The sequence below is a fragment of the Pseudomonas sp. MG-9 genome (assembly GCF_018729515.1).
GTDB lineage: Bacteria > Pseudomonadota > Gammaproteobacteria > Pseudomonadales > Pseudomonadaceae > Aquipseudomonas > Aquipseudomonas serboccidentalis.
On sequence record NZ_JAHHZH010000003.1, the window covers coordinates 340,527 to 396,447 of the forward strand.

The 55,921-nt window shown below is 60.6% G+C and carries 54 protein-coding genes and 4 tRNA genes (2 of these 58 only partly in view); 26 read left to right on the top strand and 32 right to left on the bottom strand.

Annotated elements, in window-relative coordinates:
* Window positions 1-399 carry the 3' end of a M14 family metallopeptidase gene (locus KKQ10_RS09800; protein WP_215500959.1) on the top strand. Its footprint begins 753 nt before the window's first position, so the window shows 399 of its 1,152 coding nt (coding positions 754-1,152); its start codon lies beyond the left edge, outside the window; it ends in the stop codon at window positions 397-399.
* A 150-nt stretch (window positions 400-549) separates the two neighbouring features.
* Complete coding sequence (locus tag KKQ10_RS09805) at window positions 550-1,749, top strand: MFS transporter (protein ID WP_215500960.1); 1,200 nt, start codon at window positions 550-552, stop codon at window positions 1,747-1,749.
* Here the strand turns inward: KKQ10_RS09805 and KKQ10_RS09810 are convergent.
* Window positions 1,746-2,291, bottom strand: a complete 546-nt coding sequence (locus tag KKQ10_RS09810; protein ID WP_127652085.1) for a cytochrome b — start codon at window positions 2,289-2,291, stop codon at window positions 1,746-1,748. The two genes, KKQ10_RS09805 and KKQ10_RS09810, sit on opposite strands and share 4 nt — an antisense overlap.
* Window positions 2,288-3,382, bottom strand: a complete 1,095-nt coding sequence (locus tag KKQ10_RS09815) for a catalase family peroxidase (protein WP_215500961.1) — start codon at window positions 3,380-3,382, stop codon at window positions 2,288-2,290. The genes KKQ10_RS09810 and KKQ10_RS09815 overlap by 4 nt, the downstream gene beginning before the upstream one ends.
* A gap of 157 nt (window positions 3,383-3,539) precedes the next feature.
* Here KKQ10_RS09815 and KKQ10_RS09820 point away from each other — a divergent pair, with 157 nt between their 5' ends.
* From KKQ10_RS09820 to KKQ10_RS09835, 4 genes are all read left to right on the top strand, one after another.
* Complete coding sequence (locus tag KKQ10_RS09820; protein WP_215500962.1) at window positions 3,540-4,046, top strand: RNA polymerase sigma factor; 507 nt, start codon at window positions 3,540-3,542, stop codon at window positions 4,044-4,046.
* On the top strand, window positions 4,043-4,798 hold the full coding sequence (locus tag KKQ10_RS09825; RefSeq protein WP_215500963.1) for an anti-sigma factor family protein: 756 nt from the start codon (window positions 4,043-4,045) through the stop codon (window positions 4,796-4,798). The genes KKQ10_RS09820 and KKQ10_RS09825 overlap by 4 nt, the downstream gene beginning before the upstream one ends.
* Window positions 4,799-4,929: 131 nt before the next feature.
* Window positions 4,930-6,051, top strand: coding sequence for a cell division protein ZapE (gene zapE, locus KKQ10_RS09830; RefSeq protein WP_215500964.1), 1,122 nt, complete (start codon window positions 4,930-4,932; stop codon window positions 6,049-6,051).
* A gap of 127 nt (window positions 6,052-6,178) precedes the next feature.
* Window positions 6,179-7,492: a protein kinase gene (locus KKQ10_RS09835; protein WP_215500965.1), complete on the top strand. Its 1,314-nt coding sequence runs from the start codon at window positions 6,179-6,181 to the stop codon at window positions 7,490-7,492.
* Between the two features lie 78 nt (window positions 7,493-7,570).
* On the opposite strand, the gene KKQ10_RS09840 is transcribed toward KKQ10_RS09835, so the two are convergent.
* Complete coding sequence (locus KKQ10_RS09840) at window positions 7,571-8,275, bottom strand: YebC/PmpR family DNA-binding transcriptional regulator (RefSeq protein WP_027614601.1); 705 nt, start codon at window positions 8,273-8,275, stop codon at window positions 7,571-7,573.
* 221 nt (window positions 8,276-8,496) lie between these two features.
* On the opposite strand from KKQ10_RS09840, the gene KKQ10_RS09845 reads away from it, so the two are divergent.
* Window positions 8,497-9,885, top strand: coding sequence for a type VI secretion system Vgr family protein (locus KKQ10_RS09845; protein ID WP_215500966.1), 1,389 nt, complete (start codon window positions 8,497-8,499; stop codon window positions 9,883-9,885).
* 3 nt (window positions 9,886-9,888) lie between these two features.
* Here KKQ10_RS09845 and KKQ10_RS09850 read toward each other — a convergent pair whose 3' ends face one another.
* The gene (locus tag KKQ10_RS09850; RefSeq protein ID WP_215500967.1) at window positions 9,889-11,280 is read right to left on the bottom strand and encodes an FAD-dependent oxidoreductase; all 1,392 of its coding nucleotides are present in this window, start codon (window positions 11,278-11,280) and stop codon (window positions 9,889-9,891) included.
* Window positions 11,281-11,353: 73 nt separating this feature from the next.
* Window positions 11,354-12,679: an MFS transporter gene (locus tag KKQ10_RS09855; RefSeq protein ID WP_215500968.1), complete on the bottom strand. Its 1,326-nt coding sequence runs from the start codon at window positions 12,677-12,679 to the stop codon at window positions 11,354-11,356.
* A gap of 269 nt (window positions 12,680-12,948) precedes the next feature.
* Between KKQ10_RS09855 and KKQ10_RS09860 the strand changes: the two genes are divergently transcribed.
* The gene (locus KKQ10_RS09860; protein ID WP_127652097.1) at window positions 12,949-13,821 is read left to right on the top strand and encodes a LysR family transcriptional regulator; all 873 of its coding nucleotides are present in this window, start codon (window positions 12,949-12,951) and stop codon (window positions 13,819-13,821) included.
* A gap of 161 nt (window positions 13,822-13,982) precedes the next feature.
* Here the strand turns inward: KKQ10_RS09860 and KKQ10_RS09865 are convergent, their stop codons facing one another.
* Window positions 13,983-14,843, bottom strand: a complete 861-nt coding sequence (locus KKQ10_RS09865; RefSeq protein ID WP_215500969.1) for a LysR substrate-binding domain-containing protein — start codon at window positions 14,841-14,843, stop codon at window positions 13,983-13,985.
* 113 nt (window positions 14,844-14,956) lie between these two features.
* Here KKQ10_RS09865 and KKQ10_RS09870 point away from each other — a divergent pair, with 113 nt between their 5' ends.
* The 3 genes from KKQ10_RS09870 (at window position 14,957) to KKQ10_RS09880 (ending at window position 17,780) form a co-directional block, all read left to right on the top strand.
* Window positions 14,957-16,066, top strand: coding sequence for a 2-aminoethylphosphonate--pyruvate transaminase (locus tag KKQ10_RS09870; RefSeq protein ID WP_215500970.1), 1,110 nt, complete (start codon window positions 14,957-14,959; stop codon window positions 16,064-16,066).
* 144 nt (window positions 16,067-16,210) lie between these two features.
* Window positions 16,211-17,038, top strand: coding sequence for a phosphonoacetaldehyde hydrolase (phnX, locus tag KKQ10_RS09875; protein WP_215500971.1), 828 nt, complete (start codon window positions 16,211-16,213; stop codon window positions 17,036-17,038).
* Between the two features lie 193 nt (window positions 17,039-17,231).
* Entirely contained in the window at window positions 17,232-17,780 is a 549-nt protein-coding gene (locus KKQ10_RS09880; protein WP_127652102.1) for a cytochrome b, read from the top strand.
* 161 nt (window positions 17,781-17,941) lie between these two features.
* Here KKQ10_RS09880 and KKQ10_RS09885 read toward each other — a convergent pair whose 3' ends face one another.
* Entirely contained in the window at window positions 17,942-18,868 is a 927-nt protein-coding gene (locus KKQ10_RS09885; RefSeq protein ID WP_215500972.1) for a 1-aminocyclopropane-1-carboxylate deaminase/D-cysteine desulfhydrase, read from the bottom strand.
* 141 nt (window positions 18,869-19,009) lie between these two features.
* Window positions 19,010-21,049, bottom strand: coding sequence for an oxidoreductase (locus KKQ10_RS09890; RefSeq protein WP_215500973.1), 2,040 nt, complete (start codon window positions 21,047-21,049; stop codon window positions 19,010-19,012).
* A 206-nt stretch (window positions 21,050-21,255) separates the two neighbouring features.
* Here KKQ10_RS09890 and KKQ10_RS09895 point away from each other — a divergent pair, with 206 nt between their 5' ends.
* Together KKQ10_RS09895 and KKQ10_RS09900 are read left to right on the top strand one after the other, a co-directional pair.
* Window positions 21,256-22,386 carry a nitrilase-related carbon-nitrogen hydrolase gene (locus KKQ10_RS09895; protein WP_127652105.1) on the top strand — a complete coding sequence of 377 codons (1,131 nt, stop codon included), beginning with the start codon at window positions 21,256-21,258 and terminating at the stop codon, window positions 22,384-22,386.
* A 3-nt stretch (window positions 22,387-22,389) separates the two neighbouring features.
* Window positions 22,390-23,430, top strand: a complete 1,041-nt coding sequence (locus KKQ10_RS09900; protein ID WP_127652106.1) for an AraC family transcriptional regulator — start codon at window positions 22,390-22,392, stop codon at window positions 23,428-23,430.
* 322 nt (window positions 23,431-23,752) lie between these two features.
* On the opposite strand, the gene KKQ10_RS09905 is transcribed toward KKQ10_RS09900, so the two are convergent.
* Window positions 23,753-24,649, bottom strand: a complete 897-nt coding sequence (locus KKQ10_RS09905) for a DUF2242 domain-containing protein (protein WP_215500974.1) — start codon at window positions 24,647-24,649, stop codon at window positions 23,753-23,755.
* Window positions 24,650-24,741: 92 nt separating this feature from the next.
* Entirely contained in the window at window positions 24,742-25,641 is a 900-nt protein-coding gene (locus KKQ10_RS09910; protein WP_215500975.1) for a LysR family transcriptional regulator, read from the bottom strand.
* Between the two features lie 120 nt (window positions 25,642-25,761).
* Here KKQ10_RS09910 and KKQ10_RS09915 point away from each other — a divergent pair, with 120 nt between their 5' ends.
* On the top strand, window positions 25,762-26,958 hold the full coding sequence (locus tag KKQ10_RS09915) for an MFS transporter (RefSeq protein WP_215500976.1): 1,197 nt from the start codon (window positions 25,762-25,764) through the stop codon (window positions 26,956-26,958).
* Between the two features lie 193 nt (window positions 26,959-27,151).
* Here KKQ10_RS09915 and KKQ10_RS09920 read toward each other — a convergent pair whose 3' ends face one another.
* The 10 genes from KKQ10_RS09920 to KKQ10_RS09965 form a co-directional block, all read right to left on the bottom strand.
* Window positions 27,152-29,023 (bottom strand): SurA N-terminal domain-containing protein, encoded by a 1,872-nt coding sequence (locus KKQ10_RS09920; RefSeq protein ID WP_215500977.1) that lies wholly within the window; start codon window positions 29,021-29,023, stop codon window positions 27,152-27,154.
* A gap of 236 nt (window positions 29,024-29,259) precedes the next feature.
* A complete protein-coding gene (locus KKQ10_RS09925; protein WP_008077714.1) occupies window positions 29,260-29,532 on the bottom strand; it encodes an HU family DNA-binding protein in 273 nt (90 codons plus the stop codon).
* A gap of 148 nt (window positions 29,533-29,680) precedes the next feature.
* A complete protein-coding gene (gene lon / locus KKQ10_RS09930; protein ID WP_127652111.1) occupies window positions 29,681-32,077 on the bottom strand; it encodes an endopeptidase La in 2,397 nt (798 codons plus the stop codon).
* 163 nt (window positions 32,078-32,240) lie between these two features.
* Window positions 32,241-33,524: an ATP-dependent Clp protease ATP-binding subunit ClpX gene (gene clpX / locus KKQ10_RS09935; protein WP_003223632.1), complete on the bottom strand. Its 1,284-nt coding sequence runs from the start codon at window positions 33,522-33,524 to the stop codon at window positions 32,241-32,243.
* A 112-nt stretch (window positions 33,525-33,636) separates the two neighbouring features.
* Window positions 33,637-34,272, bottom strand: coding sequence for an ATP-dependent Clp endopeptidase proteolytic subunit ClpP (clpP, locus tag KKQ10_RS09940; RefSeq protein WP_127652112.1), 636 nt, complete (start codon window positions 34,270-34,272; stop codon window positions 33,637-33,639).
* A gap of 92 nt (window positions 34,273-34,364) precedes the next feature.
* Window positions 34,365-35,675, bottom strand: coding sequence for a trigger factor (gene tig, locus KKQ10_RS09945; protein WP_215500978.1), 1,311 nt, complete (start codon window positions 35,673-35,675; stop codon window positions 34,365-34,367).
* A gap of 400 nt (window positions 35,676-36,075) precedes the next feature.
* Window positions 36,076-36,151: transfer RNA gene (locus tag KKQ10_RS09950), tRNA-His, on the bottom strand.
* Window positions 36,152-36,227: 76 nt separating this feature from the next.
* Window positions 36,228-36,312, bottom strand: a tRNA-Leu gene (locus KKQ10_RS09955).
* A 57-nt stretch (window positions 36,313-36,369) separates the two neighbouring features.
* A tRNA-His gene (locus tag KKQ10_RS09960) sits at window positions 36,370-36,445 on the bottom strand.
* 32 nt (window positions 36,446-36,477) lie between these two features.
* A tRNA-Arg gene (locus KKQ10_RS09965) sits at window positions 36,478-36,554 on the bottom strand.
* Between the two features lie 275 nt (window positions 36,555-36,829).
* Between KKQ10_RS09965 and folD the strand changes: the two genes are divergently transcribed.
* Together folD and pbpG are read left to right on the top strand one after the other, a co-directional pair.
* On the top strand, window positions 36,830-37,684 hold the full coding sequence (gene folD, locus KKQ10_RS09970; RefSeq protein ID WP_127652114.1) for a bifunctional methylenetetrahydrofolate dehydrogenase/methenyltetrahydrofolate cyclohydrolase FolD: 855 nt from the start codon (window positions 36,830-36,832) through the stop codon (window positions 37,682-37,684).
* A gap of 229 nt (window positions 37,685-37,913) precedes the next feature.
* A complete protein-coding gene (gene pbpG, locus KKQ10_RS09975) occupies window positions 37,914-38,852 on the top strand; it encodes a D-alanyl-D-alanine endopeptidase (protein WP_127652115.1) in 939 nt (312 codons plus the stop codon).
* Between the two features lie 150 nt (window positions 38,853-39,002).
* On the opposite strand, the gene KKQ10_RS09980 is transcribed toward pbpG, so the two are convergent.
* From KKQ10_RS09980 to KKQ10_RS09990, 3 genes are all read right to left on the bottom strand, one after another.
* Window positions 39,003-39,209, bottom strand: coding sequence for a hypothetical protein (locus tag KKQ10_RS09980; protein WP_127652116.1), 207 nt, complete (start codon window positions 39,207-39,209; stop codon window positions 39,003-39,005).
* 12 nt (window positions 39,210-39,221) lie between these two features.
* On the bottom strand, window positions 39,222-39,428 hold the full coding sequence (locus KKQ10_RS09985; RefSeq protein ID WP_215500979.1) for a DUF6021 family protein: 207 nt from the start codon (window positions 39,426-39,428) through the stop codon (window positions 39,222-39,224).
* Window positions 39,429-39,516: 88 nt separating this feature from the next.
* Window positions 39,517-40,188 carry a peptidase C39 family protein gene (locus KKQ10_RS09990; RefSeq protein ID WP_215500980.1) on the bottom strand — a complete coding sequence of 224 codons (672 nt, stop codon included), beginning with the start codon at window positions 40,186-40,188 and terminating at the stop codon, window positions 39,517-39,519.
* A gap of 234 nt (window positions 40,189-40,422) precedes the next feature.
* Between KKQ10_RS09990 and KKQ10_RS09995 the strand changes: the two genes are divergently transcribed.
* Entirely contained in the window at window positions 40,423-40,590 is a 168-nt protein-coding gene (locus KKQ10_RS09995) for a hypothetical protein (protein ID WP_215500981.1), read from the top strand.
* A 183-nt stretch (window positions 40,591-40,773) separates the two neighbouring features.
* Here the strand turns inward: KKQ10_RS09995 and KKQ10_RS10000 are convergent, their stop codons facing one another.
* Window positions 40,774-41,523 (bottom strand): TerC family protein, encoded by a 750-nt coding sequence (locus KKQ10_RS10000; protein ID WP_127652119.1) that lies wholly within the window; start codon window positions 41,521-41,523, stop codon window positions 40,774-40,776.
* Window positions 41,524-41,552: 29 nt separating this feature from the next.
* Complete coding sequence (locus tag KKQ10_RS10005; RefSeq protein WP_127652120.1) at window positions 41,553-41,795, bottom strand: hypothetical protein; 243 nt, start codon at window positions 41,793-41,795, stop codon at window positions 41,553-41,555.
* Between the two features lie 225 nt (window positions 41,796-42,020).
* On the opposite strand from KKQ10_RS10005, the gene nhaR reads away from it, so the two are divergent.
* Window positions 42,021-42,920: a transcriptional activator NhaR gene (gene nhaR / locus KKQ10_RS10010; RefSeq protein ID WP_215500982.1), complete on the top strand. Its 900-nt coding sequence runs from the start codon at window positions 42,021-42,023 to the stop codon at window positions 42,918-42,920.
* Here nhaR and KKQ10_RS10015 read toward each other — a convergent pair.
* Entirely contained in the window at window positions 42,915-44,078 is a 1,164-nt protein-coding gene (locus KKQ10_RS10015) for an MFS transporter (RefSeq protein ID WP_127652122.1), read from the bottom strand. The two genes, nhaR and KKQ10_RS10015, sit on opposite strands and share 6 nt — an antisense overlap.
* 335 nt (window positions 44,079-44,413) lie before the next feature.
* Between KKQ10_RS10015 and sstT the strand changes: the two genes are divergently transcribed.
* Window positions 44,414-45,646 (top strand): serine/threonine transporter SstT, encoded by a 1,233-nt coding sequence (gene sstT, locus KKQ10_RS10020; RefSeq protein ID WP_127652123.1) that lies wholly within the window; start codon window positions 44,414-44,416, stop codon window positions 45,644-45,646.
* Between the two features lie 156 nt (window positions 45,647-45,802).
* Here the strand turns inward: sstT and KKQ10_RS10025 are convergent, their stop codons facing one another.
* The gene (locus tag KKQ10_RS10025) at window positions 45,803-46,312 is read right to left on the bottom strand and encodes a DUF1993 domain-containing protein (protein ID WP_215500983.1); all 510 of its coding nucleotides are present in this window, start codon (window positions 46,310-46,312) and stop codon (window positions 45,803-45,805) included.
* A gap of 125 nt (window positions 46,313-46,437) precedes the next feature.
* Here KKQ10_RS10025 and KKQ10_RS10030 point away from each other — a divergent pair, with 125 nt between their 5' ends.
* Window positions 46,438-47,082, top strand: a complete 645-nt coding sequence (locus KKQ10_RS10030; protein ID WP_215500984.1) for a YceH family protein — start codon at window positions 46,438-46,440, stop codon at window positions 47,080-47,082.
* A gap of 116 nt (window positions 47,083-47,198) precedes the next feature.
* Here the strand turns inward: KKQ10_RS10030 and KKQ10_RS10035 are convergent, their stop codons facing one another.
* Window positions 47,199-47,717, bottom strand: coding sequence for a cupin domain-containing protein (locus KKQ10_RS10035; RefSeq protein WP_127652168.1), 519 nt, complete (start codon window positions 47,715-47,717; stop codon window positions 47,199-47,201).
* 189 nt (window positions 47,718-47,906) lie between these two features.
* Entirely contained in the window at window positions 47,907-48,725 is an 819-nt protein-coding gene (locus tag KKQ10_RS10040) for a shikimate 5-dehydrogenase (protein ID WP_215500985.1), read from the bottom strand.
* A gap of 256 nt (window positions 48,726-48,981) precedes the next feature.
* On the opposite strand from KKQ10_RS10040, the gene KKQ10_RS10045 reads away from it, so the two are divergent.
* The 3 genes from KKQ10_RS10045 to KKQ10_RS10055 all read left to right on the top strand — a co-directional run bounded on the left by KKQ10_RS10045 (window position 48,982) and on the right by KKQ10_RS10055 (window position 50,039).
* Entirely contained in the window at window positions 48,982-49,332 is a 351-nt protein-coding gene (locus tag KKQ10_RS10045) for a hypothetical protein (RefSeq protein WP_007965394.1), read from the top strand.
* 227 nt (window positions 49,333-49,559) lie between these two features.
* The gene (locus tag KKQ10_RS10050) at window positions 49,560-49,754 is read left to right on the top strand and encodes a hypothetical protein (RefSeq protein WP_127652170.1); all 195 of its coding nucleotides are present in this window, start codon (window positions 49,560-49,562) and stop codon (window positions 49,752-49,754) included.
* Window positions 49,755-49,856: 102 nt separating this feature from the next.
* Entirely contained in the window at window positions 49,857-50,039 is a 183-nt protein-coding gene (locus tag KKQ10_RS10055; RefSeq protein WP_127652171.1) for a hypothetical protein, read from the top strand.
* On the opposite strand, the gene KKQ10_RS10060 is transcribed toward KKQ10_RS10055, so the two are convergent.
* On the bottom strand, window positions 50,036-51,097 hold the full coding sequence (locus tag KKQ10_RS10060; protein WP_215500986.1) for an AI-2E family transporter: 1,062 nt from the start codon (window positions 51,095-51,097) through the stop codon (window positions 50,036-50,038). The two genes, KKQ10_RS10055 and KKQ10_RS10060, sit on opposite strands and share 4 nt — an antisense overlap.
* A 245-nt stretch (window positions 51,098-51,342) precedes the next feature.
* On the opposite strand from KKQ10_RS10060, the gene trhP reads away from it, so the two are divergent.
* Window positions 51,343-52,677 (top strand): prephenate-dependent tRNA uridine(34) hydroxylase TrhP, encoded by a 1,335-nt coding sequence (trhP, locus tag KKQ10_RS10065; RefSeq protein WP_215500987.1) that lies wholly within the window; start codon window positions 51,343-51,345, stop codon window positions 52,675-52,677.
* Window positions 52,678-52,796: 119 nt separating this feature from the next.
* On the opposite strand, the gene KKQ10_RS10070 is transcribed toward trhP, so the two are convergent.
* Window positions 52,797-53,660: a LysR family transcriptional regulator gene (locus KKQ10_RS10070; protein WP_215501098.1), complete on the bottom strand. Its 864-nt coding sequence runs from the start codon at window positions 53,658-53,660 to the stop codon at window positions 52,797-52,799.
* Between the two features lie 101 nt (window positions 53,661-53,761).
* Here KKQ10_RS10070 and KKQ10_RS10075 point away from each other — a divergent pair, with 101 nt between their 5' ends.
* Entirely contained in the window at window positions 53,762-54,655 is an 894-nt protein-coding gene (locus tag KKQ10_RS10075) for a DMT family transporter (RefSeq protein WP_215500988.1), read from the top strand.
* Window positions 54,656-54,755: 100 nt separating this feature from the next.
* Here the strand turns inward: KKQ10_RS10075 and KKQ10_RS10080 are convergent, their stop codons facing one another.
* Complete coding sequence (locus KKQ10_RS10080; protein WP_215500989.1) at window positions 54,756-55,469, bottom strand: FadR/GntR family transcriptional regulator; 714 nt, start codon at window positions 55,467-55,469, stop codon at window positions 54,756-54,758.
* 366 nt (window positions 55,470-55,835) lie between these two features.
* Here KKQ10_RS10080 and KKQ10_RS10085 point away from each other — a divergent pair, with 366 nt between their 5' ends.
* Window positions 55,836-55,921 carry the beginning of an MFS transporter gene (locus KKQ10_RS10085; protein ID WP_127652176.1) on the top strand. The gene runs 1,261 nt beyond the window's last position, so 86 of the gene's 1,347 nt are visible here — the first part of the coding sequence; the start codon lies at window positions 55,836-55,838; its stop codon lies off the right edge, out of view.

The window sequence follows — 55,921 nt, forward strand, 5'->3', positions numbered from 1 at the left end:
CAGCAGCAGATGGAAAAGTACGGCGTCGATCTGTTCCTCGACGTACACGGTGACGAAGAAATCCCCCACGTGTTCACTGCCGGTTGCGAAGGCAACCCGGGCTACACGCCGCGTATCGAGAAGCTCGAAGAGCATTTCCGCACGCACCTCAAGCACACCACCAAAGACTTCCAGACCCAGTACGGCTACACCCGCGACGAACCGGGCCAGGCCAACATGACCCTGGCCTGCAATGCCGTCGGCGAGAAATATGACTGTCTGTCACTGACCCTGGAAATGCCGTTCAAGGACCACGACGACCATCCCGACAAAGAAACGGGCTGGTCCGGCAAGCGCTCCAAACAGTTGGGCAAGGACGTGCTGACCACCATCGCCGACATGGTCAACACCCTGCGCTGATCCCTCCCCCGTCACACCCAAAGATCGCAGCGTTGTCTGCGATCTTTTTTTTTGCGCAATCCACCGCCTCGCCCGATCAGGTTGCAAATTAAAACCAGAATGCTTACCGTAACTCTGGTTTTAATTTGAAACCCAAAAAGGAATCAGGGCATGCAATCTCAACCACTCAAAAGCAGCGTGGTGCTGCTGTTCGCCATCGCCTGTGGTCTGGCCGTGGGCAACGTGTATTACGCGCAGCCGCTGCTGGACGCCATAGCCGAGGCGTTTGCCATGTCGCCGGCAACCATCGGCGTCGTCATCACCCTGACGCAGATCGGCTACGGCATCGGTCTGGTGTTGCTGGTGCCACTCGGCGATCTGCTCAACCGGCGCCGGCTGATCGTCACCCAGACCCTGCTCTCGGCAGCCGCCCTGCTGATGATCGCGCTGGCCCCCAGCAGTGTGTGGTTGCTGCTCGGCATGACCCTGACCGGGTTGCTCGCGGTGGTGACGCAAGTGCTGGTGGCCTACGCCGCGACACTGGCTATCCCGGCGCAACGCGGTCGGGTGGTCGGGGTCGTCACCAGCGGCATCGTCGTCGGTATTTTGCTCGCGCGCACCATTGCCGGGGCCATGGCTGATCTGGCCGGTTGGCGGGCGATCTATCTGCTGTCGGCGGGGCTGACGCTGCTGATGGCGTTGTTACTGTTGCGTGTCCTGCCCAAGGATGAGGCCGCGCAGCCGGCCAGCAGCTATGTCGCGCTGATCGCTTCGGTGTTCAGCCTGTTCAGGCAAGAGCCGGTGCTGCGACAACGGGCGATACTCGCCCTGCTGACCTTCGCCAGCGCCATGGTCCTGTGGACGCCGATGGTGCTGCCGCTGGCCGCCCCGCCCCTGTCGTTGTCACACAGCGAAATCGGCCTGTTCGGATTGGCCGGCGCCGCCGGAGCAATGGCTGCAGCACGCGCCGGACATCTGGCGGATCGTGGCCTGGGCCAATGGGTCAGTGGTCTGTCGCTGCTGCTGATGCTCGCCTCGTGGCTGCCGATCGCCCTCACCCAGTCGTCACTCTGGGCACTGTTGCTCGGCGTGATCACTCTGGATCTGGGCTTGCAGGCCGTGCACGTCACCAGTCAGAGCCTGATCTACAGCGTGCGCCCCGAAGCGCAAAGCCGTCTCACCGCCGGCTACATGCTGTTTTATTCGATCGGCAGTGCAGTGGGCTCGATCCTTTCGACGGCGATGTACGCGTGGGCCGGCTGGACCGGCGTGTGCCTGCTCGGTGCCGGTATCAATGCCGTGGCGCTGGGCTACTGGTGGCTGACCCTTAAAAGTGGCGCACCCCAACGGTGCGCCACCCAGACAGGCTAACCGCGATCCCGACCGCGCAGCATGCTGTCGAGCACCTCGTCGCGGCGCACCCAACCGTGAAACAGCGCCGCCGCCAGGTGCAACAGCACGGTGAGGAACAACAGGTACGCCAGATACCCATGCGCCTTGCGCAGCACGGCAAACACCTGCGCATCGGCCGGCAGGATCGACGGTAACTGCAACGTAGTGCTGAGCATCACCGGTTCGCCCGACGCACTGATCATTGCCCAACCGAGCACCGGCAGCACCAGCATCAATGCGTACAACAACACATGCGAAGCCTTCGCCGCCATCACCTGCCAGCCCGGCAGATCGGCTGGCAGCGGCGGCTGTCGAGTGGAAAACCGCACCAACAGGCGTACGACCACCAGCAGCAGAATCGCGATGCCCAGCGGTTTGTGCAGATGAATCAGCCATTCATGCCGCTGTGAAACCGAGGTGACCATGCCGGCGCCAATGAACAACATGGCGATGATCATCACCGCCATCAGCCAGTGCAGCAGCCGCGCCAACAGCGCGAAATGAGTCGGTTGCGTGCTCATGGACGAGCCTCCTGTCTGGCGGCGGGCAATTGGCTGACTTCACTGGTACGACGCAAGTAGGAATCGGCGTAACCGGCAGAACGCGCAGCGAGCAATGGGTCGTCGGAACCTTCGATACCGGCCGGCAGCACCAGCGGATCGTAGTTGATGTCACGGCATTCGCCGCTGAGTTGCGGCTGGGTTTTCTCCAGCACCAGCGTGCCGGCGTTCAGCACCTTGCGTCCTTCGGGCCAGGACTTGCTGGCGTCATTCACCGGATCACCGGGGTTGGCCAAGGTGATGTTCAACTGCCAGCGCAACGGCCCTTCGGCCAGACGCTGCACCAGATCCTTCTCGAGAAAATCCGCGCCCTCCGGCGCCGTGGCACCGGCGGCATCACGCGCCAGTGGCGTGACACTCCAGCGCACGGCCTGCTTCTGGCCACTGGCGCTGACCAGATAGAACGCATTCACACTGTTGTAGGTTTCGGTGGCATAGCTGGCCGACGGTTTTGCGCTCTTCACCCAGGTCAGGAACGGCACGGCTTCCGGGTGCGCGGCAAAGAACGCCGGCACTTTCGACGGATCCGGTTTGCCCGTGGCCGGGTCCGGCGACTGCGCCTGCTGCAACTGATAGAACGCCTCGGGAGTGCCGACCGGGAACACCGGCATGCTGTTCATCCCGGTGCGCCATTGCTGACCGTTGGCCTGGGTGAAACGCAGCGCCAGACTGCGGATCGGCACGCTGCTGTCCGGCGCATAGGGATTGCCGGCCGGCAGCGCGAAACGCCCGACCACCGGGGTCTGCGCCTCATTGAACACCTGCGCGGAAGAAAACGCCCGCGCCTCGCCGCTGCTCTCGAAATGCCCGATCACGCACACGCCCTTGGCGTGGTTGCGACGAAACCCGGGGTGCACACCGTTGTTTTTCTCCAGCACATCGACCAGCGCCTTGGGCGTCAGACGTTGTGGGTCAAGGTTACCGTGCACGTAGGCAAACGCCCCGGCCACTGCGGCAACCACCACGGCAATGGCCGTCAGGCGCAACACTGTGCTCGCGGCACTCAAAGGCGGACGCGGCGCCCTGCCCGGCGGTGAAGTACGATCAACCATGAACAACTCCAGGGCCATCGGCCACAAGTAGGAAGAATCAGCAAGACGCACCCCAGCGAGATTTATTCCATGACCCGGTATTTATTTTTCCGAACGTGGAATAACCTCGAACGGCAGACGTCTCCCTAGTCCACAGCGTAGTGACTAGCAGAAATTCATGAGCGAATTCGACGAACAGTTGAAAGAAATCATTCCCCGATTGCGTCGCTTTGCCGTGTCGCTGACCCGCAACAGCAGCAGCGCCGACGATCTGGTGCAGGCCAGTCTTGAGCGGGCCCTGTCCGGCTGGGGCGGTAAACGCGCCGAGGGCGACGTGCGTGCGTGGCTGTTCTCGATCCTCTATCGGCAATTTCTCGATGCCCATCGACGCTCGCGCCGTTATGCGCGGATGCTGGAATTCTTCACCGGTCGCGACGATGCCGAACCGTCAACCGAGCGCACCGTGATCGCCCAATCGACCCTGCAAGCCTTCGATCGCCTGCCCACCGAGCAGCGCGCCCTGTTGTTGATGGTCTCGGTCGAAGGCCTGACGTACAAGGAGGTCGCCGACATCCTCGACGTCCCCACCGGCACCGTGATGTCGCGTCTGTCCCGCGCCCGCCAGGCGTTGCGCCAACTGAGCGACGGCGAAATCAGCAGCCCTTCTTTGCGGATACTCAAATGATCAGCATGCCCCCCAGTGAGCGCGACCTGCACGCGTACGTCGACCATCAACTCAACGAGGCCGATCGGCGCGTCCTCGACGTCTGGCTGGCCAATCACCCGGACGCAGCCGCGCAGGTTCGCGCCTGGCAACAGGACGCCCAGCAATTGCGCGCCGCCCTCGGCGGTGCCTTGCAGCAACCGGCCAATCCGGAGCTTGATCCAGCGCTGATTCGCCAGCGTCTAAAGCGTCAGTCGCATCGACGCCTGGCCAGCGCGGCGGTGTTGCTGATCGCGGTCGGCATCGGTGGTTTCAGTGGCTGGCAAGCCCGGGAAATGACCCTGGTGCGCTCCTCCGTGCTGCCGATGACCGATGCCTTGCAGGCCTATCGATTGATTGCCCAGCAAGGGATTTTGCCAGCGGACTACAAGGTCGACACTGCCAGCGACATGCAGCGCTGGCTCGACCGTTACTTCACTCAGGCCAGTCGCTTGCCGGACTTGAAGTCCGCCGGGTTCGAACCGGTCAGCGGCCGCCTGCTCAGCACCGACGAAGGGCCGGCGGCGATGGTGATGTACGAGGATCGCAGCGGCCACAAGGTCAGTTTCTACGTACGCCCCCCAGGGCCGAAGAACACCTTCCTGCCACGGGGCAGTCGCAGCGATGGTGATCTGCAGGCTGATTACTGGTCCGGCGGCGGGTACAACTATGCGATGGTCAGCCCGGTCGATACCCCGGCGGCGCCAATGCTCAAGCAATCCCTGCCATTCTGAATTCACCGAGGTTCGCTCCCACAAGATCGCCCACTGTCGACGAGCCGCGATGGCGGGTTGCCGCAGCCTCTGGTTACACTACGTCGCCGCGCTTCCGGGCGCCGGTTTGATGAACACGGAGTGACTGCACAGTGCCCTCTCAAGCGCCGAAACGATCGCCACTGACCCAACGCTGGTCGGCGCTGCGCCGCTGGTTCGCCAGGGGCCGGTCGGGCAGCAACGGGCATGACGCCAGCGCCCAGTCGATCCGTGAGTATTTCCGGCACAAGGCCCATGGCCAGGGTTATACCCTCAGCCACAGCCAGCAGCGGGTGATCGACTGCATGGCGCAGCAGGCCAGCCTGTTGTTCAGCGCCAGCGCGCAAACGCCAGCGAGCCTTTACCTGCATGGCGCGGTCGGACGCGGCAAGAGCTGGTTGCTCGACGGCTTTTTCCAGGCGCTGCCCACCGCGCAGAAACAGCGGGGGCATTTCCATGAATTCTTTGCCCGGCTGCATCAGGGCATGTTCAACCATCGCGAACACGACGATGCCCTCGCTGTCACCCTCGACGAGCTGTTACACGATTGCCGGGTACTGTGTTTCGACGAATTTCATGTGCATGACATCGGCGATGCGATGCTCATCACCCGGCTGTTCCAGGCCTTGTTCCACCGCGGCATCCTGTTGCTGGTGACCTCCAACTATCCGCCGGAGGGTTTACTGCCCAACCCGCTCTATCACGCACGCTTCAAACCGGTGATCGACCTGATCAACGCGCGGATGCAAGTGATGGAGGTCGGCGGCCCGCACGATTACCGCAGCCAGGCGAGCAACCATGCGCATCAGTTATTCACCCAGGGCCACTATGTGTGGCCGGCCACAGCGACACAGCGTCAGGCCTTGAAACTGCCGCCTGAGGGCGCGCCGGCCATCGCATTGCCCGTGGGCAGCCGACACGTTCAGGCGCGCCTGTGCGAGGGGCGCCGGGTCGCTTTCACGTTCAACGATGTGTGCGAGCAACCGACGGCGGTGATGGATTATCTGGAGCTGTGTCGGCGGTTCGACCACTGGATCATCGACGATCTGCCGGAACTGGGCGAATGTTCGATCGCCGTTCAACAGCGCTTCATCAACCTGATCGACGTGCTCTACGACCAGGACAAACACCTGACCCTGCTCGGCCGGTTACCGCTGTGCGCGGCCCTGAGCGGCAACGTCATCGACCTGGCCCGTACCCGCAGCCGTCTGGGACAATTACAGGTAGTACACTGAATACACCAATCCTTGCGGGAGCCAGCCTGTTCGCGAAGCCCGGGTCAATGCAAATCCCAGCATTGCCGTTATCATGTCGCCCATTCCAGGCGCCCGGCGCTTCTTTCCTTTGATAGTGAACATCCCCATGCACACCCTTGCTCAATTGCGCGCCGGCGAGTTGTCGGGCATTACCCGGCTTGACCTGTCTTGCGGCCTGACCGAGTTCCCCCGGGAAATTTTTGAACTGGCCGATACGCTGGAGGTGCTCAACCTCAGCGGCAATGCCTTGAGCAGCCTGCCGGACGACCTGCATCGGCTGACCCGGATGCGCATTCTGTTCTGCTCGGACAACCGCTTCACCGAGGTGCCGGCCTGCGTCGGTCAATGTGCGGCGCTGACGATGATCGGCTTCAAGGCCAACCGGATCAGCCACGTGCCGGGCACTGCGTTGCCGCCGCTGTTGCGCTGGTTGATCCTGACCGATAACTGCATCGAAACCTTGCCGAGCGAACTCGGCGAGCGCCCGTACCTGCAAAAACTGTTGCTTGCAGGCAATCGCCTGCAAGCGCTGCCGGCGTCGATGAGCCAATGCCATCGTCTGGAGCTGATCCGCATCGCCGCCAACCGCCTGCGTGAACTGCCGCAGTGGCTGCTGACCCTGCCGAGCCTGACCTGGCTGGCCTATGCCGGCAATCCCCTGGAAACCGAGGCCGACGCCGCCGCGCTCGAAGCCACGCCGTTGATCGACTGGTCGGCGCTGCATCTGGAACAGCGTTTGGGCGAAGGGGCTTCCGGGGTGATTTCCCGGGCGCTGTGGCAGCGCGCCGACCACTCGCCGGTGCCGGTCGCGGTCAAGCTGTACAAAGGTGAGATGACCAGCGACGGCTCGCCGCTGCACGAGATGAACGCCTGCATCACCGCCGGCCTGCACCCGAACCTGATTCGCGTCGAGGGCCGTATTCACGGTCACCCTGACGGGCAACAAGGCCTGGTGATGCAACTGATCGAACCAAGCTTCCGCAATCTTGCGGCATTGCCGAGCCTGGCCAGTTGCTCGCGGGATGTCTACCGCGAAGATTGCCGGTTCAGTGCCGAGGTGGCGTTGAACATTGCCCGAGGCATCGCTTCGGCGGCCGAACACCTGCATCAACAGGGCATCACCCACGGCGACCTCTACGGGCACAACATTCTGTTGAACGATCAGGGCGATTGTCTGCTGGGGGATTTTGGCGCGGCCTCGTTCCATGCCACCACCGACAACCTGGAAACACGGGCGCTGCAACGCATCGAAGTGCGGGCGTTCGGGATTCTGCTCGGGGAATTGCTGGCGCGGATCGACTCGGGATTGAGCGATGAACGGCGCGAAGTGCTGCAAGAACTGGAACGGCGTTGCTGTCAGGCAGATGTACTGGCGCGGCCGGGGTTTGATGAGGTCATTGAGGTATTGCGCGCGCAATGACAGAAAGATCGCAGCCTGCGGCAGCTACAGGGTTATGTGGCCCCTTGTAGGGCTGCCGCAGGCTGCGATTTTTTGATCTTAGCCCGCCAGACCGACAAACATGTCCTGCACGTCATCATGGTTGTCGAGGCCTTCGAGGAACGCCTCGACTTCAGCCATCTGCTCGGCGCTCAGGCCGCTGACCGGGTTCTTCGGCTGGTAGCCGAGTTTGGCCGACAGCACGGTGAAGCCTTGCTCGGGCAGGGCTTTCTGCACGGCGTCGAGGTCGGTCGGATCAGTCAGGAACAGGGTCGCGCCCTCTTCACCCGGCTCGAAGTCCTGGGCACCGGCTTCGATCGCGGCCATTTCCGGATCGGCGTCCGGGGTGTCCGGCGATGCTTCGATCATGCCGACGTGGTTGAAGTCCCAGGCCACCGAGCCGGAAGCGCCCAGTTGGCCCTTGCGGAAGGCCACGCGGATTTCCGCGACGGTGCGGTTGATGTTGTCGGTGACGCACTCGACGATCAACGGAACCTGGTGCGGCGCGAAACCTTCGTACGTCACGCGGTGGTATTGCACGGTTTCGCCCAGCAGGCCGGCGCCTTTCTTGATGGCGCGGTCCAGGGTTTCCTTGGGCATCGAGGCTTTCTTGGCCTGTTCGACCACCAGACGCAGGTGTGCGTTGGTGGCGGTATCGGCACCGTTGCGGGCAGCGATGGTGATTTCTTTCACCAGTTTGCCGAAGATTTTGCCCTTGGCGTTGGCTGCCGCTTCTTTGTGTTTAACCTTCCACTGTGCGCCCATTACTCACTCTCTTGATCTGTGGCGCCGAGACATCTATTGGCCGACGCGTGGCGCCAAGTTTATACGGCCTAAAGTCGGCAATCGACCAAAAAAATTCATTGTTGAATCGACATCTTCACCACGCCTTGTAGGGCGATTCTGAAAAACCCACTGGCCATGACCATTCGTGCTCGGGTTTTCGTACCCTCTGCCGTCCGTATTGCCCCACAGAGCCCGTATGAATGCTCAATGACCAGGAACGCCCGTTCACCCTGACCCTGACCGATGGCCCACTGTGCCTGCCGGTGCTGCGTTTCACCGGCAAGGAAGCGCTCAATCAGCCCTTTCGTTTCGAGATTGAAGTGATCGGGCTGGCCCCGGCCGTGTCACCGAGCAGCCTGCTGCGACAACCGGCCTACCTGAGTCTGGGTGTCGATCATGGCATTCACGGCCTGATCCACAGCGTCAGTTGCGAGCATCGCGCCAGCCACCGGATCAGTTACCGACTGACGCTGGTTCCGCAGTTGCAGCGTCTGGCGCAATCACCCCGGCGCCGGGTATTCGCGCAGGCGAGCGTACCGGCGATCCTTGCCCAATTGCTCGACGAGCAGGGCCTGCCAGCACACAGTTATCGGATCGAGATGAGCGTCGGTCATTACCCGCCACGGCCATTTTGCATTCAGTACGAGGAAAGCGACCTGGCCCTACTTCAACGCCTGTGCGAGGAAGAAGGCATCCACTATCACTTCGAGCATCGCCCGGATGGGCATGTCGTGGTGTTTGCCGACGACAACCTGAGCCTGCCGCAGGAACCGCTGCCGGTACCGTTCGCCGTGACTGACGAGAGCCCTTCACCTCGCCTCAGCACGCTGTTTCAGCGGCATGACGCGACACCGGTCATGGCCGCGCATGGCATTCGCAACCGGGGCCAGCAGGTCAGCAGCGCTGACGCGGCCAATCATCCCGTGCCCGCGCTCACGCCCTTGCAGCTGTCGGGCGAACAGCGTCACGCCGAACAACGCAGTCGTCGCCATTTGCAGCGCCAGCGCTGCCTGTCCCGTTCGATCCACGGGCGCAGCGATTGCAGCGCACTGCGCAGCGGACATCTGCTGCAGATCACCGAGCACCCGATCAATGCGTTCAACGAGCAGTGGCTGATCACCGAGCTGCACCATCAAGGTCAGCACCCCTCGATCCTCGATCCGACAAGCGACGTGCATCGCTATCGCAACGACTTCACCGCCCTGCCCTGGGCCAGCGATTTTCGTCCGCCCCTGGCGCAGCCACGTCCGAACATCGGTGGCTATCATCTGGCGCGAGTGTTGGGTACGCCCGGTCAGCCGGCGCAACTGGATGAACTGGGGCGTATCGGCGTCAGTCTGTGGCCGGCGCAGGCAGCCGAGACGGCTTGCCTGTGGTTGCCGATTGCCCTGACCGGCGCCAATGGCCGCCTTGCCGCCCACGAATTGCCCCGCGCCGGCAGCGAGGTGTGGGTGAGTTTCCTCGACAGCGATCCGGATCGACCGATCCTGTGCCTGAGCCACTCGCGCCCGCCCTCGCCACGGGAATCTGCGCCAACAAACGACAGCAGTCTGTTGCTCGACTGGCTGCTCAACAGCGCCGATCCGTAACGCTCAGCCCTTGTCAGCCTTGCCCGCCGCCGCGGCGAATTTCGCCAGGCGCACGTCCAGATGCCGCGGCCGGTGCCCGTGGTCCTCGGCGCGTTCCTTGCGGCGGATGGCGTTGCGCACCATCAACGAGCCGAGGTAACGGATCGGCTCCGGTGGAAAATAGCCCAGCGGTCCGTTGACCAGTGGCGAGCGGGTCCATGGGTTGTCGAGGCCCTGCACCAGCGAGGCGAGAATCTGCCCGCCCATGTGACACGGGCCGACGCCGCTGCCGGAATAACCGAAGCCGTAAAACACATTGCCGCTGGCGCTCATCTGCCCGAAAAACGGCAAACCGGTGACCGAACGATCCGATGGCCCGTTCCACGTCGCATCGACTTTTACCTCGGCAAACGCCGGGAAGAAGTCGCCGAGGCTGCGCTTGAGCAACCCGGCGTACGGCGACGGCTGATCGAACACCGACAGCATTCGCCCGCCATAGGCGAAGGTGTTGCCGCCCTTGCCGAGCATGATCCGGCCGTCCGGGGTGTTGTGGTAGTAGTGCACGAAAATCCGCGAATCGAGCACGCTGACGCCGCTGGTCAAACCTATTTCCTGCAGCAGATCCGGGCGTGGCTCGGTGATCAGCATGTCGCTGGAAACGATCGCCACGCTGCGTTCGAACTGCGGGAACGCCCGGGCCATCCACGCGTTCATCGCCAGCACCACGCGGTCGGCGATTACGCTGCCCTTCGCCGTGTGGATTCGCGCCGGGCGGCCTTCTTCCAGACCGGTCATCGCGGTGTTTTCGTGGATCTTCACCCCCAGTTGCAACGCCACCCGGCGCAGCCCGCGCACCAGTTTGCCCGGTTGTACACTGGCCGCCGCCGGCGAGAACCAGCCTTCCAGATGTTTACTCGAACCAGCCATGCGCTGTACATCGGCCAGCGGGCGGTTTGTGAAGGAGTTGATGCCATTGCGCTCCAGCGCGGCGATCACCGCGTCGGTTGAGCCAACCTGCGCCTGGTTGGTGGCGGTGTACAGTGTGCCGTCGAGACGGTAATCGGCGTCGACGCCGTACTGTTCGCAGAACTCGCCAATGGCGTGAATACTGCGCTCGGACGCCTTGACCAGGCGCACCGCCTCCTCGACGCCGAACAGGCGCTCAAGGGTGAAATACTTGGCCGACCACGACAACGCACAACCACCGTTGCGCCCACTGGCACCGGCGCCGCAGATGTCGGCTTCGATCAGCAGCACGTCGAGTTCAGGGTTCTGCTGCTTGAGCATGATCGCCGTCCACAGCCCGGTGTAACCGCCGCCGACGATGCACACATCAGCGCGCACTTCGCCTTGCAGCGGCGGGCAAGTCGGGGATGGATCGGCCTGCAGGGCCTGCTCGAGCCAAAACGGTCTCATGGGATTTCTCCAGTCATACGGCCACGACACAGCCTGCCGCGAACACCGCAGCAGGCCGCGAGGCAAAGGGGTTTCAGGAACGCAGCGGTTTGATCGTCAGCGGGCGATTGGGAACGGACGCGCGCGGCTCCATCACCCCGACCGGGCGGCTGTTCCAGTGCGGGATCAGCACCAGTGCCGAGAACAATGCGCAGCCGGCGAAGACGATGAACACCGTCACCGAATCGAAGTAACCCGGCAGCAGGCCGCCGAGCACCGCACCGACCGAGCCGCAGCCGTTGACGAAACCGGCAGCGGTAGCGCCGGCCTTGGCCTTGCCGAAGTCGATGGCAGCGGCGCCGCTGATCATCGAATCCGGTCCGTACAGGGTCAGGCCCATGACAAACAGCAGCGCCACCACCAGCATCACGCTACCGGTGTGCAACGCGCCCATGAACAGCGCCAGGGTCACGGTCAGCGCCAACAGGCTGAGTACGCAGGCCGGCATGCGCCGGGCGCCGAACAGTTTGTCCGAGGCCATGCCGATCATGATCGGCCCGAGCAATCCGGCCAGTTCGAACGACGTGGGAATGATCGCCGCGCCAACCTTGCCGACACTCGGCATCTGTTCGAAGACGATCACCGGCCCCCACAGCAGAATCGCGTATCGCGCCGGTTTCAACATGAAGTACGCCAGGCCCAGCACCAGCACCGTGCGGTTGCGCAGGATTTCCTTCAATGGCTCCCAGACGCTGAGTTTGCTGTTGGCTTCGGTTTCTTCGGCACTCAGTTGCGGCTCCGGCTCGACCGCCGGCAAGCCGACGTCTTCCGGTTTGTTGCGCTGGAAGATAAAGAACAACACCGCCACCGCCGCCACGACCGCCGCGCTGGAAATGAACGCCGCGTGCCAGGTGCCCATCAGCGTATACGCCCACCAGCCGGCGAACGGCGACGCCACCAGACCGCCGAACGCGTAGCAGGAGCTCCATAAACCGAGCACGCGCCCGCGCTGTTCGGCGGGAAAGAAACTGCCGAGGTTCTTGCACAAGCCCGACCAGCCCGTGGACTGCGCCAGCCCCTGGATCAGCATGCAGGTGGCGAAGATCGGCAGCGTGGCGAAACTGCCCATCACCAGCGCGGCACCAGCGGAAATCAGCAAGCCACCCAGCACCACGACCCTTGGGCCAAAGCGGTCGGCAAGCATGCCCCAGGTGAATTGGCCGATGGCGTAGGCCGCCAGATAGATCGCGTCGAGGTTGGCCATGGCCATCTTGTCGAGCATGAACGTCGGGTCTTCGGCGATGCCCAGTTTGGCCACCGAAAACGCTTTGCGGGTGAAGTAGAAAGCGGCGTACGCGAGCCAGGTGATAGCAAAGATCTGCATGCGCCAACGCGCAAGGGTACCGATGTGCTTGTTCATTGTGGTTCTGACCTCAGGGTGTGAGTGTGCCGGCAGAATCGTTAAGTAAACGCCTGTGTTTTTTATTGTTGAGCACTGCGCTATCGCCCCATCCCTATGGCGATAACGGTCAGATGAGTCCTGTTGTTGCACGCACAGGCTCATCGCCAGCGTTGCTGCCCGAGCGGGTCGTCAGCGCTGGCGTGAGCGGATCAAAGCAATTACTGTTTAATAAATAAAATCGATTTATCGTATTTCACACATAAGCTCAGCTTGTTACTGGAGGCTACATGTCGGTGTCTCACGCCCAGCTCAAAGCCTTCCACGCTGTGGCCGTCCATGGAAGCTTCACCAAAGCCGCCGAGCGCCTTTTTCTCACGCAACCGGCAATTTCCGACCAGGTGCGCAAACTCGAAGAGCGCTTCGGCGTGCTGCTGTTCCACCGCAACAAGCGTTCGGTGCGCCTGACCGATCTGGGTGAGCGCCTGCTGGCAATCACCCAGCGGCTGTTTGTGATTGAGGCTGAAGCCCAGGAGTTGCTGCAGGAATCCCAGGCGCTGCAGACCGGCAGCCTGATTCTCGCGGTCGACGCCCCGGTGCACGTGTTGCCGCAGATTGCGCGGTTCTGCGAGCGCTACCCGGGGATCAGCGTGAAGATCGAGACCGGCAACACCGATGAATCGCTGTTTCGCCTGTTCAACTATCAGGCCGATCTGGCGCTGTTGGGGCGCGATGTCAGTGATGAGCGTTTGCTGTGCGTGCCGCTGCGCAACGACCCGATGGTGGCGTTTGTCTCGCGCCATCACCCGTGGGCCGAACGCGAGTCGATCTGCCTGGCTGATCTGGATGACACGCCGCTGGTGCTGCGCGAACACGGTTCGGTGACCCGCCAGACTCTGGAGGAGGAAATGGCCCGCGCCGGGTTTCGCATTCGTCCAGCAATTCAGGTCGAAGGCCGGGAAGCAGCGCGCGAAGCGGTGGTGGTGGGGATTGGTGTGGGGGTGGTGTCAGCGGCGGAGTTTGGCGCGGATTCGCGGGTGTGTGCGTTGCCGATCACCGATTGCACCCGGCGGTTGACCGAGACACTGGTGTGCTTGCGCGAGCAGAGTTCGCGGCGGGTGGTGGCGACGTTTCTCGATATGGTGCGCGAGAGTCTGACCTGACCCTCCTCCTGTAGGAGCTGCCGAAGGCTGCGATCTTTTGACTTTTGCATTTACACCACAAGATCAAAAGATCGCAGCCTTCGGCAGCTCCTACAGGGGATATGTGCATGGCATAGAACCCGTGTGAGCCAGCCTGGTGGCGATTGGGGCACCACGGTGGATCAGGCCGGCGCCAGACCGAAAAACGCCTGAATCAACCGCAACTCCCGCCGCCGTTCCATGCACCCGATCATATGCCGATTCACCAGCCCCTCCCCAACAATCGGAATCGCCACCACCCGCGGGTCATGGCTGACTTCCACCGATGACACCACGCCCACCCCCAGTTCAGCCGCCACCGCTTCGGTCACCGCCTCACGGCTGTCCAGTTCCAGCAGCACCCGCGGATTGACCGCTGCCTGCACACACGCCTGATCGAAGGTACGCCGGGTAATCGAGCTCGGCTCGCGCAACACCATGATCACCTGATCCAGCTCCTTGAGCCGCACCTCGCCGGCACGCTGCGCCCACGCATGCCCGGCGGGCACCAGGGCGCAAATCCGCGATTCGCTCAACGCTTGCAGATGCAGGCCCTTGCGCGGTTCGACCTCGGTCAGCACCGCCACATCCGCATGCTCCGACAACAGCGCCGCCAGGGTTTCCTGAGCATTGCCCAGACGCAGATTCACCGTGATCCCCGGATATCGCGCGCGCAGGCTGGCGAGCATCGGCATGACCATGTGCGGGCCGTCCGCCGCCACTTCGAGGCGCCCGGTGAGCAACTGGCGATTGGCTTCGAGCAGGGCCTGCGCTTCCTCGGCCAGACCGAACATGGCGCGGGTGATCGCCGCCAGTTTGGTGCCCTCCTCGGTCAGCTCCACCCGGCGCGCAGTACGGCGCAACAAGGTGATCTGGTAATGCTCCTCCAGCGCTTTGATGTGGCCGGTGACCGCCGGCTGGCTGATGAACAGGCGCGCGGCGGCACGGGTGAAGCTGCCTTCCCGGGCCACGGCATCGAAGGCGCGCAGCTGGAACAGATTCATGAATAACCCTCACTGATGGCTGGCATAACAACAAACAATTTGATTGATGATCCACCGAATTGCAACGTATGCCCCGTAGCTTCATCCCACAGCGCTTTCGCGAGGACACACGAATGAGTACTGCCGCACCCATCCTGCTCACTCCCGGCCCGTTGACCACCTCGGCGCGTACCCGCCAGGCAATGATGGTCGACTGGGGGTCATGGGATGACCGCTTCAATCAACTGACCGCCAGCCTCTGCGAGCAATTGCTGGCGATCCTCAACGGCGCCGCCAGTCACCATTGCGTGCCTTTGCAGGGCAGCGGCACTTTCGCCGTCGAAGCCGCCATTGGCACTCTGGTGCCGCGTGACGGCAAAATCCTGGTGCTGATCAATGGCGCCTACGGCAAGCGTCTGGCGAAGATCTGCGAAGTGCTCGGCCGCTCGTTCAGCACCTTCGAAACCGCTGAAGACGAACCGACCACCGCTGCCGACGTCGACCGTCTGCTGCGCGCCGATGGCGATATCACCCATGTAGCGCTGATCCACTGCGAAACCAGCACCGGCATCCTCAACCCGCTGCCGGAAATTGCCGATGTCGTTGCGCAACACGGCAAGCGCCTGATCATCGATGCCATGAGCTCGTTCGGCGCGCTGCCGGTGGATGCGCAGAAAGTCCCGTTCGATGCGCTGATCGCCGCCTCCGGCAAGTGCCTGGAAGGTGTGCCGGGGATGGGTTTCGTGTTCGCCCGCAAAGAATCGCTGGCGGCTGCCGCCGGCCACTCGCATTCGCTGGCGATGGACCTGTTCGACCAGCACGCCTATATGCAGAAGACCGGCCAGTGGCGCTTCACCCCGCCGACCCACGTGGTTGCCGCGCTGCACGAAGCGTTGCTGCAATACAACGAAGAAGGTGGTCTGCCAGCCCGTCACGCACGTTACGCCGCCAACTGTCAGGCGCTGATGGATGAGATGGGCAAGCTGGGGCTGCGCAGCTTCCTGCCGGCGGCGATCCAGGCGCCGATCATCGCCACCTTCCATGCCCCGCAAGACCCGCGCTACCAGTTCAAGGACTTCTACGAACGGGTCAAGGCCAAGGGCTACATCCTCTACCCCGGCAAACTGACCCAGGTCGAAACCTTCCGCGTCGGCTGCATCGGCCACGTCAACCCGGACGAAATGCGCCAGGCCGTGGCGGCGGTGGGTGAAGTGCTGCGCGAGATGGAAGTCCTGGAAATCTAACCCCAAACACAAATCCCCTGTAGGAGCGAGCCTGCTCGCGATGAGGCCGTGTCAGTCGACGAAGGTGTTGAATGATCAACCGCTATCGCGAGCAGGCTCACTCCTACCGTTTGAATTGCATTTCAACTCAGGAATTTGATTGCCATGAACTACGCAAATCCAGCCAAACTGCAAGCCGCGATCCTCGACTGGGCCGGCACCGTGGTCGATTTCGGCTCGTTCGCCCCCACGCAGATCTTCGTCGAAGCCTTCGCCGAGTTCGACGTTCAGGTCACCATCGAAGAGGCTCGCGGCCCGATGGGCATGGGCAAGTGGGACCACATCCGCACCCTGTGCGATCAACCGCAGGTCGCCGAGCGCTATCGCAAGGCGTTCGGCCGCACCCCGACCGATGATGACGTGACCGCGATCTACAACCGCTTCATGCCGTTGCAGATCGAGAAGATCGCCGAACACTCGGCGCTGATTCCCGGCGCGCTGGAAACCATCGCCCACCTGCGCCAGCAAGGGATCAAGATCGGTTCCTGCTCCGGCTACCCGAAACAGGTGATGGACAAGGTCGTGGCCCTGGCCGCCACCAACGGCTACGTCGCCGACCACGTGGTCGCCACCGACGAGGTACCGAACGGTCGCCCATGGCCAGCTCAGGCCCTGGCCAACGTGATCGCCCTGGGCATCGACGACGTCGGCGCCTGCGTGAAGATCGACGACACCGTGCCGGGCATCCTCGAAGGCCGGCGTGCCGGGATGTGGACCGTGGCGCTGATTTGCTCGGGCAATGCGCTGGGCCTGGACTACGCCGGTTACCGTGCGCTGGGCAGCGACGAACTGGCCAGCGAACGTGAGCGCATCCACGCGCTGTTCGCCGGCTCGCGCCCGCACTACATGATCGATACCATCAGCGACCTGCCGGAAGTGATTGCCGACATCAACAAGCGTCTGGCCAAGGGTGAGATGCCGCAATCGAGCTGATCGCGCCTGTTCGCCAAAACACAAAAAACGCCAGCGTCTTCGCGACACTGGCGTTTTTTTTTCGTTAAAGCGCTGACTCAGCGCAGTGAAACTCCGATCAGCATCAGGCAAATCCGCCAAAGCGGATTACAGTTAAAGCATGCCGTCGCACAAGAACGGCGCGTGGCGACCCTGATCTGTGAGGAAACACCGTATGCCGTGGACAAGTTCCGAATCACGCTACAGCACCGTGTCCGTCCTGCTGCACTGGCTGATGCTGGTCCTGTTGATCCTGGTGTACGCCAGCATGGAGTTGCGCGGGATCTTTCCCAAAGGCAGCGGCGGTCGCTCGCTGATCCGTGAAGTGCACTACATGCTCGGCCTGACCGTGTTTGTGCTGGTGTGGTTTCGTCTGGTAGCGCGCAGCCTTGGCCCGGCACCGAAAATCTTCCCGGCCTCGCCGCAATGGCAAACCCTGTTGGCGCGGGTGATGCACTGGCTGTTGTACCTGTTCATGATCAGCATGCCGATTCTCGGCTGGCTGATCACCAGCGCCGAGGGGCATCAAGTGATGTTCTACGGCTTCGATCTGCCGTTGCTGGTCAATGAAGACAAGGCGCTCGCCAAGCAGGTGGAACACTGGCACGTGCTGATCGGCAACATTGGCTACTGGCTGATCGGCCTGCATGCGCTGGCGGGGCTCTATCACCATTATGTGGTGGGCGATAACACGCTGTTGCGGATGATGCCCAAACGCGGTTGAACATTGCCTGGGTGAAATTCACCTGTGGCGAGGGAGCTAGCTCCCGCCGGGCTGCACAGCAGACCTGAATCCTGAAAATGCGGACTGTCAGGCAGGCCGCATTCGCCGGGGTTACGACGGCTGCACCGCCGAGCGGGAGCCAGCTCCCTCGCCACAGACGTTCAACTGTGAGAGATAAGTCCTCGCCGCCCCTGCAAACCGCCGGTATGCACGAAGATCAACCGCGTGCCATGTTCGAACCTCCCCGCTTCCACCTGCTGCTTCAGGGCCAGCAACGCCTTGCCGGTATACAACGGCTCCAGCGGAACACCGCTGCTCTGTTCAGCGTTCTCGATGAATTCAAGCAACACCGGATCAACCTTGGCGAAACCACCTCGACTGGCGTCAATCAGCTCATAAGCCGATATCTGCAAACCCGCCTCCCGAACAATCGCCGCCACCTGCGGCGCCACCCCATGATCATCGGGCACCGCCAGCGCGCCGTACACCGGATGCGCACCCGCCTCGGCGAGCACCAGCCCTGCCAGCGTCGTCCCGGTGCCGCAGGCCAGCCACCAGCCGTGATAATCGCTCCAGCCCAGATTGCTCAGCTGCACGCTCACTTGTTCCTTGAGCGCCTTGCAGCCCAACGCCCCCGCCAATCCGCCACCGCCCTCGGGCACCGCATACAGATTCGGGTACTGCGCCTGCCACGGCTCCCAGAACCCGGGTTCATGCCGCGCCCGATAGCCGCCATAACCGAGCCAGTGCAGTTGCATGCCGAACGCCTGCAAATCCGCCACTGTCGGCGTTTGCTGTGGATGCCCGCGCAACAGACCGACCGTTTCGAAACCCAGACGCTTGCCGGCAGCGGCCAAGGCGTGCAGATGATTGGAGTGCGCACCACCGAGACTGATGACGCCCTGCGCCCCGGCGCGGTCAGCGGCCTTGAGGTGCTCGATGAGTTTGAACCATTTGTTGCCGCTGATCAGCGGGTCGATCTGGTCCAGACGCAGGATCGCGACCTCGATTCCGGCGCGGGTGAGCCAGTCGAGTAGCAGCGGTTCGAGGGGAGCCTGGGGTAGCCAGTTGGCGGGAGAAAGAAGCATGGGCGCAACAGCATCAGAAAAAACCAATTCTATCAGCACCAAAACATCCTGTAGGAGCTGCCGCAGGCTGCGATCTTTTGATCTTGGTCTTTAAAAGCAAAGTCAAAAGATCGCAGCCTGCGGCAGCTCCTACAGGGGGGCTTACAGCTCAGCCGCCAGACGCGAACCCTGATTGATCGCGCGCTTGGCATCCAGCTCTGCCGCCACATCGGCGCCGCCGATCAGGTGCACGTTCTGCCCCGCGGCCACCAGACCTTCCTGCAGATCACGCAGTGGGTCTTGACCTGCGCAGATCACGATGTTGTCCACCGCCAGCACTTGCGGCTCGCCGGTTTCGCCGATGCGGATGTGCAGGCCCTGGTCGTCGATCTTCAGGTATTCCACGCTGTTGAGCATCTGCACCTGCTTGTTCTTCAGGCCTGTGCGGTGAATCCAGCCGGTGGTCTTGCCCAGGCCGTCGCCGACTTTGGTTTTCTTGCGCTGCAGCAGGAACACTTCACGGGCCGGCGCGTGCGGCGCGGCTTTGATCCCGGCCACGCCACCACGGGCTTCGAGGTGGGTGTCGATGCCCCACTCTTTCCAGAACGCGGTGCGATCCAGACTGGTGGCCACGCCTTCGTGCACAAGGAACTCCGAGACGTCGAAACCGATACCGCCGGCGCCGATCACCGCAACACGTTTGCCCACCGGTTTGCGCTGCAGAATCACATCGATGTAGCTCAGCACCTTGGCGTTCTCCACGCCCGGAATCGCCGGCACACGCGGCGCGATGCCGGTGGCGAGGATGATTTCGTCGTAGCCGCCTTCAACCAGTTTCGCCACGTCGACGCGGGTGTTCAGGCACACCTCGACGTGGGTGGTCTGCAACTTGCGTTTGAAGTAACGCAGGGTTTCGAAAAACTCTTCCTTGCCCGGCACGCGCTTGGCGATATTGAACTGGCCGCCAATCTCGCTGGCCGAATCGAACAGGGTCACCTGATGCCCGCGCTCGGCCGCCACGGTGGCGGCGGACAAACCGGCAGGCCCGGCACCGACCACCGCGATCTTCTTGATCTGCTGCACCGGCAGGTAGTTGAGTTCGGTTTCGTGGCAGGCACGCGGGTTGACCAGGCAACTGGTGAGCTTGCCGCCGAACGTGTGATCCAGACATGCCTGGTTGCAGCCGATGCAGGTGTTGATTTCGTCGGCACGGCCTTCAGCGGCCTTGTTGACGAAATCCGGGTCGGCGAGGAACGGCCGGGCCATCGAGACCATGTCAGCGTCGCCTTCGGCGAGAATCTGCTCGGCGATTTCCGGGGTGTTGATGCGGTTGGTGGTGATCAGCGGAATGTTCACCGACCCACGCAGCTTGGCGGTGACCTTGCTGAACGCCGCGCGCGGCACTTTGGTGGCGATGGTCGGAATCCGCGCTTCATGCCAGCCGATGCCGGTGTTGATGATCGTTGCACCGGCCTGCTCGATGGCTTTGGCCAGGGTCACGATCTCATCCCAGGTGCTGCCGCCTTCGACCAGATCGAGCATCGACAGACGGAAAATGATGATGAAGTTCGGGCCGACCGCTTCACGCACGCGACGGACGATTTCCACTGGCAGGCGCATACGGTTTTCGTAGCTGCCGCCCCAGCGGTCGGTGCGGTGGTTGGTGTGGGCGGCGAGGAACTGGTTAATGAAATAACCTTCCGAGCCCATGATTTCCACACCGTCGTACTCGGCGGTCTGTGCCAGTACCGAGCAAGTGACGAAATCGCTGATCTGTTTCTCGATGCCCTCCTCGTCCAGCTCCTTGGGCTTGAACGGGTTGATCGGCGCCTGAATCGCACTCGGCGCAACCTGTTTCGGGCTGTAGGCATAACGTCCGGCGTGGAGGATCTGCATGCAGATCTTGCCGCCCGCCTCGTGCACCGCGCGGGTGACGATGCGGTGCTTGAGCGCTTCTTCCTCGGTGGTCAGTTTGGCCGCGCCGGAGTACACACCGCCCTCGTCATTCGGGCCGATGCCGCCGGTGACCATCAGGCCGACGCCGCCACGGGCACGCTCGGCGAAGTACGCCGCCATGCGTTCGAAGCCGCCCGGTTTTTCTTCAAGGCCAGTGTGCATCGAGCCCATCAGGGTGCGGTTGCGCAGCGTGGTGAATCCCAGGTCCAGCGGGGCCAACAGGTGCGGGTAATGAGCGGCGGTCATCGGTAACTCCACAACGAGCGATCACGGAAATTGCGGGAGCTCTGCGTCCCCCGTCAGTCATGTTCGACAGACTAAGAGTCGCACTGCTGTCACTCAATGACCGAAACTGACAACTTATTGATCCAAATGCGCAGCGCCCCTTGGCAAGCGCTGGCATGCGCCCTACCCTAGTCGCCACACTCTGTACCCGGTTGTTGTTGGTTTTCATGCGCAAACTTCTGTACCTGTTTTTCTCCATGGCCATCGTTGCCGCCCTGACCACCTACGCCATGTGGGCGGCGGACCGGCCGGCGGGGCATTACCTGTCGGACCTGCGGATCAAACTGGCGGTCGATCAGGGCACGCCGGCCGACCGTGGCAATTTGCTGGGGATTCAACCGGAACTGTTCCCCACCGACTACCAGAGCCCCGAGCGCCTGCACCGCAAACTCGCGGCCTATCTGCAGCAGGCGCAGGATCAGGGGCTGCTGAACGAAAAAACCGTGGTGGTCCTGCCCGAGCATGTCGGCACCTGGCTGATGATCAGCGGCGAGAAAGACGAGCTGTATCAGGCCCCGACCCTCGCCGAAGCAATGAACTGGCTGGCGGCGAGCAACCCGCTGCTGTTCGCCCGCGCCTGGCTAAGTGCCAAGGGCGAAAATCGCCTCGACGACGCGCATCTGCGCATGAAGTCCAAGTCCATGGCCAAGGATTACCAGGCGTTGTTCGGGGGGCTTGCCAAGGAATTCCGTGTGACGCTGGTGGCCGGTTCCATCGTGCTGCCCGAACCGAGTATCCGCGACGGCCAGCTCAAACCGGGCAGCGGCGCGCTGTTCAACAGCAGCGTGGTGTTTGGCCGTGATGGCGTGCCGCTGGGCCAGCCACAGCGGCAGATGCACCCGATCTTCGAACAACGCGACGTGATCGAAAGCGAAGACGAGCACGCAATCACCGTGGTCGACACCCCGGCCGGGCGTCTCGGTGTCCTGATCGGCAGTGACAGCTGGTACCCGGACAACTATCGCCAACTCGACGAACTCGGCGCGCAACTGGTGGCGGTGCCAGCGTTTGTGGTCGGCCACGGTGCGTGGAATCAGCCGTGGGGCGGCTACAAGGGTTCGAGTACGCCGGGGTCGGTCAGCCTCAAGCCCGGGGAAATCAGTGAAGGCCAGGCCTGGCATCGCCTGACCCTGACCGCGCAGCCACCGAGCAGCCGGGCGATCGCCGGCATCAGCGTATTCCTGCGCGGGCAGTTCTGGGACAAGCCCAGTGCGGGGCAAAGCTTCCTCAGCAGCAACGGCCAGCAATTCGCCGATGGCGAAGCCCGTGGCGCGCGTCTGCTGAACATCTGGTTGTAAACCATGAAGCCGCTGCCGATGCGCCTTGGGGATCTGTCGGTAGGCTTCGTTCACAGCCTGGCCGATGCGGTGCGCAGCCATGGCGCCGACCCGCAACCGTTGCTCGAACAATATGGCCTGGACGCGGCGCGACTGGCCGAGGCTGGTGCGCGGCTGTCGATCCCGCGCTACATGCGTCTGGGGCACAGCGCGATCCAGTTGACCGGCGATCCGGCGCTGGGCCTGCGCATGGGCCAGCTCAGCCGCTTGAGCCAGGCCGGACTGGCCGGGGTCACCGCCGCACAGGCGCCGACCGTGCGCGAAGCCGCCCGTTGCCTGATCCGCTTCGAGCCGCTGTACGGCTCCAACTATCGCGGACAGTCGAGCTTTCACGAAGACGCCCATGGCGCCTGGCTGCGCTTCTACTCGATCAGCCCGTACAACGCCTATAACCGCTTTGTGGTGGATTCGATCATCGCCGGCTGGCTGCATCAGCTGTCCAGCGTCAGCCGCGAGCCACTGCGCGCCGAGCGCATCGACATCGAATTCGCCGAGCCGGACTATCGCGATGCCTACAGTGTGTTGGGCGACTGCCCGATCCAGTTCGGCGCCGAACGCAATCAATTGCGCCTGAACCTGAACAGCCTCGCCCTGCGCAACCCGGAACACTGCCCCAGCACCTGGAAGCATTTGCTTGCATTGTGTGAGCGGGAACTGGAGCAATTGACCCGCACCCGCAGCCTGCGTGAACGCATCACTCAGCTGTTGGGGCCGTTGCTCAATGGTGGCCGGGAACCCGACCTGGAAGAAGTGGCGGCACGCCTGAAGCTGCCAACCTGGACCTTGCGCCGCAAACTGGCCGAAGAAGGCACGCAGTTTCGCGCGATCCTCAATGACACCCGCCGCGATCTGGCAATGACGTATATCCGCGACACCGAACTGGCGTTCGGCGAGATTGCCTACCTGCTGGGCTTTGCCTCAGCCGAGGCGTTTCAACGCGCCTTCAAACGCTGGAGCGGCCAGACGCCCGGCGAGTTTCGCCGCAGTCACCGCAAAACCGCCTGACGCCTTACAGCTCTGTGGCGTCTTCGGCCGGCTCTGGCTGATCCAGTTCAAACGCCTGGTATTCGAGCAGTTCTTCTTGATAGTCGTCCATCGTGTCATCCCCCTGCTGCCCGCTTGAAAAATAGCCCGGTCAAATGACCAGTGCCTCGAGCATATCGTGCCCGTATGAAGGAAAAGTGAAACCCGGCCTTCATGAAATAAAACGTAGCAGGTGGTCAGGAATTTATCGCGGGATTTTTGTCGGGGGAATGTAACGAGATTTCACATACGGCAGAAACAACTGTGGGAGCTATTTTGCTCCCACAGGGTTTCGTGCCCGGAATTACTGCATCGCCGGAATCGGCTCCGATGGCGGCGGGATATTGGTCGGGTTGGCCGGCGGTGTGATTGTTTCGGTGGCCGGCGCAGGTTCTGCACTCGGTGCCGGGATGATCGGCGCCGACTCGGCGGGAGGCACCACCGGCTCGGACCCCACCGGTGTCGGTGAAACCGGGGTCGGCGCGGGTGTCGCTGCCGGAGCTGCCGGCGCCATGATCTGGGCCGGCTCGACAATCCCTGCCGGCGGCGGCGCAGGCGCTGTCTCTACTGCCGGCGCAGGTGTTGCGGGAGTTGCCGGCGCTACAGCGGCAGGCTTCGGCTCCGGCACACCCAGATCGGTCTTGGGCTTTTCTTCGATGTGCGCGGCTTTCTTCGCGTCTGCTGGCAGGAACAGTTCGACCAGGGTGAAGAAACGCTCGTAGAACTTCTGCGAGGTCACGGTTTCACTGGCGACCTTGACCATCGAATCGTCCGACGAGCCGATCGGCATCGACACCGAGCCCAACACGCCGACCCCGAGGCTGGCGGAGTTGTTGGTCTTCTTCAGCGCATAGCGATCCTGCAGGGCATTGGCGAATACCGTGGCATGGTGCTTGGCACTGCCATCTTCGGCACACACCACGTTGAAGCTGATTTCCAGGTGGGTTTCACCCGTCTGCTGGAAGCTCTTGTGGCCACTGACCAGCTTCGGGTCACTGCTGGTGATGATGTAACCCTGGCTGAGCAGCGCACGACGGGCCGCCTCGCAACTGGCGACATCGGCCACCGGGTAATTGCGAGAATACGTACCGGAATCGTCGAAATTCTCATGCTCATAGATCGGCTTGTCTTTCGAACAGCCGGCGACAGCGGTCAACAACAGCGCCAACCCAACGACACGCATGGGAGTTGAAATCAACATTAAACATCCTGAGGGAAAACGGTCCGGGGCGTATTGTGCAACAGATCGCGGCCCCGCGGCGTACGGATTAGTGTCTTAAAACAGTTACAACTTTACCGATGATGGGCGTCTGGAAAAAGCCGCGCCGATAAATGATCGATAAATACCCGCAATTTGGCGGTTGCATGGCGACTCGAAGGCCACAGCACCCAGAACTGACCGACGTGTTGCAGATGCGCATCGAGGACCCGCTGCAAACGCCCCTGCGCCACATCCTCATGAACCATGAAGTCCGGCAGGCAGGCGATGCCCATTCCGGCCAGGGCGGCATGGTTGATGGCTTCGATGGACGTGCTGACCAGTCGCGTCGGCAAGCTCGGCTCCGGCGCGCCCTCTTCGCGGATCAACGGCCACGGTTCGAGTTTGCCGGTGGCATGAAAGGTGTGCCGCAGGCAGGCATGCTGCACCAGATCAGCAGGCGCCTGCGGGACACCGCGCTGCTGCAGATACAGCGGACTCGCCACCAACACCATGTGAAACTCGCCCAAAGGCCGTGCCATCAGCCGTGAATCTCGCGGCTGCCCGGTCCGAATCACCGCATCGAAACCCTCCTCGACCACATCAACCATACGATCGGTCAGGTCCAGATCCAGCTCGATCTGCGGATACAGCGCCATGAACGCGTTCATCACCGGCATGACCAGCCCGTGCACCTGCGGCAGGCTGATGCGCAGCTTGCCGTGCGGCTGTGACGCCGAATTGCACAGTTCGAACTCGGCAGCCTCCACCTCGGCGAGGATCTTGCGACAACGCTCAAGGAACAGTGCGCCCTCGCTGGTCAGGGTGATGCTGCGGGTGGTGCGATGAAACAGGCGCACGCCGAGTCGCGCTTCAAGCCGCGCAATACTCTTGCCGACCGCCGAGGACGAGACGCCCTGCAGTCGCCCGGCCTCGGTAAAACTACGGGTCTCGGCGACCTGCACAAACACCGAAATACCGCCCAGGCTGTCCATCCCAATCCTCCCATTCACGACATCCGTATCCGATATGTTCGGAACCGTAACCCATTTTTCTCTAATGCGCAGCACCCTAGCCTAGAGCCTTCATCTCCTTCGGCAAATGGACGCTGACTCATGAACGACGCACAACTGACCTCCTCAGGCCTCGCCCACCCGGCCGAGGTCCGCGAACGCTTACCCCTCGGTGCGCTGCTGGCCCTGGCCACCGCGGGCTTCATCACCGTGCTGACCGAGGCCATGCCCGCCGGCCTGCTGCCGCAGATGAGCGCGGGCCTGAATGTGTCGCAGGCGCTGATCGGGCAATTGGTCACGCTGTACGCCATCGGCTCGATGCTGGCAGCCATCCCGCTGACCATTGCCACACGCGGCTGGCGCCGCCGGCCATTACTGTTGTCAGCCATTGGTGGCTTTGCCGTCGCCAACAGCATCACCGCCCTGTCGGAGCTGTACTGGCTGACCTTGATCGCACGCTTGCTCGCCGGGATATTTGCCGGGCTGCTATGGGCATTGCTGGCAGGCTATGCCAGTCGCATGGTCGCCCCACACCTGCAAGGCCGCGCGATCACCGTAGCCATGCTCGGCGCGCCGCTGGCGCTGTCACTGGGCATCCCGGTGGGCACGCTGCTCGGCACCCTGGTTGGCTGGCGCCTGAGCTTCGCCATCATGACCGCACTGACGCTGCTGCTGGTGATCTGGGTGCGCTGGCAAGTGCCGGACTTTGCCGGTGAACGCGCAGGAAAACGCCTGCCCCTGCGTCAGGTCTTCACCCTGCCCGGGGTGCGCTCGGTATTGTTCGTGACCTTGTCCTACGTGGTCGCTCACAACCTGCTGTACACCTACATCGCGCCGTTCCTGCAACCGTCGGGACTGGGCGGCGATATCGACCGGGTGCTGCTGGTATTCGGCCTGGCCTCGGTGCTGAGCCTGTGGATCGTCGGCAGCCTGATCGATCATTGGCTGCGCGAACTGGTGCTGATCAGCACGGCGCTGTTCATGCTCTCAGCCATCGCTCTCGGCCTTTGGCGTGAATCGGCGACAGCGGTCTACATCGCCGTCGCCGTGTGGGGCCTGGCATTCGGTGCAATGCCTTCACTCCTACAGACCGCCTCAGCAAAAACCGCCGCAGAAGCTGCAGATACGGCGCAATCGATGCTGGTGACACTGTGGAACGTCGGGATTGCCGGCGGTGGGCTGGCCGGTGGCTTGCTGCTGGGGAATCCGGGGGTTGGGGCCTTTCCGTGGATTGTTGTGGGGTTGCTGGCATTGACCTTGGGTGCGGCGCTCAGGGCGCGGGGTCATGGGTTTGCGTGAGCGGGATATTGGGGTGTGTCTGCCAAGGACTGAGTGACTGGCAGGCCGCCTTCGCGAGCAGGCTCGCTCCTACAGTGGGATTGGATGTCTACCCCGTAACGAAGGAACCCGAGCCACGGCGAGGGCCGAACGTTGGGGCAAAAAAAACCCCGACCATAAGATCGGGGCTTCCCTTTTACCGCTCAGTCAAACATCAATACCGCTTGATGTCCGCCTGACTCTCCAACTGCTTGCGGAACGCCGCAAAGTCCTGCTGACCTTCACGAGAAGCGAGGAAACGACGGTATTGCGCCTTCTCTTCGTCAGTCGGCGCAACGGCCTCGTTCACACCGTCCAGGCGCACGATCATCAGACTACCGTCCTGCAACGTCACGCTGCTGAAAGTCGGTTTGCCCTTGGCCGCCGGTTTCGGCATGCGGAACAGCGCCTGCAGCACAGTCGGGTCAACCCCTTCCTGAGCGCGAGTCGCCGCCGTCACAACCTTCCAGTTCTGACCGTCAACCGCCTTGTCCAGCGCAGTTTTGCCATCACGCAGACTGGCAATCAACTGCTCTGCCTTGGTCTTGGCGGCAGCACTGGCGTGCTCTTTGGTCAGTTGGGCGCGAATTGCCGTGTTAACGGCTTCCAGCGGCAGTTGCTCAGGCTTCAGGTGTTCCTTGGCACGCAACACGACCACGGTTTCCGGGTCCAGCTCAATGCCGGTGCTGTTGGCGTTTTCTTCCAGCACTTCCTGGCTGAATGCCGCCGCCACCACAGCACGGTTGGCCGCAATACCTTCGCCACCTTCACGGCCGAACGGCTTGGAGGTGTGCACGGTCAGTTTCAGATCCGCCGCGGGTTGAGCCAGGTCAGATGCTTCGAACGCCGAGTCTTCCAGTTGCTTGGTGGCTTCGACGAAACGCTGCTCGACCTGCTGAGTCTTCAGCTCGCGGGTCAGCTTGTCTTTCAGGCTGGCCAGGGTCGGTACTTCCGGTGCTTCAACACCCAGCAGCTTGATCAGGTGGTAACCGAAATCGGTACGCACCGGCTCCGACACCTGGTCCTTGTTCAGCGAGTACAGGGCTTTTTCGAAGGCTGGATCGTAGACGCCAGGACCTGCGAAACCAAGGTCACCGCCATTGTTGGCCGAACCCGGATCCTGCGAGAACTCCTTGGCCAGCGCTTCGAACTTCTCGCCCTTGGCCAGACGCGCCCGGACTTCTTCGATCTTCGCCTTGGCCTGAGCGTCGGTAGTCTTGTCGTTGACTTCGATCAGGATGTGCGCCGCGCGACGCTGTTCCGACAGGTTGGCGATCTCTTTCTGATACGCCGCCTGCAGGTCTTCGTCCTTGACGGCAACCTGGTCGAAGAACGAAGACTTCTTCAGCTCGACGTAATCGACAACCACTTGCTCAGGAGTCATGAACTCCTTGGCGTGCTCGTCGTAGTAGGCCTTGACCTCATCGTCGGTCAGCTTGACTGCGGCCGGATCGGCCTTGACGTTCAGCGAGGCGAAATCGCGGGTCTGTTTTTCCAGACGGGCAAAGGCCAGCACTTCGGCGTCAGTGACGAAACCGCTGCCTGCCACACCGGCGCGCAACTGACCGATCAGCATTTCCTGAGCCAGCATCTGGCGGAATTGCATGCGGGTGTAGCCCAGTTGACGGATCACCTGGTCAAAGCGCTCGGAGCTGAACTTGCCGTCCACCTGAAATTCAGGGGTCTGCAGGATCACTTGATCCAGTGCACCTTCGGAGAAAGCGAATTTCGATTGTTCTGCGCCTTGCAGCAGCAGCTTGCGATCGATCAGCCCCTTGAGGGCCGATTCGCGGAGCATTTTTTCGTCAAGCAAGGAAGCATCGAAGTCCTTGCCCAGCTGTTGCATCAGCTGACGGCGTTGCATGTCAACGGCCTGGCTCAGCTCGTTCTGGCTGATTTCTTCACCATTGACCTTGGCCGCATCGTTAGTGTGCGTGGTGGCCTTGAAAATGGCATCGAAACCGGTCAAAGCCATCAGTGCAACGATGACCCCGATAATGGTCTTGGCAATCCAGCCTTGTGAATTGTCCCTGATATTCTGCAGCATGCGTCCCCCAGAAACGGTTGAACTTCAAAAATTTGGCAACCGTGGAGCGTGGGTAGAATCCGGATAGAAGAAAGGCGCATCCGAGGATGCGCCTTCTCGTAACTGGCGGAGCGGACAGGGCTCGAACCCTCGATCCCGGCGTTACAGACCACTGTTTCAGCGACCTGCTCTACCGCTCCGCTGCCAAGTCAGGCATGACCCCGACCCGGATGGGTAAAAACCTGAAACAAACTAACTTAGTTGACTGCTTCTTTCAGTGCTTTACCGGCTTTGAAACCTGGCTTTTTAGCAGCAGCGATTTGCAGCGTCTTGCCGGTCTGTGGGTTACGACCAACGCGAGCTGGACGATCAGTCACGGAGAAAGTGCCGAAACCAACCAGAACAACGGAGTCGCCAGCCTTGAGAGCGCCAGTGACGGATTCGATTACAGCGTCCAGCGCACGGCCAGCAGCAGCTTTCGGGATATCAGCGGATGCAGCGATAGCATCAATCAGTTCCGACTTGTTCACTCTAAGTCCCCTTATATCTATTTTGAGATGATTCTAAGTTTTTTGGTGAAAGCAAAAACGAGTGCTGAATGGCCTACAGACACTTAAGAGCCGCTTTATAACAAGGGCTCTAAAAAGCTGTCAAGGAAGCCCCCCAGGCAAAAACGTATTAATGCGTGCTAATTCTTTCCTTTGAATCAGACTCACGTTTTTCGTCCTTGGAAACTATCTCCGGAGCCACATCCGGCAAGGGCTCCGGCGCGTATTGCAGCGCAATTTGCAGGACCTCGTCAATCCATTTAACCGGTTTAATCTGCAGATCCTGCTTGATATTGTCAGGAATCTCCTTCAGATCGCGCACGTTCTCTTCCGGAATAATCACAATCTTGATTCCGCCGCGATGCGCCGCGAGCAGTTTTTCCTTCAGACCACCAATCGCCAGCACCTGACCACGCAGAGTGATCTCACCGGTCATGGCGACATCGGCGCGCACCGGGATCCCGGTCAATGCCGAAACCAGTGCCGTGCACATGCCCACACCGGCGCTAGGACCGTCTTTCGGCGTTGCCCCTTCCGGCATGTGAATGTGGGTGTCGCGCTTCTCGTGGAAGTCCAGAGGAATACCCAGACTCTTCGCACGGCTGCGCACAACGGTCAGCGCGGCAGTGATCGATTCGACCATTACGTCGCCCAGCGAACCGGTCTTGATCAACTGACCTTTACCCGGCACCACAGCCGCTTCGATGGTCAGCAATTCGCCGCCCACTTGCGTCCAGGCAAGGCCAGTCACCTGACCGATCTGATCCTGCTGTTCAGCCAGACCGTAGCGGAATTTGCGCACACCGAGGAAATGTTCCAGCAGATCAGCTGTCACTTTTACCGAGAAGCGTTTTTCCAGCGCATGCTCTTTGACGGCCTTGCGGCAGACTTTGGCAATCTGCCGTTCAAGGCCACGCACACCCGCTTCACGGGTGTAGTAACGGATGATGTCGCGGATCGCTTCTTCGTCGAATTCCAGCTCGCCCTTCTTCAGACCGTTTGCAGCGATCTGCTTCGGCGAGAGGTATTTCACGGCGATATTGATCTTTTCGTCTTCGGTGTAGCCCGGCAGGCGAATGACTTCCATCCGGTCCAGCAGCGCCGGCGGGATATTCATCGAGTTCGAGGTGCACAGGAACATCACATCGGACAGGTCGTAATCGACTTCCAGATAGTGATCGTTGAAGTTGTGGTTCTGCTCCGGATCGAGCACTTCCAGCAACGCCGACGCCGGATCGCCACGCATGTCGCTGCCCATCTTGTCGATTTCGTCAAGGAGGAACAGCGGGTTGCGCACGCCCACTTTTGTCATCTTTTGAATCAATCTTCCCGGCATCGAACCGATGTAGGTCCGGCGGTGACCACGAATTTCCGCCTCGTCACGCACGCCACCCAGGGCCATACGCACGAATTTACGGTTGGTGGCGTGGGCAATCGACTCCGCCAGCGAGGTTTTACCCACGCCAGGAGGGCCGACCAGGCACAGCACCGGGCCACGGATCTTCTTCACGCGCTTCTGCACGGCGAGGTACTCAAGGATGCGCTCCTTGACCTCTTCGAGGCCGTAGTGATCGGCATCGAGAATGTCTTCAGCACGCGCCAGGTCGAGGCGTACCTTGCTTTGTGCCTTCCACGGCACCTGAACCAGCCAGTCGATGTAGGAGCGCACCACGGTGGCTTCAGCGGACATCGGCGACATTTGCTTGAGCTTGTTCAGCTCGGCGGTGGCTTTCGCCAGGGCATCTTTCGGCAGCCCGGCAGCATCGATGCGCTTTTTCAGCTCTTCGATTTCGTTGTGACCTTCGTCACCGTCGCCCAGCTCTTTCTGAATGGCCTTCATCTGCTCATTCAGGTAGTACTCGCGCTGGCTGCGCTCCATTTGCTTTTTGACGCGGCCACGAATGCGTTTTTCAACTTGCAGCAGATCGATCTCGGCATCCAGCAAGGCGAGCACGTGCTCGACCCGGGCCGACAGATCGATGATCTCGAGGATTTCCTGCTTCTGCTCGATTTTCAGCGCCATGTGCGCAGCCATGGTATCGACCAGGCGCCCAGGCTCATCGATGCTGTTGAGCGACGACAGGACTTCAGCCGGGACTTTCTTGCCCAACTGCACATATTGTTCGAACTGCGACAGCAGGCTGCGCACAAAGACTTCCGACTCGCGCTCGGCGGCGTCGACTTCCTCGATCAGCGAGACTTCGGCACGGCAATGGCCGTCGACTTCGCTGAAGCGCTCTACAGCGCCGCGCTGCTCACCTTCGACCAGAACCTTGACGGTACCGTCCGGCAGCTTCAGCAGCTGCAGCACAGTCGCGATGGTCCCTACGCGATAGAGAGCGTCTTCACCGGGATCATCATCAGCCGGGTTTCTCTGGGCCAGCAGCAGGATCTGCTTGTCGCCCGTCATCGCAGCCTCGAGGGCTTCGATGGATTTCTCGCGCCCCACGAACAGCGGGATAACCATGTGCGGATAAACCACGACATCACGCAATGGCAGGAGAGGCAATTCGATGGTTGTCTTCATGATTTCGCCTCTACGGCGGCCATATGGCCGTAATCAGATGGAATTAAGCTTGAAACCAAGATGGGGGCTGCCTTGAAAAAAAACAAGCGCAAAGCGGATGTAAAAAACGACATAAAAAAAAAGAGGCCCGAAGGCCCCTTCTTTGTTCCGGCAGTGTGAACGCTTACGCGTCCGGCGCTGCCTTGGCCGTCGGCTCACTGTTTTCGTAGATATACAGTGGCTTGGACTTGCCTTCGATCACGCTTTCATCGATGACGACTTTGCTCACCTCGGACTGCGAGGGAATTTCGTACATCGTGTCGAGCAGCACACCTTCGAGAATCGAACGCAGGCCACGGGCACCGGTTTTACGCTCCAGGGCACGCTTGGCGACCGATTTCAGTGCGTCGGTCCGGAATTCCAGATCCACGCCTTCCATCTCGAACAGCTTGGCATACTGCTTGGTCAGAGCATTTTTCGGCTCGGTGAGGATCTGCATCAGCGCAGCCTCATCCAGCTCGTCCAGCGTCGCGAGGACCGGCAGACGACCGACGAACTCCGGGATCAGACCGAACTTGACCAGATCGTCAGGCTCGACTTCACGCAGGGATTCACCGACTTTCTTGCCTTCCTCCTTGCTGCGCACTTCTGCATTGAAACCGATGCCGCCCTTGGTGGAACGGTTTTGAATAACCTTTTCCAGACCAGAGAACGCACCACCGCAGATGAACAGGATGTTACGGGTGTCGACCTGCAGGAATTCCTGCTGCGGATGCTTGCGGCCACCTTGCGGCGGAACGGAAGCGACCGTGCCTTCGATCAACTTGAGCAAGGCCTGCTGCACGCCTTCACCGGAAACATCGCGGGTGATCGACGGGTTGTCGGACTTGCGGGAAATCTTGTCGATTTCGTCGATATAGACAATGCCCATCTGGGCTTTTTCCACGTCGTAATCGCACTTTTGCAGCAGTTTCTGAATGATGTTCTCGACATCTTCACCTACGTAACCGGCCTCGGTGAGGGTGGTTGCGTCGGCGATGGTGAACGGAACGTTCAGCAGGCGGGCCAGTGTTTCGGCCAGCAGGGTTTTACCGGAGCCTGTCGGGCCGATCAGCAGGATGTTGCTCTTGCCGAGTTCGACGTCGTCAGCCTTCTTGTCACGCTGGTTCAGGCGCTTGTAGTGGTTGTACACCGCTACGGCCAGAACCTTTTTCGCACGCTCCTGACCGATTACATACTGATCAAGGATGCCGCTGATTTCTTTAGGCGAAGGCAATTTATGCGCGCTGCTTTCGGCCTGTGCTTCCTGCACCTCCTCGCGGATGATGTCATTGCACAGGTCGACGCACTCGTCGCAGATAAAGACCGAGGGGCCGGCAATCAATTTGCGCACTTCATGCTGGCTTTTGCCACAGAAGGAGCAATAGAGCAGCTTGCCGTTGTCCTCGCCGTTGCGGGTGTCAGTCATTCGTTCGATCCAAATCCGATAGGCTTGCAACACAAGATGAAGGCTATTGCGGGCTTTTTCAAGCCCGCTGGTGGTCGGACCTGCCGACCAACCCTATTTTGAGCTGCTTATTTTACGCGGGACGCTGGCTGATGACTTCGTCGATCAGGCCGTATTCCTTCGCAGCTTCTGCACTCATGAAGTTGTCGCGGTTGGTGTCGCGCTCGATTTCTTCAAGCGTACGACCGCTGTGCTTGGCCATCAGCGTGTTCAGACGCTCGCGGATGAAGAGGATTTCCTTGGCATGGATTTCGATATCCGACGCCTGGCCCTGGAAACCGCCCAGTGGCTGGTGAATCATCACGCGCGAGTTCGGCAGGCAGTAACGCTTGCCAGGTGCACCGGCGGTCAGCAGGAATGCACCCATGCTGCACGCCTGACCAATGCAGGTCGTCGATACGTTTGGCTTGATGAACTGCATGGTGTCGTAGATCGACATGCCCGCTGTCACCGAACCGCCCGGGGAGTTGATGTAAAGATGGATGTCCTTGTCCGGGTTTTCCGCTTCAAGGAACAGCAATTGCGCACAGATCAGGTTGGCCATGTAGTCCTCTACAGGACCCACCAGAAAGATTACGCGCTCCTTCAGAAGGCGCGAGTAGATGTCATAGGCGCGCTCGCCACGAGCAGATTGCTCGACAACCATCGGGACCAGGCCGCCTGCGGCCTGGATATCAGAGTTCTGCTGAATATACGAATTACGGAACATGCTCTGCAGTCACTCCCAAATAGTTATGTCTTGAATACGCATAAGCCAGCTCGAAGGCTGGCTTATGTGTGTACTTCTTAACGCAAAAACAATCAGTCGGCTTTTGGAGCTTCTACCGGCTTGACCGCTTCTTCGTAAGAGACCGATTTGTCGGTCACGCTAGCTTTCTGCAGAACAGTATCCACAACTTGTTCTTCCAGCACAACCGAACGAACTTCGTTCAGTTGCTGCTCGTTCTTGTAGTACCAGGACACAACCTGCTCAGGCTCCTGATAAGCCGAAGCCATTTCCTGGATCATTTCACGAACGCGGGCTTCGTCAGGCTTCAGGTCGAATTGCTTGACCACTTCAGCCACGATCAGACCCAGCACTACACGGCGCTTGGCTTGCTCTTCGAACAGCTCGGCCGGCAGTTGATCAGGCTTGATGTTGCCGCCGAACTGCTGAACAGCCTGCACGCGCAGACGGTCAACTTCGTTGGACAGCAGAGCCTTTGGCACTTCGATCGGGTTGGTGGCCAGCAGACCGTCCATTACCTGATTCTTGACCTTGGACTTGATGGCCTGACGCAGTTCACGCTCCATGTTCTTGCGAACTTCAGTGCGGAAACCGTCGATGCCGCTTTCCTTGATACCAAATTGAGCGAAGAACTCTTCGTTCAGCTCAGGCAGCTTAGGCTCGGAAACAGTGTTGACAGTCACGGTGAACTCGGCGGTTTTGCCAGCCAGGTCCAGGTTCTGATAGTCCTCAGGGAAGGTCAGGTTCAGAACGCGCTCTTCGCCCGCCTTGGCGCCAACCAGGCCTTCTTCGAAGCCCGGGATCATGCGACCGGAACCCAGCACCAGCTGAGTGCCTTTGGCGGAGCCACCAGCGAATACTTCGCCGTCAACCTTGCCAACGAAATCGATGTTCAGCTGGTCTTCGTTCTGCGCAGCGCGATCGGCCACTTCGAAACGGGTGTTCTGCTTGCGCAGGATGTCCAGCATCTTGTCCAGATCAGCGTCAGCCACGTCAGCGCTCAGGCGCTCGACAGCGATGCCGTCGAAACCGGCAACGGTGAACTCAGGGAACACTTCGAATACGGCTACGTATTCCAGGTCCTTGCCGGCTTCCAGCGACTTCGGCTCGATCGAAGGCGAACCGGCAGGGTTCAGCTTCTGCTCAACCACAGCTTCGTAGAAGGAGGACTGGATGACATCACCAACAGCTTCCTGACGAGCGTCAGCACCGAAACGGCGCTTGATTTCGCTCATAGGCACTTTGCCTGGACGGAAGCCAGCAATCTTGGCCTTTTGGGCAGTCTGCTGCAGACGCTTGTTGACCTGGCTCTCAATGCGCTCAGCCGGCACGGTGACGCTCATGCGGCGCTCAAGAGCAGTAGTATTTTCAACAGAAACTTGCATGGATATTCCTCGTTGCACAGACGTTAGCCGGCCGTTTCCGACCCCAGAATCAAGGGCATGCATTCTAGTGGGTCAAACTCAAGAAGTCACCCTACTGAAAACGGGTAAAAAAACAGCAGGCCATTTATAGGTGTGAATGCAGCAATGCACTCCACCCCGAAGACGAATAAGGACCATCACGCCAGGGCTCTGCTTCAACCGCCTCTATATATAGAAGCGCCTGTGAGCCATCTCCCTGACGGCGGATCCCGCAAACATGGCCGGTGGTCGGCACGCCAGCCTCAAGCCCGGAAACACGACGAAACGCCCCGCCCCTGCGACCCGAGACCCTGCGCAGCCAAACCACAAGCCGTAAAACAAAAAAGGCGCCAGACTGTTAAATCTGGCGCCTTTCGAAATATGGGGTGGACGATGGGGATCGAACCCACGACAACGGGAGTCACAATCCCGTGCTCTACCAACTGAGCTACGCCCACCATATTGCATCACAAAAAAGCCATTCAACTTCTTTGCTGAACTTCATCCGGCCTGCGGCATGAATGAAGCTTTAATTGGTGCGGATGAAGAGACTCGAACTCTTACGCCTCGCGGCGCTGGAACCTAAATCCAGTGTGTCTACCAATTCCACCACATCCGCAGATGAAGCTTTTAAAGCAAAGGCGCCAGACTGTTACATCTGGCGCCTTTCGAAATATGGGGTGGACGATGGGGATCGAACCCACGACAACGGGAGTCACAATCCCGTGCTCTACCAACTGAGCTACGCCCACCATATCGCGCTACTTGTGCCAAAGCTGCCTAATGGCGCACCCGGCAGGACTCGAACCTGCGACCATCCGCTTAGAAGGCGGATGCTCTATCCAGCTGAGCTACGGGCGCCTTATTAATCTGTACTCTTGGAGGACTACAAACTAAATGCTTTCCAGTGTTGCAGAACCGTAATTCCGCTCGACCTTCTTAACCAGTGCTAGGCTGTGCCCGACAAGTGCGACGAATAGTATAGAGCGCTCCCAAGGTCGTCAAATCCTTTTTGAAAAAAATTCATTTAATTAAAGGAGTTAGGGGAATTAGCTGACCAAGCGCCTTTGCCCTCACCGCCTGACATGCGAGAATGCGTTCTCTTTTTTTCCCCTCTCGATGGTTAATCACGCGCAATGACTGCACAACTAATCGACGGCAAATCGATCGCCGCCAGCCTGCGCCAGCAGATCGCCCAACGAGTTGCCGAGCGTCGCCAGCAAGGCCTGCGCACTCCCGGCCTCGCGGTGATCCTGGTCGGCAGCGATCCTGCCTCTCAGGTTTATGTCTCGCACAAGCGTAAAGACTGTGAAGAGGTCGGCTTCCTCTCTCAAGCCTACGACCTGCCTTGCGAAACCACTCAGCAAGCGCTGACCGATCTGATCGATCGCCTCAACGACGACCCGGCGATCGACGGCGTGCTGCTGCAACTGCCGCTGCCCGAGCACCTGGACGCTTCCAAACTGCTGGAACGCATCCGCCCGGACAAAGACGTCGACGGCTTCCATCCTTATAACGTCGGTCGCCTGGCCCAGCGCATCCCGCTGCTGCGTCCATGCACCCCAAAAGGCATCATGACCTTGCTGGAAAGCACGGGCGTGGACCTTTATGGTCTGGACGCGGTGGTGGTTGGCGCGTCCAACATCGTCGGTCGCCCGATGGCGATGGAACTGCTGCTGGCCGGTTGCACCGTGACCGTCACGCACCGCTTCACCAAGGATCTGGCCGGCCACGTCGGTCGGGCTGATCTGGTGGTCGTGGCCGCCGGCAAGCCGGGCCTGGTCAAGGGCGAGTGGATCAAGGAAGGCGCGATCGTCATCGACGTCGGCATCAACCGTCAGGAAGACGGCAAGCTGGTGGGTGACGTAGTGTACGAAACCGCCCTGCCGCGCGCCGGCTGGATCACTCCGGTTCCGGGCGGTGTCGGCCCGATGACCCGCGCCTGCCTGCTGGAAAACACCCTTTACGCGGCAGAAACCCTGCACGCCTGAGGCGTTTTCCCCCGGTAAAAGAACCCCGCCTGGTGCGGGGTTTTTCGTGTCTGAGAAAAAACACTAACCGTTCGCCGGAAACCCCTCTTTTTACAGGCCTTTTCACGAGATTTTCAGGTCAGTCAAACAACCATCGACAGATCTTCAGCCATACTCCTAGAATGCGACGCTTTGAAGAAATAACCCGTTACAAACTAACGGAATATCCAACTTTTATGAGTTCGCCCGCGTGAAAATTCGTCTTTCGATCCTGAGCCTGGTTTTTGCTGTTTCAGGCACATTCGTCACGCCAACTGTCAACGCCGCTGAAACCACCGCCGCGCCACGCGATGCCTCGCAACTGAAGATCGCCTCCGGCAGCGCCCTGCTTATGGATTTGCAGACCAATAAAGTCATCTATTCGAGCAACCCGGACGTGATCGTGCCGATCGCTTCGGTGAGCAAGCTGATGACCGGACTGGTCGTGGTTGAAGCGCACCAGAACATGGACGAATGGATCGACGTCGACATCAGTCACACGCCGGAAATGAAAGGTGTGTTCTCCCGAGTCAAACTCAAGAGCGAACTGCCGCGCCGCGAGATGCTGCTGATCGCCCTGATGTCCTCGGAAAACCGCGCTGCCGCCAGCCTGGCCCATCACTATCCGGGCGGTTATGCGGCGTTCATCGCGGCAATGAACGCCAAGGCCAAGGCACTGGGCATGACCAATACGCACTACGTTGAGCCGACGGGGCTGTCCGAGCGCAACGTCTCCACCGCTCGCGACCTGAGCAAACTGCTGGTAGCCGCGAGCAAGCACCCCATCCTCAGTGAGCTGACCACCACCAAGGAAAAAACCGTGTCGTTCCGCAAACCCAACTACACCTTGGGTTTCCGCAATACCGATCATTTGGTGAACAAGGCCGACTGGGACATCAAGATCACCAAAACCGGTTTCACCAACCCCGCCGGCCACTGTCTGGTACTGGTGACGCGGATGAGCAACCGTCCGGTCGCCCTGGTGATTCTCGATGCGTTCGGCAAATACACCCATTTCGCCGATGCGAGCCGTATCCGCAGCTGGATGGAAACCGGCCGGAGCACCAATGTCCCGGCGGTCGCGCAACAATACAAGGCCGAGAAAAACCTCAAGGGTCGCCAGAGCGGCGTAGTCGAAGCCTCCAAGTAACTCGAAATACCCAACGGTGGCGAGGGAGCTTGCTCCCGCTGGGGCGCGTAGCGGACCTTCTTTTTTAACAAGAAAGGCCTGCTGCGCAGTCCAGCGGGAGCAAGCTCCCTCGCCACAGAGGTAATTAGCCAGTCGTTAAATACCCGTCACTCAATCATTGGGTAACGGCATTTTATCGTCATCGGGAATGCCATCACCGGCACTCGGATCACGATGATGCTCAGGCGTCACCACATTCGGCCGAGCCAACGGATCACGCAGCGGGCTGTCCGGATCCAGTACCGGGTCCACCTCTTCTTCAGGCGTGGTCGGCACACTGTCCGGATGTTTATCGTCGAAGCTGGAATCGGTACTCATACGCACCTCACTTCAGGGTTTCAGATCGGCTAACGGGTCATAAGGTTTGGCCGGGCGCTTGCTGTCTTCGTCGGGTTGCACGTCTTTCGGCGCCTTGGCGGGGCCGACGGGGTCAACCTGGGGATCGTCGAGGTCCGGGGAATCCGGATCGAAGCCCAGATCATGACCGGACGAATGCTCGCTTGAGTGTGGGCCTTTCGGGGATGGGGAATCTGCCATGCTCGCCTCCTGATTCACCCGCACATTCGGGCTCTATCAATGAGAGGCCTGCCGGGCGTGAGGGTGCCCGGCAGATGACGAACGGAGCTTAATGTGCGGCCAAGGCCTTTTTGGCTTGCGCCGCTTCACGCTCCTGTCCGGCCTGCGCCAGTTCGTCCGCCGCCTTGAGCCAGCGCTGGCGATCGACCTCGGCAGGAATCTGCGACGGTTTCTGGATCAGCACTGCCCAGCCGCCCGACTTTTCGAACGCCGATTCAAAGGAGCTGAAACTCATCAATTCACGATGGTTCATGCCAGCGCGCAACAGCACTTTCTGCTTGCGCCGGTCGTAACCGGAAAGGATCGCGTAACGCGGTTCAGCCCAGAATGCCGAGCCTTCGCTGAAACGCACCATCACCGGATAACCGGCCGCCACCTGGGTCAGCAAGGCCGGCAAGTTGCTGTCCAGCGGATAGACCACCATGCCGTATTCGCGCGCAAGATTTTGCAGGTTCTGCTGCAACTGATCCTGTGCACCCGGCAGATGCAATGGCTTTTCCAGCAAGCCCGGCGTAATCATGACGCCCTGCTGCGACAACAGGCTGGCCAGCACTTGCGGGCCACTCTGGTTGGCTTCACCCCGATAGAACGTGCCGCTGAGTTCGACCCGCTCCGGCAGGCGCTTGACCTGCGGCGCCACACTGCCTGCACACCCCGCCAACACGGCCACGCAACCGGCCACCAGCAGCGCCCCTCGCAATCGAGTCAATACCTGCACCATCGTCACTCTCTGATCAGACGCCGGTCATCGTGTTCCGGCAACGCCTGCGATCATAGGGCGGCGCACGCCCGCGGTATAGCCTTAAACCGCAGACCGATCGATTGCATAGAGCGAACTGATTGGTCTTCACCGACCTTTGGTCAATAGTCTGAAACACGCCGTTGACTAGACTGTCACTGAAACAGAGCGAATTGAAAAAGCGTGTGCCCGACGCAGGGCAAAGAGGAGGCACAGATGAGCCTGACCATGACCATCGTAATGTTGATAGCCGGCTGGCTGGCCGTTGCTGCCGCCATGCTGTGGGGCGTGCTGCGGATTTCGCGGCGCCACCATCACCCGGTCGAATCGCCCCCGATTCATAAGCCAGAAAAACAACGCGTGCGCCACGCGACTGCGCACTGAACCTTTACCACGTCGCCTGATATGCCCCCCTGTAGGAGCTGCCGCAGGCTGCGATCTTTTGATCTTTAAAGTCAAAAGATCGTCCGATCGCGGCCCGAGCCTGCGGCAGCTCCTACATAAGGCGAAAGGCAAAAAGGCCGGCTGGACTCCAGGAGTCCAGCCGGCCTTTTGATTTGTTGCAGATTACGCCTGTTGAGCCAGTTTCTTCTGCTTCGTCCGGCGCGACATCATGTTCAGCACCTCAATCGCTGCCGAGAAGGCCATGGCCGCGTATACATAACCTTTCGGTACGTGGGCGCCGAAGCCTTCGGCGATCAGCGTCATGCCGATCATGATCAGGAAGCCCAGAGCCAGCATCACCACCGTCGGGTTGTCGTTGATGAACTTGGCCAGAGGCTCAGCCGCAAACAGCATCACCATCACCGAAACCACTACCGCAATCACCATGATCGGCAAGTGCTCAGTCATGCCCACCGCGGTAATGATGCTGTCGATGGAAAACACCATGTCCAGCATCAGGATCTGACCGATCGCGGCAGCGAAGCCCAGGGTCACGGTCGACGTCGCGGTTTTCGGGTCTTCCGGCGCCGGATCCATGCTGTGATGGATCTCGGTCGTGGCTTTCCACACCAGGAACAGACCACCGGCAATCAGGATCATGTCCTTCCAGGAGAACGCCTGGCCCATGATTTCGATCACAGGTTCGGTCAGTTGCACGATGAAGGCGATGGTGCTCAACAGGGCCAGACGCAGGATCAGCGCCATGCCGATACCGATCCGACGGGCCTTCTGCCGATGCTGCACAGGCAGCTTGTTGGTCAGGATCGAAATAAAGATCAGGTTATCGATGCCGAGCACGATCTCCATCACCACCAGTGTGGCCAATGCAACCCAGGCGGCGGGGCTGGCGGCGAGTTCTAACAGATATTCCATGGGTCAGTCCTGACTCTTTGTAAGACGGTTTAAATGGTCTTGGAGGAAGATTCGGATTTTTCCGCGTCTGCTTCCGGTGCTGCTTTTTTCTCGATCAGGCCGCCAGTGGCGTCGCTGAGCGCTTGTTCCGCGGCTTTATGCGTGTCGTCGATCGCCTGCTTGGCGCTCTCGGCGGCCTTGCCCATCAACTGCTGGGCGCTTTTCTCGGCCTGATCACAACCGGCCATAAGCAGTAAAGACGTAAACATCAGTGCTGGAATTGTGTATTTCATAAGGTTTCCTTCAAATGAACAGACAAGGTCACAGACCACTCGTCGCTGGCTGGGCATTCTAGGGAGTCAAACACTTCAGGAAAATTCGTATTTTTAGCGGCTATACTTCGATTTATACGAATCCAGATATTCATGCAGGAGCTGCCGCAGGCTGCGATCTTTTGATCTTGTTTTTAAACGTCAAAAGATCGCAGCCTGCGACAGCTCCTACAGGGGAACCGCGTGATGCTCAATTACCGACAACTGCATTACTTCTGGGTGGTCGCCAAGACCGGCAGCATCGTGCGCGCCTGCGAACAGCTGAACCTGACCCCGCAGACCATCAGCGGGCAGATTTCGCTGCTCGAACAGACTTATGGCATCGAACTGTTTCAACGAGTCGGCCGCCAACTGGAGCTGACCGAAGCCGGGCGCCAAGCCCTGCCCTACGCTGAACAGATGTTCCAGTTGGGTGGTGAGCTGGAGCTGATGCTGCGCGCCCAGCCCAATGAACAGCAGATCCTGTTCCGCGTCGGCGTAGCGGATGTGGTGCCCAAATCCATCGTCTATCGCCTGATTGCGCCGACCATGGAGCTGAACGAGCCGCTGCGCATCACCTGCCGCGAAGACAAACTCGAACGTCTGCTGGCGGACCTGGCGATCCAGCGTCTGGACCTGGTGATTTCCGACAGCCCGATGCCCTCGCATCTCGACATCAAGGGCTACAGCCAGAAGCTTGGGGAATGCGGGATCAGTTTCTTCGCCACCGCGCAGCTGGCAGCACAATACGGGCAGGACTTTCCGCGCAACCTCAACGGCGCACCGTTGTTGATTCCCGGCGCGGAAACCGTGGTCCGCAGCCGTTTGCAGCGCTGGTTTGCCGAGCAGCAGATCCAGCCGAAAATCGTTGGGGAATTCGATGACAGCGCCCTGATGCAGGCCTTTGGCCAATCGGGCAGCGGGATTTTCATCGGCCCGAGCGTGATTGCCGATGAAGTCAAACGCCAGTACGGCGTCGAAGTGATTGGCCAGACCGACGCGGTAACCGAGTCGTTCTACGCCATTTCGGTGGAGCGCAAGGTCAAGCACCCCGGCATCGTTGCGATTACCGAAGGTGCCCGACGCGAACTGTTTACCGCGTTATGACGCCTGGGCGCAGGTTTCGCGCGGCTTGAGCGTCATCAGCACCATGGCGAGGAAGACCGACAACAGAATGAATCCGGCTGCAGCGAAGCCGAGAAAGCTCAGACCGGCACTGTCGATCACCCGACCGCCAATCATCGCGCCCAGACCGATTCCGAGGTTGGCCCCGGCGATGTTCAGCGAAGCGGCAAAGGCTGGCGCTTCTGGCGCGGCCTTCATCAGGCGCACATGGCTGACCAGGAACAACGCAGCCTGGGTCACGCCCCAAATGCCCATCGCTACCGCCAGCCCCAGCGGCGAATGAATGTTCGGCACCAGCGAGACCATGCCAGCAATCATGAACGCGCAGAACAGCACTGACGCCCCCAACGGATGACGATCCACCGCACGGCCACCCAGCGAGTTGCCGATCAAACCGACCGCACCAAAGCCCATCAGGCACCAGCCGACCACGGTACCGTTAAACCCGGCCAGACGCTCAAGGATGTCGGCCAGATAGGTGTAGGCGGTGAACATGCCGCTGAACACCAGGATCGATAACACGACATGGCCGATCATCAGCGGGCTGCGCAGGATCTTGAACTGCGAGGCGAAGCTGACCTGATGCTGGTGCAGGCTGGTTTTCGGCAGGTAGACAAACAGCAGCAAGGCCTTGGCGAAGGCGATCACTGCCAGAATCGCAAAGGCACTGCGCCAGCCGAACGCGTCGGAAATCAACGTGCCCACCGGAATGCCGAACACCGTGGCGCAGACGATGCCGAAGCCGATCTTGGCGATGGCGCGGCCGGCGTAATCCGGACCGACGATGTCCACCGCGGTCTCACTGGCCAGCGCCCAGAACACCGGCAGGCCGAGCGCCGGAATCAGTCGGGCGATGGCCATGACCCAGATGTTCGGTGCCAGCGCTGCCACGGTGTTGGCCAGGCCGAACATGATCAGAATGGTGATGAACAGCTTGCGCCGCTCGAAGCGGGCGAAATACGCGGTCAGGAATGGACCGAACATCGCCACCGTGAACGCGAATAGCGTCACCAGCAGACCGGCCTGCGGGATGGTTACCGCCAGGTCGCGGGCAATCGCCGGCAGCAGGCCGACAATAACGAACTCCGTGGTCAGCACCGTGAATCCGGCGGCGGACAACAGAAGGATGGGCAACAGCATGAGCAACTCCAGCAAAACGACGACACCAGCGATGACCGAACGGCCCGCTGGCAACTATTAAAATGAGGATGGCGAATCTTAACAGAGTGTTTCGGCACTGACTTGCACAAACCTGCCGACTTGCCGATCAATCGGGTGGCAGATCGTCACACACCTGAAGGATCAGGCCTACGCTGTGATAAAGTCCGCGCCCTGAAAAACGTACACCCTATTCAGCGGCCTGTTTAACAGCGTTGATGGCGCGTCAGCCCTTTCGGTTCGTGCCGGTGACCTGCCCCCGATGTATCACCGGTTTCACGCAACCTTGCACCCTATAAAAAATCAGAGATGCCGTTATGACCGCTTCTTCCCCTTCTCTATTGCAACGCCTGAAAAACCTCAGCCTGGTCACGCAGATCCTGATCGGCCTGATTGCCGGTATCGCCTTGGCGCTGTTCGCCCCGGAAGCGGCGAAAGGTTCTGCGTTTATCGGCAAAGTGTTTGTCTCGGCGCTGAAAGCCGTGGCACCGATTCTGGTGTTCGTGCTGGTGATGGCGTCGATTGCCAACCACAAGCATGGTCAGGAAACCCACATCCGGCCGATCCTGTTCCTGTACCTGCTCGGCACCTTCGCGGCAGCCGTGGTGGCGGTTGTCGCCAGCATGGCATTCCCCTCCCATCTGGTGCTGTCCACCGATAACGTGGCGGTCACCGCACCGGGGGGCATCGCCGAGGTCCTGCAAAGCCTGCTGCTGAGCGTGGTCGACAACCCGGTCAGCGCGCTGATGAACGCCAATTTCATCGGCATTCTGGCCTGGGCGATCGGCATGGGCGTCGCCATTCGCCATGCCGGTGACACCACGCGTGAAGTGCTGGGCGACCTGTCCAACGGCGTGACCGTGATCGTGCGCGTGGTGATTCGCTTCGCCCCGCTGGGCATTTTCGGCCTGGTGGCCTCGACCCTCGCCACCTCGGGCTTCGGCGCGCTGATCGGTTACGCGCACCTGCTGGCGGTGCTGCTGGGCTGCATGCTGTTCGTGGCGCTGGTGATGAACCCGCTGATCGTGTTCTGGAAACTGCGTCGCAACCCGTACCCGCTGACCCTCAAGTGCCTGCGTGAAAGCGGCATCACCGCGTTTTTCACCCGCAGTTCGGCGGCGAACATTCCGGTCAACCTGGAATTGAGCAAGCGCCTGGGCCTGCATGAAGACACCTACTCGGTGTCGATCCCGCTGGGCGCAACCATCAACATGGCCGGCGCGGCGATCACCATCACCGTGTTGACCCTGGCCGCCGTGCACACGCTGGGCATTGCCGTGGATATTCCGACTGCGATCCTGCTCAGCGTCGTGGCGGCGATCTGTGCCTGCGGTGCCTCGGGCGTGGCCGGCGGCTCGCTGCTGCTGATCCCGCTGGCGTGCAGCCTGTTCGGCATTCCGAGCGAAATTGCCATGCAGGTGGTGGCGGTCGGTTTCATCATCGGTGTGCTGCAGGATTCGGCGGAAACCGCGCTGAACTCGTCCACCGACGTACTGTTTACCGCAGCGGCGTGCCTGGGTGAAGAAGCGAAGGCCCAACGCACCGCATAACCCCTGTAGGAGTGAGCCTGCTCGCGATGGCGTCTGATCTGCAAACTCACCTTTGAATGACACACCGCTATCGCGAGCAGGCTCACTCCTACAAAAAACGTAATAAAAAGCCCGCCAAGGCACAAACCTTGGCGGGCTTTTTTGTTGCCGGGTGTTTTAGTACGCGCCCATGTAATCGCGTTTACCCACTTCAACACCGTTGTGACGCAGCAGCGCGTAGGTGGTGGTGACGTGGAAGAAGAACTGCGGCAGACCGTAGCTCAGCAGGTAGGCCTGGCCACTGAAGCGCTTCTCTTTCGGGGTGCCCGGGCGGGTAACGATTTCGATGCCTTCCTTGCCGTTGATCTGCTCCGGCTTGATCTCGCCGATGTAGGCCAGGACCTTGGCGATCAACGCCTGCAGTTCGGCGAAGGTGGTTTCGGTGTCGTCATATTTCGGGATTTCGACTTCGGCCAGACGCGAGGAAACGCCTTTGGCGAAGTCGACCGCAATCTGCACCTGACGCACCAGCGGGAACATGTCCGGGTACAGGCGCGCTTGCAGGAAGGCGTTCGAGTCGATGTTTTTCTCGGTGGCGTGGGCTTCAGCCTTTTTCAGGACATCGCTCAGGGCGTTGAGCATTTGTTGAAAAACCGGGACGGATGCGGCGTACAGGGAAATGGTCATGGCAGTCTCGTATGGTGGCTGGGTGGAACGTGGAGGCGATTATAGCCATGCTTGATGACCACACGGCTTGCCTTTTGTTAGCCAAGGATTAGGCTAGGCGCCTTCGACTGCAGAGGGAACGCGCGATGACTACCGAACTTGAAACCACCACCGACGAACCCCGGCTCAACGCCACGGAAATCCGCATCCTGGGCTCGCTGATCGAGAAACAGGCCACCAGCCCGGAAACCTACCCGCTGACCCTCAATGCGCTGGTGCTGGCCTGCAATCAGAAAACCAGCCGCGAGCCGGTGATGAACCTGACCCAGGGCCAGGTCGGCCAGAGCCTGCGGTCGCTGGAAAGCCACGGTTACACCAAACTGGTCATGGGCAGCCGCGCCGATCGCTGGGAGCACAAGCTCGACAAGGCGCTGGAACTGGTGCCGGCCCAGGTGATTCTCACCGGGCTGATGTTTCTGCGCGGCCCGCAGACCGTCAACGAGCTGCTGACCCGCAGCGGCCGCATGCATGACTTCGAAGATGCCGAGCAAGTGCTGCATCAGCTTGAACGCCTGATCGCGCGCGGGCTGGCAGTGTTGATCCCGCGTCAGGCCGGTCAGCGCGAAGACCGTTACACCCATGCACTGGGCGATCCAGCGGACATCGAGGCGATTCTGGCCGCGCGGCAGAATCCCGGGGAGCGCTCAAATAGCGGCGTTTGCGTTGAGCGCATCGAAGAGCTGGAAGCACGGATTGCCGCGCTGGAAGAGCGCCTGGCCCGCCTCGAATAATCACCATAATCCCTTGTAGGAGTGAGCCTGCTCGCGATTGCGGTGGCTCATTCAGAAATTCATTGCCTAACCGGCCGCCATCGCGAGCAGGCTCACGCCTACATGGGATCTACGGGTTATTCACCCTCCCAGTAATCCACCCCGTCCGCCTGCCGCGCTACGGCAACAAAGCCTGACGCGTTACCCTCGGCATCGACCTTGAAATTGTCCATCACCACGTATTTGTTGGAGTCCGGGTATTCACAGATATCCGGCTGCTGCTGGGTGCTGACCGCCAGATAACGCAGCTCCGCGTCGCTGGTATTGATGATCTGATGCGCCATTTCGGGACCACCGGGTGGGCAGGCAATCACATCGCCCGCACGGATCGCAAAGCGCTCGGCACCCAGCCGCACCTCGCCCTCGCCGGCCACCACATAGAACATCTCTTCATTGACCCGATGGCTGTGAAACGGACTGCCGCGCATGCCCGGCGGCAGGGCGTACAGCCGATAACCGAGTTTCTGCGCGCCCAGTTGCTGGCCGACGCGCGCCATGCGCTGCTGATAGCGGCCCGCGGTTTCGCCTTCGGGAGCAAGAGCTTCGGGCAGCGGTTCGAGTTCGACCTGGTGCAGGTTGAGGATGGGCGGATGCATGGGGGAGCCTCGATCACGGTTTTTATGAGAGGCAAGTCTTTGCTTGCTGATGCCGCAGTATAGGCAAAGATGTCTGATCGAAAACCGAGCCGCGACCTTCGCGAGCAATCTCCCACAGTAGAACGCATTTCAACGTGGGAGCGAGCTTGCTCGCGAAAGGGCCAGATAGCTAAACGCAAAAATCAATAATCAGCTACGGGCAAAGTTCACCGCCGCCGCAAACTGCTCATCCGTCGGCCGCACACCCGTGTACAGGACAAACTGCTCCAGCGCCTGGATCGCAATCACCTCCAGCCCGGTGATGACTTTCTTGCCCTCGGCCCGACCGCGCACGATCAGCGGCGTTTCCGACGGGATCGCCACCACATCGAACACCGTGTCGGCAGCCTTGATCACTTCAGGCTCGAACGCCAGTTGCCCCGCCTCCGGCCCGCCGTCCATGCCCACCGGCGTCACGTTGATCAGCATCTGCGGGCGTTCTTCGCCGAGTTCCGCCTGCCAGCGATAGCCCAGCGACTCCGCCAATGCCCGGCCGGCGCGTTCGTTGCGCGCAACGATCAAACCGTTTTTGTAGCCACCATCGCGCAAGGCGCTGGCCACCGCCTTGGCCATGCCGCCGCTGCCGCGCAGGGCGAACGTGGTGTCTTGCGGCACCGCGTGGGTTTCCAATAACTGCGCGATGGCGATGTAGTCGGTGTTGTAGGCCTTGAGGTGACCCTGGGTGTTGACGATAGTGTTGATCGACTGGATCGCCGCGGCGGATGCATCCAGCTCATCGACCAACGCGATGCACGCTTCCTTGAACGGCATCGACACGCCGCAACCGCGAATCCCCAGCGCGCGAATCCCGGCCACTGCACCCGGCAAATCCTGACTGCTGAACGCCTTGTAATAGAAGTTCAGACCCAACTGCTCATACAAATGGTTATGAAACCGCAGACCGAAATTCCCGGGGCGCCCGGACAGGGACATGCACAGCTGGGTGTCTTTGTTGGGATTCATCTGCATGAAACTTCTCCTTCAAACGGACTTTCGGATGGACGGAGTTAGCCATTCCATCGGGTTCTGAACGATCATAAGTGCCTGTCTGCAACGGGCTGCGCGCCTCTTTGACCCGTCGGTAAAGAAGCCGGTACAGACCTTACACAAAATTTACCCAGCGGCCGTGCTGATTTTCAGAAATTCGCTGTCATAGAAGTATCCCCGCGACAACTTTGGGCCTGGTGCAGGCCCGGACGCCGGGTCGAAGAACCGAGGAATTATCATGATTCGTAAACTCCCCATCGTGGCCTTGTTGATTGGTGCATTCGCTATCACAGGTCAGGCAGAAGCCCACGGCGGTGGCTGGCAAGGCCCGGCGGTATTTGGCGCGATCGTCGGCTCGGCCATCATCGGCTCGGCGTTGATCAACCAGGACCGGCCGGTCTACGTTCAACAGCCTGTTTACGCTCAACCGGCACCGGTTTACGTGCAACAACCGCCGCCACCGGTCTATTACCAGCCTGCGCCGGTGTACGTTCAACAACCGGTTTATGTGCCAGGTCCGGTTTATTACGGCCCGCCACGCGGCTACTACGGTCGACCACACGGTTACTACGGTGGCCCGCGCTGGTAATCACCCATCAAGCCCCGCTTTTATAGCGGGGCTTTTTTTGACCGTCGGTCGGACAAAGTCTGAAAAAATCTGGTGAAGGTCGCTGTCGGGACAGTTTGAACCGTTAAAGTCGGCATGATGGACTTGACCGTTGGGGGCAAAACACAGAACGGTCATCTATTTGTCATGACGGAACCGCAATCTGAATCCGTCCGTAAACAACAGGTTGATAAAAACAAGGACGACTCATGCCTACACAAAATCCGCACCGCATCGTCGGCTTATGCACCTCCAGCAAGGTGTACAACGCGCTGACCGAACTCAAGCACCTGGAAGGCCACCGCTGCGCCAAGTTTCTTTCGCTATTGGCCGAGAATCTCGTGCACAAGGGTTTGCTCAACGAGCGCGAAGTGGTGCACATGCTGGACCAGGTTGTCGACTGAAACAGTCCTCACCACCATCAATGACCACTATCGAACGCGTTGATTGTCCCTGAGCGCGGCGAATCCATAAGGTAGCTCCATAGATGGATGGAGGTACTTGTCATGGCTCAGGTTCAAATCATGTCGGTGGTCGGTAGCGCCGTTCCCGCCTCCCTCAGAGCGCTGGGGTTGCTCGCCTGCTGGTATCTGGTGCGCGACGGCGAGCCGATCAGCGGCCCGCTCACTTCGCTGCCCGCGGCGCAGGCCCTGTCGCAGCAATTGGTCAGCACCCCGTTCGATGCTTAAGGCAACTGGACTTTCGGTTTGGTCTCGATGAACAGCGCCCAACTCGACATGAACAGCGCGGCGATCAGCGGCCCGATCACGAAACCGTTGAGGCCGAACACCGCCAGGCCGCCGAGGGTCGAGATCAGAATCATGTAATCGGGCATGCGCGTGTCCTTGCCTACCAGAATCGGGCGCAGCACGTTGTCGACCAAGCCGATCACGAACACCCCGAATAACGCCAGCACCACGCCCTGCCAGATCATCCCGCTGAGCAGGAAGTAAAGCGCCACCGGCGCCCAGACGATCCCCGCCCCCACCGCTGGCAACAGCGACAGAAAGCCCATCAACACCGCCCACAGCAACGCGCTGGGGATGTCGAGAAACCAGAAAATCGCCCCGCCCAATGTCCCCTGAGTGATCGCCACCACCAGGTTGCCCTTCACCGTTGCGCGCACCACCCGGTTGAACTTCAACTGCAAACGCCGCTTGTGACTCTCTTCCAGCGGCACGGCGGTACGGACCTTGCGCACCAGTTCGGGGCCATCACGCAGAAAGAAAAACAGCAGGTACAGCATGATGCCGAAGCTGACCACGAACTCGAACGTGCCCTGGCCGAAACTGAAGGCTTGAGTGGCCAGCACCTGGCTGCCTTGCATTGACGCCTTGACGATTTTCTCGCGCAGCTCGTTGAGTTCGCCCATGCCGAAGCGGTCGAGCAAATGCTGAAAGTACGGTGGCAGGCTGTGTTTGAACTGCGCCAGATAGGCGCCGATGTCCAGCTGGCCGCTTTCGATGTTGTGGTACAGCGTCGCGCCTTCCTGAACCAGCAACACACTGAGGATGATCACCGGCAAAATCGCGATGACCAGGCAAATGCCCAACGTACAGAGCGCCGTCAGGTTGCGTTGCGGGCCGAATTTGAGCTGCAACCGGCGTTGCATCGGCGCAAACAGAATGCCGAGGATCACCGCCCAGAACACCGCGCCGTAGAACGGCAGCAGAATCCAGATGAAGGCGACCGTCACCAACAGCAGCAACACGGTGAGGGATTTGAATTGCAGGGTTTTCTCGTTCATGTCCGATCCAGGTCAGTCAGGCGTCTCGCACGCCTCGAACCTTAGTCCGCCGGGGCGCGCGCGAGTGCCATCTTTGTTCATGGAGCATAGTTGCCGATCGCGACCAGCATTCAACGCACCGGCAGCCTTGACGAGCAGAGAATCTCTTGTCGGTGGACACACCGTTGAGTGCAAAGGTAGATCCAGATCAATAAACCCTGGTTGCAACTGCACTACCCTGCCGCGCTTTTGCGACCGATGCCGCCATGATCCCCGACCTCCCCCACGCCGCCCCGGAGCTGCTCGCCCCCGCTGGCACCCTGAAGAACATGCGCTATGCCTTCGCCTACGGCGCCGATGCGGTCTACGCCGGCCAGCCGCGTTACAGCCTGCGGGTGCGCAACAACGAGTTCGACCACGCCAACCTCGCCCTCGGTATTCGCGAAGCGCAGGCGCAGGGCAAGCGTTTCTATGTGGTGGTCAACATCGCCCCGCACAACGCCAAGCTGAAGACCTTCCTCAAGGACCTGGCGCCCGTGATCGAGATGGCGCCTGACGCACTGATCATGTCCGACCCGGGCCTGATCATGCTGGTGCGCCGGCATTTTCCGCAGATGCCGATCCACCTCTCGGTGCAGGCGAATACGGTGAACTGGGCGAGCGTCGAGTTCTGGCAACAACAGGGGCTGAGCCGGATCATCCTCTCGCGGGAATTGTCGCTGGAGGAAATCGGCGAAATCCGCGAGCAAGTGCCGGGCATGGAGCTGGAAGTGTTCGTTCACGGTGCGCTGTGCATGGCCTATTCCGGGCGCTGCCTGCTGTCGGGCTACATGAACAAGCGCGACGCCAACCAGGGCACCTGCACCAACGCTTGCCGCTGGAAATACTCGGCGCAGGAGGCCACGGAAAATCAGCTCGGCGAGATCGTGCAGACCTTCCAACCGGAGCCGACGCTGGGCATCGGCGCGCCGACCGATCAGGTGTTCCTGCTGCAGGAAGCCAATCGCCCGGACGAACTGATGCCCGCATTCGAGGACGAGCACGGCACCTACATCATGAACGCCAAGGATCTGCGCGCGGTGCAGCACGTCGAACGCCTGACCCGCATGGGCGTGCATTCGCTGAAGATCGAAGGTCGCACCAAGTCGCACTTCTATTGCGCGCGCACCACGCAGGTCTATCGCCGGGCGATCGACGATGCGGTGGCCGGGCGCGAATTCGATCGCAGCCTGATGACCGATCTGGAATCACTGGCGCAGCGCGGCTACACCGAGGGTTTCCTGCGCCGGCATGTGCATGACGAATACCAGAACTATCAGCACGGCAGCTCGGTGTCGGAGCGCCAGCAATTCGTCGGTGAGTTGACCGGCGAACGCCGCGACCGACTGGCCGAGGTCAAGGTGAAGAACCGCTTTGCACTGGGCGACCATCTGGAGCTGATGACGCCCAAGGGCAACTTTCACTTCGATCTGCACCAGTTGCAGAACCTTAAAGGTGAAGCGATCGAAATTGCGCCGGGGGACGGGCACACGGTGTACCTGCCGATTCCAGATGCAGTGGATTTGCGCTTTGGCTTGCTGATGCGTGACCTGACTTCCTGAATCCCTCCCTGTAGGAGCTGCCGCAGGCTGCGATCTTTTGATCTTGTTTTTTCAATAAAAAAATCAACAGATCGCAGCCTGCGGCAGCTCCTACAGAGGGCATGCTACGCGTAGCGGGATCAGGCAAATTCTTCGCGCAACATCGCCACAAACGCCTCACGCGCCGGGTGTACCCCGGCGTTTTCGTGCCAGTAGAACAGGTTGTCGATGGCCGTCAGCTCGGGGAATTCATAGCCGACACACCCAGCCCCCTTGGCGTACTGCTCGAACACGCCTTTGGGCACCAGTGCGACCCCGGCACCGGCACTCACGCAACCGACAATCGCCCCATAACTCGCCAGGCTGACAATCGGCAGCGCCTGCCCCTGACGCAACAACCAGTGCTCCAGCGCCGCCCGATACGGGCAGCCCTGCGGCCACATGAACACGGTTTTGTCCTGCAGATCATGGATGTCGCGCACCGGCCCGAATGACGTCGAGGCAATCAACAGCAGTTCTTCGCGGTACATCGGCGTGCGTTTGAGCTGTGAGCGCTCGACGTCCACCGCAACGATGGCGCCGTCGAGCCGATGGTTGACGGTGTCGTCGAGCAACTGGCCCCAGGTGCCGGTGGTCAACTCCAGCGCCACTTGCGGGTAGCGCTGGTGAAATTTCGCCAACAGCCGCGGCAAACGCCCGGTGGCCGAGGACTCGATGGCGCCGATGCGCAGCGGGCCGGACGGCTCGGCGGCAGGATCGAGCGCACGCTTGGCTTCGGCGGTCAGCGCCAGAATCTTTTCGGCATACGCCAGAAATGTCTGCCCCGCCGGGCTGATCCGCAGCCCGCGCCCCTCGCGCAGAAACAGCGCCACACCGAGTTCCGCCTCCAGCGCCTTGATCCGCGCGGTGATGTTCGACGGCACGCAAAACAACTTTTCCGCGGCCCGGGCAATGCTGCCCTCATCGGCCACGGACTTGAACATGCGGATCTGCGCCAGCTCCATATTCATCACTCAAAGTGAACATTCAGCACAGTATAAGTCAGTTGTGGCGAATGATTGCCCGACCGGATACTCGGCGCATCAACCCCTCTGGTGCGCTCATCATGCCGTCGCCCTCCTCCTTGAAAATCATCCTGGCCATGGCGTTCGTGGTCGGCTGCTGGGCCTATTCGCCGACCGGCATTCACCTCGGCCTGCACGCTTATGAGCCCGGGCATCTGGCGTTGCTGCGGTTTCTGCTGGCGTCGCTGTTCATGGCCGCGATTGCAGCGTTCAAGGGCATTCGCCTGCCGCAGCGGCGCGATGTGCCGATGCTGGTCGCGTTGGGATTCTTCGCCGTCAGCCTGCATCACGTGGCGCTGAACATCGGCCAGCAAAGCGTCAGTGCCGGCGCCTCCAGCGTACTGGCGCAGTCGAGCCCGTTGTTCAGCACATTGCTGGCGCGATACGTGTTCAAGGATCAGGTCAGTGCCTGGCGCTGGGGGTGTGTGCTGCTGGGGCTGATCGGCGTGATGATCGTGGTCAGCGCTGATCGCGGCCTGGGGCAGATCGACGCGCATGGCTTGCTGATCCTGCTGGCGGCGCTGTCGTGGAGCATTTATTTCGCCCTGCAAAAACATCACGCCCGGCGTTACGACGGCTTTAGCCTGGCGTGTTACGCGGTGTGGTCGGGGACGTTGCTGTTACTGATTTACCTGCCGGGGCTGAGCGACGCGGTGCTGAAGGCGCCGTTGCGGGTGCAATGGGCGGTGCTGGCGCTGGGGGTGTTTCCCAGTGCGCTGGCTTATCTGGCCTGGGGGTTTGTGCTCAAGCATGTGGACTTGAGCCGGGCGACGATGACCCTGTACCTGATCCCGCCGACGGCGATGGGCATTGCTTCGCTGGGTCTGGGCGAGCGGCCGACCCTGATGGTGCTGGTGGGGTCGGTGGTGGTGTTGATCAGTGTGCTAGCGCTGAATCTGGAGCGGCGGGCGGTGGTGCGAACGGTTGAGGTCTGAGCCTGGATTTTTACTGAGGCTGATGACCTCTTCGCGAGCAAGCTCCCACATTTGGACTGCATTCCTCTGTGGGAGCGAGCCCGCTCGCGACCAGTGGCAATCAGCCTTGCGCACCGAAGCGGTCGCGGCTGTTAGTCAGGTGCAGCCACATGGCCGCGCGCGCGGCATCCGGATCCTGGCGCTTGATCGCATTCAAGATCGCCTCGTGCTCCAGATGGGCCAACTGTCCCAGCTTGCTCAAATCCGCTGCACCGCGCTCGGCAGCGTTGAGTCGTTGACGCGGAATCATCGCGTTGCCCAGGTGCTGCATGATTTCGCTGAAGCAGACGTTGCCGGTGGCTTCGGCGATCAGCAGATGAAAACGTCGATCGGCCTCGACGCAACTGTCGTTGCTGTCCAAAAGGCGCTGATAGTCATCCAGCGCCTGACGCATTTGCAGCAATTGCTGTTCGCTGCGCCGTTGCGCCGCCAACGCGGCCGCCTGCGTCTCCAGGCCCATGCGCAATTCAAGAATGCTGCGCACGCCGAGGGCGGTATCGACATTCAGGCGCAAGCCCTGCTCGGCAGCGCGCTCGATGACGAATGTGCCGATGCCGTGCCGCGTCTCTACCAGTCCCGACGCCTGCAATTTGGAAATCGCCTCGCGCACCACCGTGCGACTGACGCCGTGCTCCTGAACGATGGCGTTCTCCGACGGCAGCTTGTCGCCGGGCGACATCTGGCCGAGCAGGATGCTCTGGGTCAGTTTCTCCACCAGATCATGCGCAAGGTTATGCGCACGTTTGCGGGCAGGGGCGTCGAGGTCTTCTTGCATGGTCGTTTCCGGTCATCGGGGCTTGCGGATCGTAGCATTGCGCAATGGCAGACGAGATTGATTTTAGCGTTGAAACAATCTTCAACTTGTATGACAACACTCAATAAAACCAAAAATTTCGCACACGTCAGGCCGAACACCTGCTTGAGGCTCAGCCTCGAATGATTGTGACGCACGACCGCAACAGCCAACAAAACCTAACAAATACGGGACAAATCGATAAAAAGGCATAAAAAATTTGCCCGCCAGGCAAATTTAATCGTTCTCCCCCACTTGTAGGACAAAAAATCTCAGTTGTATGATGTCTATCAACAACGCAGCACCCAGCCCTACCCCGCATAAAAATAATCAGTGGGAGAAAACCAAGTGAAAACCTCCGTCTCCGGGATGAATGAGGGCGTCGACTCGACACTCGCCTCTGCCATCTCGAAAGTGAAACGCCACGTCCTGCC

Excerpts from the sequence above, each read along its gene's own strand:
- KKQ10_RS09805 (WP_215500960.1), top strand. The coding sequence starts at position 550 with ATGCAATCTCAACCACTCAAAAGCAGCGTGGTGCTGCTGTTCGCCATC.
- KKQ10_RS09810 (WP_127652085.1), bottom strand. The coding sequence starts at position 2,291 with ATGAGCACGCAACCGACTCATTTCGCGCTGTTGGCGCGGCTGCTGCAC.
- KKQ10_RS09815 (WP_215500961.1), bottom strand. The coding sequence starts at position 3,382 with ATGGTTGATCGTACTTCACCGCCGGGCAGGGCGCCGCGTCCGCCTTTG.
- KKQ10_RS09820 (WP_215500962.1), top strand. The coding sequence starts at position 3,540 with ATGAGCGAATTCGACGAACAGTTGAAAGAAATCATTCCCCGATTGCGT.
- KKQ10_RS09825 (WP_215500963.1), top strand. The coding sequence starts at position 4,043 with ATGATCAGCATGCCCCCCAGTGAGCGCGACCTGCACGCGTACGTCGAC.
- KKQ10_RS09835 (WP_215500965.1), top strand. The coding sequence starts at position 6,179 with ATGCACACCCTTGCTCAATTGCGCGCCGGCGAGTTGTCGGGCATTACC.
- KKQ10_RS09840 (WP_027614601.1), bottom strand. The coding sequence starts at position 8,275 with ATGGGCGCACAGTGGAAGGTTAAACACAAAGAAGCGGCAGCCAACGCC.
- KKQ10_RS09845 (WP_215500966.1), top strand. The coding sequence starts at position 8,497 with ATGCTCAATGACCAGGAACGCCCGTTCACCCTGACCCTGACCGATGGC.
- KKQ10_RS09850 (WP_215500967.1), bottom strand. The coding sequence starts at position 11,280 with ATGAGACCGTTTTGGCTCGAGCAGGCCCTGCAGGCCGATCCATCCCCG.
- KKQ10_RS09855 (WP_215500968.1), bottom strand. The coding sequence starts at position 12,679 with ATGAACAAGCACATCGGTACCCTTGCGCGTTGGCGCATGCAGATCTTT.
- KKQ10_RS09860 (WP_127652097.1), top strand. The coding sequence starts at position 12,949 with ATGTCGGTGTCTCACGCCCAGCTCAAAGCCTTCCACGCTGTGGCCGTC.
- KKQ10_RS09865 (WP_215500969.1), bottom strand. The coding sequence starts at position 14,843 with ATGAATCTGTTCCAGCTGCGCGCCTTCGATGCCGTGGCCCGGGAAGGC.
- KKQ10_RS09870 (WP_215500970.1), top strand. The coding sequence starts at position 14,957 with ATGAGTACTGCCGCACCCATCCTGCTCACTCCCGGCCCGTTGACCACC.
- phnX (WP_215500971.1), top strand. The coding sequence starts at position 16,211 with ATGAACTACGCAAATCCAGCCAAACTGCAAGCCGCGATCCTCGACTGG.
- KKQ10_RS09880 (WP_127652102.1), top strand. The coding sequence starts at position 17,232 with ATGCCGTGGACAAGTTCCGAATCACGCTACAGCACCGTGTCCGTCCTG.
- KKQ10_RS09885 (WP_215500972.1), bottom strand. The coding sequence starts at position 18,868 with ATGCTTCTTTCTCCCGCCAACTGGCTACCCCAGGCTCCCCTCGAACCG.
- KKQ10_RS09890 (WP_215500973.1), bottom strand. The coding sequence starts at position 21,049 with ATGACCGCCGCTCATTACCCGCACCTGTTGGCCCCGCTGGACCTGGGA.
- KKQ10_RS09895 (WP_127652105.1), top strand. The coding sequence starts at position 21,256 with ATGCGCAAACTTCTGTACCTGTTTTTCTCCATGGCCATCGTTGCCGCC.
- KKQ10_RS09900 (WP_127652106.1), top strand. The coding sequence starts at position 22,390 with ATGAAGCCGCTGCCGATGCGCCTTGGGGATCTGTCGGTAGGCTTCGTT.
- KKQ10_RS09905 (WP_215500974.1), bottom strand. The coding sequence starts at position 24,649 with ATGTTGATTTCAACTCCCATGCGTGTCGTTGGGTTGGCGCTGTTGTTG.
- KKQ10_RS09910 (WP_215500975.1), bottom strand. The coding sequence starts at position 25,641 with ATGGACAGCCTGGGCGGTATTTCGGTGTTTGTGCAGGTCGCCGAGACC.
- KKQ10_RS09915 (WP_215500976.1), top strand. The coding sequence starts at position 25,762 with ATGAACGACGCACAACTGACCTCCTCAGGCCTCGCCCACCCGGCCGAG.
- KKQ10_RS09920 (WP_215500977.1), bottom strand. The coding sequence starts at position 29,023 with ATGCTGCAGAATATCAGGGACAATTCACAAGGCTGGATTGCCAAGACC.
- lon (WP_127652111.1), bottom strand. The coding sequence starts at position 32,077 with ATGAAGACAACCATCGAATTGCCTCTCCTGCCATTGCGTGATGTCGTG.
- clpX (WP_003223632.1), bottom strand. The coding sequence starts at position 33,524 with ATGACTGACACCCGCAACGGCGAGGACAACGGCAAGCTGCTCTATTGC.
- clpP (WP_127652112.1), bottom strand. The coding sequence starts at position 34,272 with ATGTTCCGTAATTCGTATATTCAGCAGAACTCTGATATCCAGGCCGCA.
- tig (WP_215500978.1), bottom strand. The coding sequence starts at position 35,675 with ATGCAAGTTTCTGTTGAAAATACTACTGCTCTTGAGCGCCGCATGAGC.
- folD (WP_127652114.1), top strand. The coding sequence starts at position 36,830 with ATGACTGCACAACTAATCGACGGCAAATCGATCGCCGCCAGCCTGCGC.
- KKQ10_RS09980 (WP_127652116.1), bottom strand. The coding sequence starts at position 39,209 with ATGAGTACCGATTCCAGCTTCGACGATAAACATCCGGACAGTGTGCCG.
- KKQ10_RS09985 (WP_215500979.1), bottom strand. The coding sequence starts at position 39,428 with ATGGCAGATTCCCCATCCCCGAAAGGCCCACACTCAAGCGAGCATTCG.
- KKQ10_RS09990 (WP_215500980.1), bottom strand. The coding sequence starts at position 40,188 with ATGGTGCAGGTATTGACTCGATTGCGAGGGGCGCTGCTGGTGGCCGGT.
- KKQ10_RS09995 (WP_215500981.1), top strand. The coding sequence starts at position 40,423 with ATGAGCCTGACCATGACCATCGTAATGTTGATAGCCGGCTGGCTGGCC.
- KKQ10_RS10000 (WP_127652119.1), bottom strand. The coding sequence starts at position 41,523 with ATGGAATATCTGTTAGAACTCGCCGCCAGCCCCGCCGCCTGGGTTGCA.
- KKQ10_RS10005 (WP_127652120.1), bottom strand. The coding sequence starts at position 41,795 with ATGAAATACACAATTCCAGCACTGATGTTTACGTCTTTACTGCTTATG.
- nhaR (WP_215500982.1), top strand. The coding sequence starts at position 42,021 with ATGCTCAATTACCGACAACTGCATTACTTCTGGGTGGTCGCCAAGACC.
- KKQ10_RS10015 (WP_127652122.1), bottom strand. The coding sequence starts at position 44,078 with ATGCTGTTGCCCATCCTTCTGTTGTCCGCCGCCGGATTCACGGTGCTG.
- sstT (WP_127652123.1), top strand. The coding sequence starts at position 44,414 with ATGACCGCTTCTTCCCCTTCTCTATTGCAACGCCTGAAAAACCTCAGC.
- KKQ10_RS10025 (WP_215500983.1), bottom strand. The coding sequence starts at position 46,312 with ATGACCATTTCCCTGTACGCCGCATCCGTCCCGGTTTTTCAACAAATG.
- KKQ10_RS10030 (WP_215500984.1), top strand. The coding sequence starts at position 46,438 with ATGACTACCGAACTTGAAACCACCACCGACGAACCCCGGCTCAACGCC.
- KKQ10_RS10035 (WP_127652168.1), bottom strand. The coding sequence starts at position 47,717 with ATGCATCCGCCCATCCTCAACCTGCACCAGGTCGAACTCGAACCGCTG.
- KKQ10_RS10040 (WP_215500985.1), bottom strand. The coding sequence starts at position 48,725 with ATGCAGATGAATCCCAACAAAGACACCCAGCTGTGCATGTCCCTGTCC.
- KKQ10_RS10045 (WP_007965394.1), top strand. The coding sequence starts at position 48,982 with ATGATTCGTAAACTCCCCATCGTGGCCTTGTTGATTGGTGCATTCGCT.
- KKQ10_RS10050 (WP_127652170.1), top strand. The coding sequence starts at position 49,560 with ATGCCTACACAAAATCCGCACCGCATCGTCGGCTTATGCACCTCCAGC.
- KKQ10_RS10055 (WP_127652171.1), top strand. The coding sequence starts at position 49,857 with ATGGCTCAGGTTCAAATCATGTCGGTGGTCGGTAGCGCCGTTCCCGCC.
- KKQ10_RS10060 (WP_215500986.1), bottom strand. The coding sequence starts at position 51,097 with ATGAACGAGAAAACCCTGCAATTCAAATCCCTCACCGTGTTGCTGCTG.
- trhP (WP_215500987.1), top strand. The coding sequence starts at position 51,343 with ATGATCCCCGACCTCCCCCACGCCGCCCCGGAGCTGCTCGCCCCCGCT.
- KKQ10_RS10070 (WP_215501098.1), bottom strand. The coding sequence starts at position 53,660 with ATGGAGCTGGCGCAGATCCGCATGTTCAAGTCCGTGGCCGATGAGGGC.
- KKQ10_RS10075 (WP_215500988.1), top strand. The coding sequence starts at position 53,762 with ATGCCGTCGCCCTCCTCCTTGAAAATCATCCTGGCCATGGCGTTCGTG.
- KKQ10_RS10080 (WP_215500989.1), bottom strand. The coding sequence starts at position 55,469 with ATGCAAGAAGACCTCGACGCCCCTGCCCGCAAACGTGCGCATAACCTT.